Below are 57,671 nucleotides of genomic sequence, written 5' to 3'. Positions count from 1 at the left end.
CGAGGTGGCCATCCGGGCGTACGATCCATGTCTTTCCTGCGCGACCCACGCCCTCGGACAGATGCCCCTCACGGTCGAACTGGTCGATCACCAAGGGAAGCTGCTGGACACCATGAGCAAGGGATGAGTAAGAAGGACGCCACTGTTTTGCTGATCGGTTACGGCAACCCCGGCCGGCTCGATGATGGATTGGGCCCGGCTCTGGCCGGGGTGGTCGAGTCACTGGCCCTTCCGGCGGTGACTGTCGATGCCGACTACCAGCTCACGGTCGAGGATGCCCAGGCCGTCGCCGAGCACGACATCGTCGTTTTCGCCGACGCCGATGCGACCGGGGAGGCGCCCTTCTCGTTCCGGCCCATCGAGCCGGAAGCGGGCATCAACTTCAGCACTCACAGCATCGAGCCCAGGCAGGTGCTGGGCCTGGCGCACGCACTCTTCGGTGGGTGTACCCGGGGTTTCATTCTCGGAATTCGCGGATACGATTTCGATGACTTCGGGGAGTCGCTATCTTCGCGCGCCCGAGTCAATCTGGCCGCGGCGATCCGTTTCGTGGAGCGGTTCCTGCGCGAGGGCGACTTCGAGCGGGATGACTGGGATACCGACCATTCGTCGGGCGAAGTCCTCGCAACTTCGATGAGGTAAGAAACATGCAGAACGGGAAGTTTGTCATTCTCTACATCGATGACGATCAGGATTTCCTCGACGCGGTCAGGACGATCCTCGAGTCAGCCGGCTATATCATGGTCGAGGCCCAGAGTGCCGAGGCCGGGCTCAAGGTCTACAAGGAGGCCAAGCCGGACTTCGTCATCGTTGACCTGATGATGGAAGAGGTCGACGCGGGCACGACCTTCGTCAAGGAACTCCGGGCGCTGGGCAATAAGGCCCCCATCTACATGCTCAGCTCGGTCGGCGACAGCCTGAGCACGAGCACCGACTACACCGCCCTTGGCCTGAACGGCGTGTTCCAGAAGCCCATTGACCCCAACACGTTGCTCAGCGTGCTCAAGGCGAAGCTGAAGAAGAGCAAGTGAATTCTCCCCCGGCCGTGTTCCGCACATTGCCCGGGCAACCGGACAGCGCGAACCGTTTGGGCCTTCGGCGGTCCCCAGAATGGCCACCGGTCCCGACACCCTTGTTCGTTTCCTTGACCCGGCCGATGCTGGTGCCCAACCGGGTACCCTGTCACCCGCCGAGACGCAGATTCTCGAACTCGTCAACCGGAAAGTCGCCGCCGCCGAATCGCTCGACGAGTTGCTTGCCTTTCTGTTCGATCGACTTCGCGAGATCAGCCCTTGCGACCGCGTGAGCCTGGCGTTCGTCGAGGAAAATGGGCGGCGGCTGGTATCGCATCGGACCAGGGCACTGTATGAGCCGCTGCTACTCGGCAACGGATATGCGGCCGATCTGGCGGGGAGTTCCCTGGAGACCATTCTCTATCGTGGCACTCCACGCATCATCAGCGATCTGGAACGTTATCTTGAGCAGCGGCCGAAATCGGGTGCCACCCGGCTGCTGGTCCGTGAAGGCGTGCGATCCAACCTCACTTGCCCCCTGACGGTTGAAAGCCGTGTCGTGGGCCTGCTGTTCCGCAGTTCCCGGCACACCCACGCCTATCAGGACCGCCACGCCCGCTTTCAGACGGCTATCGCCGAGCGGCTCAGCCAGGCCGTCGAGAAAGCCTGGCGAATCGAGCAGCTGACTGCGGCCAACAAGGCCTACTTCGAGATGCTCGGCTTTGTCACCCATGAGCTCAAGAGTCCGGTGGCTTCAATGCTCATGGACGCCGGGCTGTTGATTAACGGCTACCTGGGACCGCTAGAGGCCAAGCAACGCGAGAAGCTCGCCAGCCTGACCAAGAAAGGGGAGTATCTCCTCGGTCTCGTCCAGGAGTACCTCGACCTTGCACGGCTGGAGGGCGGTGAACTCAAGGCCCGGCTTCGTACCGACATCGACTTCACGGCTTCGGTCGTTGAACCGAGCCTCGAACTGGTCCGATCGCAGCTGGAAAGCAAGCAAATGGAATTGACCCGATCCGTCCCCCCTGATCTGCCGCGGGTCACGATCGATCCCGACTTGATGAAGATCGTCATGGTCAATTTGCTCGGCAACGCCGCCAAGTACGGTTTTGCGGGCGGGCAGATTCTGCTGAGCGTGCTGTTTTCGGAAGGTCAGCTGCGGGTGTCAGTGCGCAACGATGGACCAGGATTCTCCGCGAGCCAACAGTCCGGCCTGTTCCGCAAGTTCTCGCGTTTGGATGTACCCACATTGCGCAAGGAGCGGGGAACCGGGGTCGGTCTTTACACCGCGTGGCGGATCATTCAGGCCCATGGAGGGCGTATCGAGGCGAGAAGCGAGGAAGGACGCTGGGCGGAGTTCAGCTACTCGATTCCCCAGCCGTCATGACCGGGAGACGACCGCTTAACCTTCGGGCGGCGGTACACAAGCCCTCCAGAAAAAAAGCCATCGCCCGGTCCGGGATGCCGCAAGTGCCTACCGGGTTGCCAAGGCCCGGACGGCGCGGTAACTTGAAGTCGTGTCGAGTCTTACAGGAGATCAAACCATGGCGGACAATAGACTGAATCGGCGGCGATTCCTGGGTGCCGGCCTGGCCGGCGTAGGTGCGGGCGTGCTTGCAGGCACCGCCGCAAGGACCGCACGGGCAGAAGCTGCGGCGAGTGGAGCCAACGAGAAGGTGGCAATGGGCATCATCGGCTCCGGCGGCATGGGACGTCATCACATGAGTGTGTTCAAGAAGTACGGCGTCGAATGGGCTGCAGTGGCCGACGTGTACGAGCCCAATCTCCAGAAGGGACTTGAAATCGCAGGCGACAAGGCTAAGGGCTACGACGACTACCGGAAGTTGCTCGAACGCAAGGATCTCGACGCAGTGCTGATCAGCTCGCCTGAGCACTGGCACTGCCAGCACCTCATCGACGCCCTGGCGGCGGGCAAGGACGTCTACTGCGAGAAGCCCATGTGCTGGTCCATCGAACAAGGCAATCAGATGGTGGAAGCGGTCCGCAAGTCCGATCGAATCGTTCAGATCGGCATGCAGCGACGCAGCTCGCCGATTATCCGGGACGAGATCAAGAAGTACTTCGATGACAAGGCCCTCGGCGACATCCACCTGGTCCGGGCGGAGTGGTACTGGAACTTCGGCGTCGATCCGAACGTCGACGTGCCCGGCAAGCTCGACTGGGAGAGGTTCTGCGGGCCGGCTGGCAAACAGGAGTACACGCCGGTCAAGTTCTGCTACTGGCGCTACTTCTGGCCTTTCTCCGGCGGAAACGAGACCGACCAGGGAACGCACCTCATGGACGTGGTCCAGTGGATGATGGGTGTGGATCATCCCCTCTCCGCGGTTCAGTTTGGCGAGGTCTATAAGAACAAGCCCACCAAGACGCCGGACACCTTCTGCTGCACGTTCGAGTACCCCAACTTCCTGTGCACCTGGACGCTGGGCTACACGACCAGCACCTGGCGCAACGGCTGGTCGATCACCTTCCAGGGAACCAAGGGTGCTCTCTTCCTGACCGAGGCCGGTTACCGGATCTTTGATCAGGTCAACGGCTGGGAAGCCGGTTGGCCGAAGCCCGCCAAGGAGAATCTCCCGGGCAGCGTGACCTCGACTGAGCCGCATACTCGGAACTTCCTCGAGTGCCTCAAGAGCCGCAAGCAGCCGAATGCGACCGTGGAGATCGGCCACAAGGCCGTCAGGCCGTTGCACCTAGCCAACATGGCTCTCAAGAAGAACACGCGAGCCTATCTCGACAAGGACGGCGTCACGATCAAGACGTGATTCGTGCCAAGCAGACGCCGTCAGCGGCGCTTCCGGCTCAACTCCCGGTCAGGCCCGGGAAGAACGACATGACGATCTCCATGGCGATCAGAATGATGATGATCCACTCCAGCACCTCCATGCGTCGGTGCGTGTTCTCATCCGTCATCTTCTGGTAGATGCTTTCCAGAGTTTGGAGTTTCCGAATGATGCTGGCATCCCAGTCGCCGAGATGGAGGCGCTGACTCGCTGCACGGTAGACCCGGGCGAGGTACTGGTCGCCCAGCAGCTTGAGGGCGTTGTTCACTCCCTCGAACAGGAGGGCGCTGTCGACCTGCAGTTCGGCGACCCGACGCATGTCAGCTTCCAGCGTGGTCAGAAGCAGCCGGCGTCGCCAGGTCTGTCGAGTGAGAGCCTCATACGATTGATCCAGGGCGTCGTCCAGCCGATCGTCCAGAAAACGCATTTCCAGCAACTCGACATTCGCGTATTCCAGCACCGCGCGCACGTCTTCCGTGTCAGCCCCGAGCACGACAGCCGCGTTCCAGTCCATGATCGCCAGATCGTCGTCGCTGAAGGCAATCCGGCAGCTCAGGGCCTCATTCACTTCTTGGGCGGAGAGCGGGCTGAGCTCGGCGCGCAGAATCTGGGCCAGAAGCGAACCGTGATCGGCCAGCACGCGATCGGGATTGACGCCGGGCGTCAGAGCCTCAATCCGGTAGATGGCATAGTCCTCAACCAGATCGGAGATCCGGGGCTTGTTCACGGCCGGGGCGATGGTGGCCAGAAGGTGCTCGACCCGACTGCGGGCATCGGCCAGCAGGGCATTGTTGTCGTACAGAACGTCGCTCAGCGCCAGCAACCCGAAGATCGAGCCGGCGAGGGGAATCGTGTACGTCACCGAGACCGCGCCGAAGTCGTAGATCATCATGTCAACCACGGGAGCGGTTTGAAAGTCACCCAACACGAGTGGCAATATGTCCTGGGTGACGCGAAGAGGCGGGGGGTCGTATTCAAAGTACTGGGGAGTGCGCCGCTTGTGCCTGATCGTCTCGCGCTGTTTGACGTCGGTGACCCGACGCTCGGCTTCGTTCAGGTCGATCGCCAGGCCGATATCGAGGGCAAACAGGACATAGCACACACCGTCCACCACCTGAATAGCCGGCGAAGAATCCTCGCGACGGACGATCCACCCGGCATGACCAGCGGCCCCGTCATGTCCCTGCACGCTATCCATGAGTGTCTTCCTGCCGGAACCGCCCGCGGCGCTCACATCATCAGCGATTCAGCATCACGAAAACCGCAGCCGCATCATACTTATACTGTACATCGCTGGTCGACGGCAAGGTAACGATCGCTGGCCTCCGCCGTCGACTGGCGCCCGTTCACTTGATGCTGTCTCGCTGCGTTTCGCCGGTCCACGCCTTGACTTCAAACCGACGCCACCTACCATGTGGGCCACCGATCACAACCGGGCTTCGGAGACAAGGAGTGAATGTTGACCACCGACGGCGATCATGCGGCAGGGCAGCCACTCCTGGAGAACAAAGATGCAATTGGCGACAGAGCTGCGATGCCGTCTGGCTTTCGGAGTATGGGTCTTCTCCTGCTGCTTCTCTCGCTGACCACCTGCTTCGCGTGGATCGGCTCCGGGCCGTCGATGGGCGACCACGAGTGTATCTGCGCCCAGACCGCTCGCCAGACGATCCAATCGGGTAACTGGTTGATCCCGCAACTGGCCGAAATCCCACGCATTCGCAAGACCCCGCTGGGCTACTGGGCGATCGCCGCAACCTCCTGGCTGCTCGACGATCCGAATGCACAGCCGGTGTCCGATCTGACCGCGCGGTTGCCCTCGGCCCTGGCCGCGTTCCTCAACAGTCTGGCTGTCTGGTGGCTGGGCACCATGATGTTCGGCCAGCGTGCCGGGTTCGTGGCCGGATTCGTGATGGGCTGCTGTGCGACCACGGTCTTATTCAGTCACAGTGCCCAGGTCGACATGATTCTGGCGCTGTTCACGACCCTAACCTTCGCCTGCTTCTGGCGAGCCTTCCAACCTCCGCGGCCGAGCAGACCCTTCATCGTCATCATGTTCGCCTGCTTCTCCGCCGCGATGATGGCCAAGGCCCCCCTGCCGATGGCCACAGCCGGTGCTGCCTTGACGCTCTGGTGGTTCGTCGCGGTCCCGATCCTGAATACGGCCGGCCGGGTTCCTGCGGGTGGTCGCCTGCGTTTCGCGTCCGCGGACGCCCTCGCCCAATGGTCCCGGCTTCCCTGGCCTTGGGTGTTGACCGGTCTTGTGGTCTTCGCCGTCCTGGCGGGCAGCTGGCCGCTGTACATCCGCTTGGAGGTTGACAATGCGGCCGCCCTCTGGAAGATCGAATACCTTGAACGCTTCAGCGGCGGGCTGAGCGAGCGCGGCAAAGACCAGCCCTTCTACTACTACCTCCCGTTTGTATTTGGCCTGACCGCCCCCTTCCTGTGCTCCCTTCCGGAAGCCCTGGCCGCCCCCTTTCTGAGGCGCTATGTTGCCCAGCGCAAAGCCCTGGCCTTCGCGTTCATCTGGGCAATCTGCGGCCTGGTCTTCCTGAGTGCCGCGGGGTACAAGCGACCGCATTACTTGGTCTCAATCATGCCCGCATACTGCCTCCTCCTGGCCCCGGTGATCGACCGGCTGTTCTTTGGCATGGTCTCACGATGGCTCAGGCCGACGGCCGCGGTTCTGCCGATCCTGCTTGGTCTTCTTCTCGTCGCGGGCAGCGTCGTCGTCCAGGAGGATCTGCACACCCAGAGCAGCAGCAACCTCTCACTTTGCCTCCGGGTCGCCCTGCCGGTGTTCACGCTCCTCACCCTGTCGTGCCTTCTGTTTGCCTTTGGGGTGCGGGTGTGGTCGTTCGTCCTGCTCAACACGAGCACGGCTCTGCTGACCGTCCTGGGGGTGCCGGCCGCCAGACAGTTCATGGACGTCGATACTGAAGCCAAGGCCTTGGTGAGAGGATTCACCCGGCACGGCATCGGCGTGTCCGACCCGATCTACTGGGTCGGCGGCCGCCCGGACGCCACGGTGGAGTTCTACCACGGCTACCGCCTCCAGCGATTGATCAACGAACTGGAGATGGCCGACCTGCGCCGGAACCGGCTGGCGGTCCAGGAGGAAGTCTACCGCGAGTTCGAGAAGCGAATCCGAACCAAGCTCGCCGAACCGCGCCCGGTCTACCTCATCATGACCAGCGGACACCTGGATCTCCTCAAACGGGGTACGAATCTGTCGCCGCGAATTGTCTTCGAGCTGAGCGGATACGAGGATAAGCCGGGCAAGGAACTGGTGGTCATTACCCAGCCAGATGGACCCGCCAGGCGAGCCGAGACCCGCGTCTCCGGCTGAAACAGGCCTTTACACGACGACGCCTTCTGGAGTATGAATGGCCACGGCCCCGGCCTCAGGCCGGATGATCGCCCTGTGATTGAGCGAGGCAATGCCCATGCCCCCGACCACTACTGATCCGGTCGTTACCGGTGATTGCCCTGTCATCGGGAATCAGCCGCTGGACCCGTGTGACCTCTCCGTCGTGATTCCCCTCCATAACGAAGAGGACAACGTTGAGCCGCTCTACGCCGAACTCACCGAGGTTCTTACCGCCTCCGGCATGGATTACGAGGCGATCTTCGTTGATGACGGAAGCCGCGATTGCACCCTGGAACGGCTGCGCGGCGCCACTCGGTGCGACCGGCGGGTGCGCGTCATCGAGTTGCGCCGCAACTACGGACAGACGGCCGCCATGGCCGCTGGCTTCGACCATGCTCGAGGTCGCGTGATCGTGCCCATGGACGGCGACCGTCAGAATGACCCCCACGACATCCCCAAGCTCATCAGGAAACTCAACAAGCGACGGGGCTACGATGTCGTCAGCGGATGGCGGCTGCGACGCCAGGACAGCTTCATCAGCCGCCGGCTGCCCTCAATGATCGCCAACTGGTTGATCGGCCGGGTGACCGGCGTTCGGCTGCACGACTATGGCTGCACCATGAAGGCATACCGACGCGAAATCCTGCGCGGCGTGCACCTGTACAGCGAGATGCACCGATTCCTGCCCGCTCTCGCCGCCTGGAACGGGGCCCGGGTCACCGAGAAGATCGTTCATCACCGCCCGCGAACGCACGGCCAGACGAAGTACGGCATTTCTCGGACCATCCGGGTGGTCTTCGATCTGATCACGGTCAAGTTTCTATACGGCTACATGACCAAGCCCCTGTACCTGTTCGGCAAGCTTGCCCTGTACGCGCTTCTGGGTGGCGCGCTGCTGCTCGCCATCGCCCTTGGCCAGAGGCTCGGCATCCTTGGCGAAGAACGCCTCCACCTGAACCGGAATGTCCTCGTTCCCTTGTCCGGCCTGCTGGTCATTCTCGCGGCGCAGTGCGCCGTGGTCGGGCTCCTTGCTGAACTACTGGTTCGAGTCTACCACGAAAGTCAGAGTCGCCCGATCTACCAAATCCGCCGCATCCACAGCTCCGCGACTCCCGATGGCAACGCCCCGCTCGCCGTCAGGTAACGCCCCGCTTGCCCAAGTCTCGCCGTCACGGCCACGGCGGTCCATGGCCACACCGGACCGGTCCCCGAGCCCGCATCGGACCGGTCCCAGACTGCGACCTCCTGACCCGCGAAAGGGGGCTGCCAGCCACCGGCCGCCCCGAAACCGATCGCTTTTGGCTTCAGACGGCTTGACATGCCGACCGATGGACTGTACTGTGCGCCTAACGCTGGCGGTGCGAGGCGGAAAGGCCTTGTTCTGTGCGATAGGCACAAGCGCGCTGAGCTACGACGCATGGACGGGCGAAGGGGGATCCGGGCGCACCGCACGACTTGACATGTTGAAACGTGATCGCAGGATATCGGCCGCGGACCCGCGTGTACCGTGAGCCAGGCGTTGGCTGCGATCGCAGGTGTGTCTTTGGAGGTCAGCCGGTTTGCCTTGACCGGTCGCCAACGCCCGAGTCTGTTGGGTGCGGTCGGCAGGGCAAGAGCGGTTGACCTTTTTTGTTACCCGCCATGGCCGATCCGGACAGCCCCCAGGTACTTGAGTCAAGCCTTAATCAGGAGTGTGCCCGATGGCCGAAGAAGATGCCCAGAGTCAAGCCATGAGCGAGCATCTGGAGGATGAGAACCTCGCGCCGCAGGACGGCGAGGAGGCGCTCGCCGGGGAGGAATCCGAAGGCGAATCCAAGCTGGATCTGAAGGACCAGCTCAAGGAAGTCATCGAGGTCCAGGTGGAGGACGCCGGCACGCTCCGCAAGAAGCTGACCGTTACGATCCCTCGTGCCACCATCGACGAACAGTCCGACGAGCAGTACGGCGAACTGAGACGCGAAGCCCTGGTTCCCGGTTTTCGTAAAGGCCGCGCTCCCCGACGACTGCTTGAGAAGCGCTTCGGCGGCGAGGTGAAGGAGACCCTCGTACAGCAGCTGGTGCTCAACGGCTACATGGCCGCCACGGAAAAGAGCGACATCAAGGTGCTGGGCGATCCGTTGGTCTGGGCGACCGAGAAGGGTGCCCAGACGCCGACCCTGGTCGAACCCCAGAAAGCCATCGAGCTGATCAGCATTCCGGACGACGGACCGCTGACTTTTTCGTGCGAGGTCGAGGTCCGGCCCGAGTTCGAGCTGCCGGAGCTCGGCGGCATTCCAGTCACCAAGCGGTCATTCGACATCAAGGACGACGATGTCAGCACGGAGGTCGACCGCCTGCGGAAGATGTGCGGCGCGTATGACACCGTCGAAGGGCCGGTCCAGGCAGATGACGTCGTCGTGGCCGACCTGAAGATGACCTGCGAGGGTGCCGTGCTCAAGGAGCAGGCCGAGGTTCGCATGGCCGCTCGGGCCCAGATGGTTGACGGTGTTGTGCTGGAGAAGCTGGGCGAGGCCCTGGCCGGGGCCAAGGCGGACGATGTCCGGTCCATTTCCGGGCAGATTCCCGACAGCTACGTCAAGGCCGAGTATCGGGGCAAGCAGGCGGACTTCGAGTTCAAGGTTCGGCAGATCCAGCGTCTTTCCGTTCCATCGATGGAAGACGTTGTCCAGCGCCTCGGCTTTGAGACCGAGAGCGAGATTCGTGAGTACGTCCGGAAGGACATGGAGAGCCGGGTGGGTGAGATGGTCCGCAACGACATGGGCGCTCAGGTCTACCAGTACCTACTTGACCAAACCTCCTTTGACTTGCCAGGGGGCCTGTCCGAGCGACAAGTCAACCAGGTGGTAATGCGCCGCATGTTAGAACTTTACTCGCAGGGCGTGCCGCAGGACGAGGTCCAGAAACAGCTTGATGAGATGAAGACCAAGGTCCGCGAAGATGTGGTCCGCGAGCTCAAACTGGCGTTCATCATGGAGAAGGTCGCCGAACAATGCGAGGTCGAGGTGTCTGAGGGCGAGATCAACGCCCAGATCGCCGCGATCGCCCAGCGTCAGAACCAACGGTTCGACCGGGTGCGGGACCAACTGGCCCGTGAAGGTGCGATCACCAACCTGTACGTCCGGATCCGCGACCACAAGATCGTGGAGCAACTGATTGAGAAGGCGAAAGTGGCCGAAGAGAAGCCTGAGGCCGGCGACGTGCAGGCTTCGGACGCGACTTGAGCCGGTGGCCCGGGACCCTGAGCAAACGGCGGCGCCAGAACGCTTTTCACGCATGGCCGACTGAGGCGGCGACAGAGAGAAGGATACCCATGAATCACCCGCACGACCTACTGCGTACCCTCAACCAGCAACCCCCGCCCTACCAGCGGACCCGGGAGATGTCCATCGAGGACCTTCTTCTGGAGAACCGCATCATCTTCCTGGCCGGCCCCATCAACGAACGATCGGCAAGCATCGTGATCATGAGGATGCTGTATCTGCAATCCATCAAACGCGACCAGCCGATCAACCTGTACATCAACTCGCCGGGCGGCCTGGTCGATCAGACCCTGGCGATCTACGACACGATGCAGTTCCTCGGCTGCGACGTGGCCACTTACTGCATCGGGCAGGCGGCCAGCGGAGCCGCGATCATACTCTCCGCCGGGACCAAGGGGCAGCGCTATGCCCTGCCGCACGCCAAAGTGATGCTCCACCAGCCGTATAGCGGCATTACTGGGCAGGCCGAGGACATCAGGATCCAGGCCGAGGAAATCCTCAAAGACAAGAAGATGCTCAACGACCTGATCGCCAAGCACACCGGCCAGGACCCGACCAAGGTCGAGCGCGAAATCGAGCGAGACCGGTACATGAGTGCCCAGGAAGCTCTGGCTTACGGGCTTGTCGACGAGATCCTCGCCGAGCCCGGCAAAGATGCAAAGAAGAAGAAGTAGCCTCACATAGGACTCCCATATGATCGCACAGCACCTCATTCCGATGGTCATCGAGAAGACCGGTCGCGGCGAGCGGGCCTACGACATCTACTCCCGGTTGCTGAAGGATAGGATTGTGTTCCTCGGCGGCGGGATCGACGATGCAGTAGCGAATACCATCGTCGCTCAGATGCTGTTCCTCTCCAACGAGGACAGCAAATCCCCGATCAACTTCTACATCAACTCGCCGGGAGGATCGGTGTCGGCCGGGTTGGCCATCTACGACACGATGCAGTTCCTCCGATGCGAAGTGCATACCTTCTGCGTGGGCATGGCCGCCAGCATGGGTGCGGTGCTCATGTGCGGAGGCCGCAAGGGCAAGCGATTCGTTCTGCCCAACGCTCGACTCCTGCTGCACCAACCTCTGATCGGCGGGGTGCTCGAAGGGCCAGCCACGGATCTGTCCATCGAGGCGGCCGAGATCATCCGGCTGCGCAGACGGCTGTATGAGATCATCGCCCTCCACTGCGGCAAGCCCATTGAGCAGATCGAGCGGGACTGCGACCGCAACAAATGGCTCGAGGCCCAGGAGGCAATCGACTACGGGCTGGCCGACACGATCCTGGAGCGGGCGCCGGAAGCGCCACCCAAACCCAAGGAATCCGACGAGTGAACCTGAGAACGCTGGCCAAGGGCACGCTCGCCGCGGGACACCTCCATGTCCTCGTGGGTACGGTCTTTGCGCTGGCCGCGGCCGGATGCGGTGGGGTGACAGCCGACAAGTACCAGGCCACGCAACGCCAGCTTCAACTGTCCCAGGAGCGGATCCGACAGCTTGAGTACCAGCTCGCCTCTGAGCAGGAAGGGCTGCGGACGTTGCAGGCCCAGATCGCCCGTCTCCGCGGCCTGGATCGCAAGGCAGCCATGGAGCAACTCGTCGCCCCGGTCAAGATCGACTTCGCGAGCATGTCGGGAGGTTACGACACCGACAACAAGCCAGGTGACGACGGCATCGTACTCTACGTCCAACCCTATGATGAAGACGGGCACGTGATCAAGGCCGCCGGCTCGATCCAGGTGGTCCTTCTCGATCCTCTCAGCCCGGCCGATCAGAACGTCGTAGGAGAGTACCGCTTCGACGTGCCCACCACGCGGAAGATGTGGTACGGCCGATTGATGACCCACCACTTCAGCATCAGGTGCCCCTGGCCGTCGGGCAAACCCCCCGTCCATGCCGAGCTGATCGCCCACACGGCATTCTTCGATTTGCTCACCGGGCGAACGCTGACCGCCCAGAAAGCGATCAAGATCCTGCTGCCGCCAGAGCTGCCGACCTCGACCGCCCCTCAACCCTGATTGACTCTGGATCCGGGCTTCGACCGCGCTTCGCCGAGAGAAGACGCTAACCTGCGGCTCAGTGCCGGTCCGGCTCGATCAGGACCGGCGAAACCGCGATGTGCACCTGCCGCGTCTCGCCTGGATGGCGGATCCTGCGAATGAGCTGCTCCACGCTCCGCCGTCCCATGAGCTCCGCGCCGATGTCGATGGTCGCAGGACGGGGATGCAGCCCGACCAGGTAGGCTTCCTCGTTATTGCATGAGATGATCTCAACGTCTTCGCCCGGCTGAAGTCCACACATCATCAGCCCCGGGTAGACCATGGCCGTCATCATGTCGTTGGGCACAAACAAACCCGTTGGCCGCGGAGCGAGACTGACAAACCGAGTGACGAGACCGGCCACTCGCTCCCGGAGTATCGGCAAGGTCAGATTCGTGTCCGCACCGCCGTCGATCTGGGGCTGGTCGATCAGCACGTCGGCCGTGGCTCCGGCACGCAAAGCCGCCGTACGGAATGCCTCAGCGCGGGCGGGGTAGGCAGGGTAACTGCTCATCACGGAGAGAAACGCAAGGTGCCGATGTCCCCGATCGACGAGATACCGGGTTGCCATCTCGGCGATCTCCAAATTGCCCGCCAGGACCGAGTCACCACTCGGACCGGAGTGTGAACTGAGCCAGACCCAGGGCATGTGCTGAATGGCGGCCAACACGCCGGAGCGGGCGTGCGACCCCAGCAAGATCCCTCCCACCAACTGGCGGCCTTCGAGAATCGTAGGAAGGCGAGTCGCGTCGGAGATGTCGGCAAACGCCAACGCACAATCGTGATCGGCCGCTTCCCGCTCCATGCCGCGAAGATGGGCGGCCAGGACGCCGGGAGTGTGGAGATACAGCCCGTCCAGGACAATCGCGCCCAGCAGGCCAATCCTGTTCCGAGGAGGCGAACGCCGGCCCGGGCGCCGCTCGGGCGGAGGGGGTGTATACCCCAGATGCTCCATCGCCTGCTGAACAAGGTGGATGTTCTTGGCGGATACCCCGGGGACGTGGTTGATGACCCGCGACACGGTCGCCTGGGACACCCCGGCCGATCTGGCAACATCCGCAATCGACATAGTACACCTAATCTGTAGATGGTACCTGAGGCCCTCACGAGAATCAACTGGGAATTCCTGAAAACCAAGCGTTCTTTCAGAAACGGTCCCGATGCCGGCACGTGTGCTTCTTGGAGGGATGGACGCGAGCCCGGGGGGTGGTAGCATGCGTTGATGGGCATATCGTCACTCGTTCGAATGTAGGAGAGCCTTCGTGTTCCCACGCCGTCAGCACATGCTCGTTGCCGCCGGCCTCGCGTGGTGCCTCGCCGGCTGTGTGGCACCAGACGTCGGCCAGGATGCGAAACTGGCGTCCAGACTGGACGCGGTCCTCGGTCGGCTTTCATCCACAGGAGCCGTCGTTCGCGCCCGTGTCGTCGAGTTACCCGGAGGCAGGGAGCTATATGCCCGAGATGCCGACGAGGCCTGTACGCCGGCCAGCAACTTCAAGCTACTGACCACCGCAGTCGGCCTGGACCTCTTCGGAGCGAACCATCGGGTGAAGACCTATCTGGCCCTCGACGGTGACGACCTGTGGCTGATCGGCACGGGTGATCCGGCCACCGGCGATGCCCGCCTTGCTGCTGCCGGGGGGGGCACGCCGGTGACTCTACTCGAAGCGTGGGCCAGCATTCTGCAGCAACGCGGGGTACGTCAGATCCGAGGCGACCTGGTCTACGATGACTCCGCCTTCGAACGACAGCCTCGCGTCCATCCCACGTGGCGGAAGGACTGGCTTCTTCACTGGTATGCCGCACCGACCAGCGGGCTCAACTTCGGTGACAACTCCGTCGACATCACCGTCTTTCCGACTGAAGAAGGCAAACCGGTTCGTTATGAAGTGATGCCGCCGGTACAGGACATCCGCATCATCAACGAGTGCATGACTGGTGCCAAGGGCGAACCGGAGATCGTCAAATCACCCGGCGGCAACGTGTACAGGCTGGGAGGAATCTGCACCAAGAAGACGGCGCTCAAGAGCAAACCGGTCGAGGAGCCCGGGGCGTTTTTCGCGGATGCACTCAGGTGCCAACTCCGGATCAAGGGCATCGCCATTCTGGGCGAGATTCGGCGGGCAGAGAGGCCGCTTGGAGGCGCACCGGTGCCGCCCTCCGAGAAAGTCATCGCCGTGCATGAGACCCCACTCCCCGACATCCTGTCGCGCATCAACAAGAACAGCCAGAATCTGTTCGCCGAGTGTCTCTGTAAGTTGAGTGGGCAGACGTTCCAGCGGCAATCGGGCCGCTTCGTGCCGGGATCTTGGGAGGACGGAGGCCATGCCCTGCGTGCATTCCTGGCCAGGAACAGGATCGACGATCAGGCGCTGGCCCCCATGGACGGCTCGGGCCTAAGCCCGCAGAACCGGGTAACGGCCCGCATGCTCACCGACCTGCTGAAAGTCATGCATATACGCCCGGACGCTCAGGTCTACCGAAGCAGTCTGACTGCGGCAGGGATTGACGGATCACTCAAGGAGAGAATGGTCGACCTGAAGGGTCATGTCTTCGGAAAGACTGGCTACATCGGCGGCGTATCCTCGCTCAGCGGATACGTCAGGACCCGCCGAGGCAAATGGCTGGCCTTCTCGATCATCTTCAACAGAATACCCTCCCAAGCGGGTGACGATGACGATGTCGCCCCCTTCACCAAGCTCCAGGATGAGGCCTGCCGAGTTCTGGTCGGCTGGCCGGGATGATCGCCACCGCCAGGTGAAGAGTCCATCATCTGTTTCGTCCGGCGGATAGACACCACGGTCGCAGTGGCATACGAGCACTGACTCGGGTCCCATAACCAAACCGGCAATCTAGTTACGGTCAGTCTCGTCCTGGCCTATTGACCATTTTCCCTCTAGATCGAAGCGATCACTCAAGTCAGCTTTTCTCTCCGACGATGAGAAAAAGGCCTGATTGAGCGCTCAGCATCTCTCATCCCGCAACACTCCGGTCCGAGCGTCGGGATGGCCTGCTTGGAGCTGCCGGACCAGACGGGGGTTCGAGGTAGTCTCTCTCAGCGCCGCAACAGTGCCACTAGGAGCATGTTTTGCCCAACGGCGAAACCTTCGGAGCGAACTCATGAGCAACGAACTCACCATCAACCCCTTGACCCGCATTGAAGGACACCTTGCCGTTCATGCCGAAACGGAAGAGGTAGAAGTCGGAGGCAAGAAGGGCTTTCGCGTGAAGGAGGCCAAATGTGAAGGGGAGATGTTCCGCGGCCTTGAGAAGATCATCGAAGGCCGCGACCCTCTCGATGCCCAGCAGATCATGCAGCGGACCTGCGGCGTCTGTCCGATCTCGCATGGCATTGCGTCGATCCGAGCTCAAGAAATGGCCTACAAGCTCAAACCGACGCACAACGGCCGGTTGCTTCAGAATCTCATTCTGGGAGCAAACCACCTCCATTCCCATATCCTCCATTTCTACCATCTCGCGGCATTGGATTTTGTGGACATCAAGGCGATACTACAATACGCGGGCACGGACAAACTGCTCAACAAGCTGAAGTCATGGGTTGAGCAAGCGGTCGCCCGCAAGGATATCCTCCCCGCCGCCCCCTTCCTTCCCAGATACGAACGTGATTATGTCCAGGACCTAGATGTCAACATGACTCTTCTGAGCCACTACGTTCATGCTCTGGAAGTCCGCCGCACTTGCGACGAGATGGGGGCCATCTTCGGAGCCCACCTGCCGCACTCCACCGCGATCGTACCCGGCGGCTGCACCCAGGTACCCACGATCGAGCGCGTGCTCGCATACCGCACGCGGCTCCTCGAAGCGACGGCTTTCATCAAGGACGTCTACTTACCGGATGTGCTGGCCGTCGCGAAGACGTTCAAGGCGTATTTCGACATTGGCCGCGGTTGCGGCAGTTTCCTGTGCTTCGGCGTTTTTCCGATGGATGACGCGAATACGCCGGAGAATCAGTTCTTCCGGCCCGGGACAGTGATCGACGGAAAATGGGCGCCGCTGGACGTCAGCAAGGTCGCCGAGGACGTGGCCAGTTCCTGGTATGCCCAGCCTTCCGGTTTGCACCCTGACAAGGGCGAAGCGAACGCTGCGCCGGACAAACCGGGCGCTTACAGCTGGATCAAGGCTCCGCGTTACGCCGGCCGTCCCCTGGAGGTGGGTCCCTTGGCCCGGGTGCTGACCAACTACCATGATGCGGGGGCCGCCTGGGTCAAGAAGGAGCTTGATGCGGTCCTCACTTCACTGGATGTGCCGCTGGAGAAGATGGCCTCTGTCATGGGCCGCCATCTTGCCCGAGGCCTGGAAACGGTCTGGGTTGCCGACCAGTGCATGAAATGGCTGAGTGAGATCGAGATCGACGGCCCGCCGGCCAGCGATTTTAAGATCCCCAAGAGCGGCTCGGGGTACGGCCTGACCGAGGCGCCGCGTGGCGCTCTGGGCCACTGGATCACGATCGAGGACTACAAGGTCAAGCGCTACCAGTCCGTGGTGCCGACAACGTGGAATTGCTCACCACGCGACGATCGAGGTCAACCAGGGCCGGTGGAGCAAGCTCTTGCGGGAACGTTCATCGAGGATCCCGCGCAGCCGATCGAGCTCGGCCGCATCGTTCGCTCCTTCGATCCGTGCCTTGCGTGTGCTGTTCATTAGGAGACCCCTGACATGCGCCAGTATTCACGAAGAAGCATTCTTCGAGTAGGTGCCGCCCTGGCCGCCGGTTTTGGCCTGGACCGCCAGTACGGCCGAGCGATAGCCGCGGGGCTGGAGAAGCTTGTTACGCAAGAGGCAAGAGTCCTCTGGCTTCAGGGCATGAACTGCACCGGCTGCTCGGTTTCGCTGCTGAACAGCACGGATCCCGGGCCGCTGGATTTGCTCACCGACGTGTTGTCGCTGGCCTATCATTCCACCCTGTCGGCCGCCGAGGGCAAGGTCGCCAGCGAGGTGGTCGACAAGGTCACCGCTGCCGGCGGATACTACCTGGTCCTGGAGGGAGCGATACCGCTGAAAATGCCGAAAGCCTGCAAGGTCAACGGCATCCCCCTGACGACCATTCTGCAGACCGCCTGCCGCAACGCGAAGGCGATCATTACCGCCGGCACGTGCGCGGCTTTCGGTGGCATACCGGCTGCCGAGGGCAATCCCACCGGGGCCGGCAGCCTGAAGGAGTTCATGGACAAGGAAGGGATTCCGACGAAGGGCCGACTGATCAACTGCCCGGGTTGCCCCATGCATCCGGAGGAACTAGTCGGGACTCTGGCCTACGTGCTGGCCAAGGGGCTTCCCGAACTCGATCCGGAGCTGCTCACCCCGACACTATTCTATGGCCACTCGGTCCATGACAACTGCCCGCGGTTCCACTACTGGCAGAAGCACGAGTATGCGGAGAAGTTCGGAGATCCAGGATGCCTGTTCAAGTTGGGTTGCCTGGGTCCCCTCAGCCACACCAACTGCCCGCAACGGCAGTGGAACGGCGGCGTGAACTGGTGCATCCGGGCGGGCTCGCCCTGCCTCGGCTGCACGAGCAAGGAGTTCGCCAAGAGGCGGGACTTCCCGTTCTACCGCAAGGGCGAGCAAGTCCACACAGTTGCGTACGCGGAACAGGACAGAGGGAGCAAGTTACAATGAACATGCGACTCACTCTTGGCAAGAAGATCTGCGGCATCATCTTGGCCGTGTTCGTGCTCTCCACCTTCACGCTGATGGTGATTCAGCACGTCCTCTACTCTCGAAATGTCGACCGGACATTGGCGGCCGTCGAGAAGTCGGTGGAGGACATGAAACACCGCGATGGCAGGGACGTACTGCTCGAGGTCAAGAACGCCGTTGAAGGGTCCCTGCAGCGCGGGGAGTACAAGCTGTTCACGATGTTCGCCGAGCAGCAGAAACAGCTGACGGAGATCCGGGCCTTCTCCTTTTTCAACAAGGAAGGCAAGACCGAGCTCTCCTCGGATCCCCAGCGTGTAGGTCAAGCCCTGAGCGCCGCTCTATTCGAGCAGGCCAAGAAGACCAGCGAGGCAATCCTGGTCGACAGCGACGCTGTGTTCTCTTACTACCAGCCCCTCAAGATCGACAACGATATGCGCCGTCTCCACCCGGAATGGAAGGTCGGTGACGTGTACGGCGTTCTGCACCTGGAATTCTCCAAGGATGGCGTCAAGAAAATGCAGGCCGACGCCAGGAATCTCTTTACGAGCGGTTCCCGCAAGGTGGCAACCGTGGTGGTCGGCGTCAGCCTGGTGGCCGCAGTGATGGTGGTGATCAGCGCCCTGGTCGTGTCCCGACGAATCGCCCGGCCGGTGCGGAACGCCGTGTCGGTTCTGCAGGAGATGTCCCAGGGCGACTTCACCAAGCGGGTGGAGATCTCGGGCAACGACGAAATCGCCGATCTGGGCCGGGCTCTGGACACTACGTCCGACACGCTCAGGCATACGGTCCAGGGCATACGCGACCACGCTCAGACGCTGGCCAAGTCATCGTCCGCCTTGACGGCCGTCGCCGACACCCTTGCCAGCGGGGCCGAGGAGACAACGGCTCAGTCGACCACGGTAGCAGCGGCCGCTGAGGAGATGTCCGCCAACATGAGCACGATCGCGGGTTCCAGCGAGCAGATGTCAGCCAACGTCAAGACGGTCGCCGCAGCAGTGGAGGAGATGACCGCCAGCATCGCGGAGGTCGCCCGTAATGCTGAGCAGGCCGCCAACATCGCAGAAAATGCCGCCAAGTTGGCAACCACCAGCAATCAGAACATCAGTCAGCTCGGGTCGGCCGCCGACGAGATCGGCAAGGTCATTGGAGTCATCCAGGATATCGCGGAGCAGACCAACCTGCTGGCCCTCAACGCCACCATCGAGGCCGCTCGGGCCGGCGACGCAGGCAAGGGCTTCGCAGTCGTCGCAACCGAGGTGAAGGAACTGGCCAAGCAAACCGCCGAGGCCACCGAGGACATCCGCAGGCGCATCGAAGCCATTCAGAGTTCGACCGGCGGGGCGGTCCAGTCTATCGGCGAGATCACCCAGGTCATTCACAAGGTGAACGAAGTGTCCCGAACGATCGCCTCTGCGGTGGAAGAGCAGTCCATCACCACCAAGGAGATCGCCCAGAACGTGGCCCAGACGGCCAATGCGTCAACGACGGTCTCGGAAGGTGTGAATCAATCGGCCACCGCGAGCCGAGAGATCTCCAAGAACATGACCGGCGTGGACACCGCGGCCCGGCAGACCGCCGAGGGCGCCGCCCAGACCCAGACCGCCGGCCAGGAGCTTGCCACTCTGGCCGACCAACTGCAAGCCCTTGTCGGCCGATTCAAGGTGTAGTTCGACAGCACCTGCAACACCGCCGCCCGGCATCACGCCGGTATGGTCGCGGTGGTACCAGAACACCACCTCCAGCATTCCCTAGAGAGGCCTCCGGACCGCCGGAGGTCTCTCCTTTTTTCATCCACCCCCACGGCCTCCAGAGCGGGTCGTTTCCTTTCAGCACCCCCTGCGTTAGACTCATGGGCACTATATGAGGAGAAGGATCATGAGAAACAAGAGCACGCGGCGGGTCTTCCTCGGACAGCTGGGAATCGGCCTGTGGGCGGTGGGCGGAGCCAGGAGGGCTTGTGCCGGTTCGAGTGGCGACAAGCTCAACGTCGCCCTGATCGGCGTCGGCGGCCGTGGATGGGACAATTTCACGGCCATGCGCGGCGAGAACATCGTGGCGCTGTGCGACGTGGACGAGGCTCACGCGGGCGGTGCCTTCAAGGCAATGCCGGACGTTCCGAAATTCGCTGATTACCGGCAGATGTTCGACAGGATGCACAAGCAGATCGACGCCGTCGTCATCAGCACGCCCGATCATATGCACGCCATCATGACGCTGGCGGCCATGCAACTCGGCAAGCATGTCTACTGCGAGAAGCCGCTGACGCACACGGTGGCGGAGGCCCGGCGGGTTGCCCAGGCGACCGCCAAGTACAAGGTCGTGACCCAGATGGGCAATGGGGGCAACGCTCTCGCTGGCTCCCGCAGGACGGTGGAACTGCTGCGCGCGAGGGCGATCGGCGAAGTGCGCGAGGTCCATGTCTGGACCGACCGGCCAGGCAGCTATTGGCGAAACGCGCTCGACCGCCCCACCGACACGCCACCTGTACCCAAAACGCTGCATTGGGACCTCTGGCTGGGTGTCGCCCAAGCCCGGCCGTATCACCCCGCCTACCTGCCTGCCGTCTGGCGCGGCTGGTTCGACTTCGGAACGGGCGCGCTGGGTGATATCGCCTGCCACTCCTGCAACACCATGTTCTGGGGCCTGGGGCTGCGCGATCCGACGAGTGTCGAGGCCGAGACATCCGAACGTCACAAGGAGAGTTTCCCGGCCTGGAGTCGAATCAAGTGGCAGTTCCCGGCCCGTGACGGCCGTGGGCCAGTCACCGTGTTCTGGTATGACGGCGGCCAGAAACCTACCGGCGATGTGCTCGACGGTCAACCGCCGGGAGATAATGGCGTGGTCTTCGTGGGCGACAAGGGCCGCATGCGCATCAACGGGCGCTACCAGCCCTCCCTGCTCCCGGAGAAGGACTTTGCGGGATACACGCCGCCGCCGAAAACACTGCCCGATTCACCCGGACATCACGAGGAGTGGATCCGTAACTGTAAGAACGGCGACCTTGGTCTTGACTACATGAGCCATTTCGGGCGAGCCGGCCTGATGACTGAGGCGGTGCTGCTCGGCAATATCCCGGTCCGCACCGGCAAGCGCATCGAGTGGGATCCGACGAACATGAAGATCACCAACGCGCCGGAATTGAACGATTTGCTGGATATGCCGTACCGCCAAGGCTGGAAACCCTGAGAGGCTGGCCGCGGCTAGTCGACCATGGCCTTCGCGCATCGAAGGCAATGAGGTAGAGTGTGGCCATGAAATTAACGCGTAGAGAAGTCATCGGACGAGCAGCGGGAACTTTGTCGGCGTCGGCAGCCGGCCTGCTCTCTGTGGGGACCGGGACCTCGTCAGCAGCAGCGCAAGATGCCGCTGGGGGCCGTGCTGCGAGCCGCCGCCTGCGGATTGGAGTCTCGACGTACTCGTTCTGGCACTTCACCGACCAGAAGGTCGAAGTGGCCGACTGCATCGAACGAGCCGCGGAAATGGGCTTCGACGGCGTTGAAATCCTCCATCGTCAGATGAGCGGCGAATCGAACACTTACTTGCAGGACCTCAAGCATCGCGCGTTCGTCAACGGACTGGATCTGATGGGTTTCTCGATTCACCAGGGTTTTGTGTCCCCCGATCCATCAGTCCGCAAGCAGCAGATCGAGCATACTCGGCACTGCATCGAGCTTGCCTACAGGCTGGGCATTCCTACGATGCGGCTCAACACCGGGCGGTGGGGAACGATCAAGTCCTTCGACGACCTGATGGCCAACAAGGGAATCGAACCGATCCTTCCCGGTCATACCGAGGACGAAGCCTTCAAGTGGGTGATTGACGCCATCGGGGCGTGCCTTCCCAAGGCCGAAGAATGCGGCGTGTGCATGGCCCTGGAAAACCACTGGGGTATCGGCCGGACCGCCGCCGGGCTGATGCGGATCTACACCGCAGTCCGCTCGCCTTGGCTCAAGCTCCTGCCCGACACCGGCAACTTCCTGGACAAGACCTATGAGCAACTGGAAATGATCGCCCCGCACGCTGTCCTCGTTCAGGCCAAGACCTACTTCGGCGGCGGCGAATGGTACACACTCGATATCGACTACGCCCGGGTGGCCAGCATCTTCCGAAAGGTCGGCTACCACGGTTACATCTCACTCGAATTCGAGGGCAAGGAGAATGCCGCCACCGGCGTCCCCAAGAGCCTCGAAATGCTCCGGAAGGCGTTCAACTGAAGAAGCCCGGCAGAGCCGTTTCACGGCCGGATATCGGAGACACACACGGTCATGCTTCCGCCCGTCAACCGCAGAACCGCACTCAAACTGGCCGCATCCTCCTTGGCGGCATCGACCCTCACACTGAAAGGTGAAAGCCCACGCCCTGAGTTGAGATGGAAGACCGCCGTCGGATTGAACGGTTTTCAATCCGGCACCCGCAAGTATGGAAAGAACTACCCGATATGGGAAGTGCTCGATTTCGCTTCGCGGAGTGGATTCGACGGCGTCGAACTCGTCAGCGACTGGCCGAGCGGCGGTTACCCGGCAGCCGATGAGACTGATCGTGTCCGCGCTCTCAGACGGCTGTACGACCTGTACGGGCTCCGCCTGTTCTCGATCCAACTCGGTGCGGACGGGGCATTCGACCCCAGCGAGGCGACTCGCAAGGCGTGGCTGAACGAGTTCCGCGATCGTGCCCGACTGGCCAAGGCCATCGGCTGCGATTGCCTCGGAGTGTGGCCGGGAGGCGGGCTGCGCGGCCAGACTCTTGATCAGGCCATCGATCTGCTGGCTCGGACCTTCGGCGAAGCCGGCAAGATCGCCGGTGATCTCGGCCTGCTGGTGTGTTTCGAGATCGAACCTGTGTTTGTCTTCAATACGGCCGATCACTACCTGCGCATCTTGCACGGGGCGAACCACCCGGCCTTGAAAGGCATCTACGACCCGAGCCACTTCGATCAGATGAACGGGGCCACCGGCAGACCAGAGGAATTGCTGCAACGTGTGGGGGTGAGCAGCATCGGCTACGTCCATTTCTGCGACACCGACGGCACGCTTCGAGATGGGGCCACATCCAAACACCTCGCCTGCGGCGATGGCAAAACCGACTGCGCCAAGGGGCTGAGCATCCTCAAGCAAGGAGGTTTCCGTGGCTGGATCATGGTAGACGAGTGGGAGGTGCCCGACCCCTACGACGCTTGCCGCAAGTGCAAGCGGGCGATTGACCGGGCGTGGCAGGACGCCTGAATCCTGCCAACGCCGCAGGGCGCCCAAGGGCACCACCGATCCGCCCTCACCTCTCGCCCGTCCCCAAGGTGGCCCTCCCCGTTCGACCCATCGGCAAGGCCCCCTCCTTGACCCCGCTCGACAACCCTCTTATCCTGTTTGCCCGTTGAACCCGCGGGGAACGGCCGGCGCCCGGCTGACGCGGGCGGTGTGTTTCAGAGTCTCGGTTCAACCGGTTTGTGACCGGCAGGAGATGATGTAATGGCTTTGCGCGTTGGAATCAATGGATTCGGCCGTATCGGCCGCCTGGTGATGCGAGCTGCCTTGACCGACAAGGACATCGAGTTCGTCGGCATCAACGATGTGGTACCTGCTGAAAACCTGGCCTACTTGTTGAAGTATGACTCAACCCATGGGCGTGCCAAGGTCAATATCAGTGCTCAAGGCGAGAACGTCGTCGTGGCTGGCAAGAAGATCCCTTGTTGCTCCATCCTGGATCCCGCCCAGCTTCCCTGGAAGGATCTCAAGGTCGACTACGTGGTCGAGTCCACAGGCAAGTTCACCGACCGAGCGGGTGCGACCAAGCACCTGACCGCCGGGGCCAAGCGGGTCCTCATTTCGGCGCCCGCCAAGGACAAAGACATCTCGACCTTGGTGATGGGTGTCAACGAGGAGAAGTTCGACAAGGCCAAGGACACCATCGTCTCGAACGCGAGTTGCACCACGAACTGCCTGGCTCCGATCGTCAAGGTCGTCCTGGACAACTTTGGTGTGGCCGAAGGTCTCATGACTACGATCCATGCCATGACCGCAACTCAACCGACGGTGGACGGGCCGAGCAAGAAGGACCTCCGCGGCGGCCGTGGCGCCGGCCAGAACGCGATCCCGGCATCGACCGGCGCCGCCAAGGCCGTCAGCCTCTGTATTCCCGAGGTGAAGGGCAAGCTCACCGGCATGGCCTTCCGCATTCCGACCGCAGACGTCTCCGCCGTGGACCTGACCGTTCGCACCGAGAAAGCCACCTCGCTGAAGGACATCAGCGCGGCCATGAAAGCCGCCTCTGAGGGTCGCATGAAGGGCATTCTCGGCTACACGGAGGAGCCGGTCGTCAGCAGCGATTTCATCGGTTGCTCCCTGTCGAGCATCTACGATGCCACGGCATGCATCGAGCTGAACTCCAACTTCTTCAAGCTCATCTCCTGGTACGACAACGAGATGGGCTACTCCTGCCGCGTCATCGACCTCTTGAAGCTGATGGCCAAGAAGGACGGTCTGCTGTAAGAGCCCGACGAGGCGGTCCACAGACCGATTCGATAAGGGGCCACGGTTCAGCGTCCCCGAGCCGTGGCCCCTTTCGATGCCCTGCTGATCCTAGCCGCGGGATGCCAGGCCGAGGCAAAGCCTGCTGATCCGCTCCCTTCACAACCGCCCTACCCACACTGTAGAATGCAGCCCATCGAGCCAGAGTGAACCCGGGCTCGGAGAGGCGACCACCGGCCAACTGGCCGGTCGCCCGGGAGTCCATGGCTGGAGCGACCCAGAATGCAAGTGCTGGAAACTCTGCCCTCTTCGGGGCTCAGCGACTTCTATATCAACAACCGGGCCCCACTCGGGGTCAACCCCCTGGTCAAACTGCCCGCCGGCCAGATCAGGCCGGACGGCTGGCTCCGTCACCAACTCGACCTGATGGCCCGGGGAATGGTCGGCCGCCTGCCCGAGATCAGCCCATGGTGCAACCTGGTCACCAGCGCCTGGGCTGACCCCAGGGGTGAAGGTCAAAACCCCTGGGAGGAAATGCCCTACTGGCTCAAAGGGCTCGTATCCCTCGGTTTTGCGATCGCCCGCCCGGACATCGTGGAACAAGCCAGGCGGTGGGTGAATGCCATTCTCGCCGGCCAGCGCCCGGACGGCTACTTCGGCCCCGAAGTCAACCGCCAGCACGGCGACCTCTGGTCCAACATGTGCGTCCTCTTCGCGCTGCGTACCTGGCACGAGGCCACCAGCGATCCGCGAATCCTGCCCGCCATGACCCGATACTTCCGCTGGATGGCGAGCATCCCGCCGGAGAGACTCTACTCCTACGCCAAGTTCGGCTACACCTGTCGCGAATGGTGGCAGTCCATCCGCGGTGGCGACAACCTCGACAGCATCTACTGGTTGTACAACCGGACCGGCGAGAGCTGGCTGCTCGAGCTGGCTCGCGTGAATCATGAGCGCACCTCCGATTGGGTCAACGGCATTGCCAGCTGGCACGGGGTCAACATCTGCCAGTGCTTCCGCGAACCGGCTCAGTATTACCGGCAAAGCAACGACCCTGCGCATCTGCAAGCTACTAATAGAAACTATCAGGAGGTCATGGACGCCTACGGCCAAGTCCCCGGCGGCATGTTCGGGGCGGACGAGAACTGCCGCGAGGGATACACCGGACCACGGCAGGCGGCAGAGACCTGCTCGATGGTCGAGTTCATGTTCAGCAGTGAGATGCTGGTTCGAATCACCGGCAAGACCCTGTGGGCCGATCGCTGCGAGGATGTGGCCTACAACTCCTTCCCGGCCTCGACGGGACCGGATTTCATGTCACTTCACTACCTGACCGCTCCCAACATGGTCCAGTGCGACCGGGCCGACAAGTCACCAATGGTCGAGAACAACGGCGACACCTGTTCCTACAGTCCTTACGAGCAGCATCGCTGCTGCCAGCACAACGTGGCCTTCGGCTGGCCCTACTTCCTGGAACACCTCTGGATGGCCACGCCCGGAAACGGCCTGGCGGCAGTCTTTTACGCCCCCAGCGAACTCGCCGTCAAGGTCGGCGACGGCACCGAAATCGGCGTCCGCGAGACGACCGATTACCCCTTCGGCGAGGAAGTGCAATTCCAGTTCTCGATGCCCAAGCCGGTGTCCTTTCCGTTAACCGTTCGAATTCCCGGCTGGTGCGAAGGGGCACGAATCAGAATCAACAACCAGAACGTGGACCTGCCGCTGAAGAGCGGTCAGTGGGCGGTGTTGGATCGAAACTGGAACGACGGCGACAAGGTCGAACTCAAGCTACCGATGGAAATCGCGATCCGCGGCTGGGAGCAAAACCACAACACGATCTCCGTAGATCGCGGCCCGTTGACCTACTCGCTCAGGATCGGCGAGCGGTGGGTGCGATACGGCGATGCCGGCAAGTGGTCGTCGTGGGAGGTCTTCCCGACGACACCGTGGAACTACGCCCTGATTGTCGACCCAGCCCACCCGGCGCAATCGGTCGAGGTGGTCCCAGCCGACATGCCCCTCCATCCCCAGCCGTTCACGCCCGATCACGCGCCTATCACCATCAAGGTCAAGGGCCGCAAGGTACCCACCTGGAAACAGGAAGCCAACGGGCTCGTGGGGGTGGAACCTCAGAGCCCGGTCAAGACCCAGGAGCCCATCGAGAACCTGACGCTGATCCCGATGGGCTGCGCCCGGCTGCGGATATCGGCATTCCCACACTGCAAAGCGTAAACGCGAACACGGTACTCCGACGACTGGAAGCTCCGCCGGAACGATGACCGCCGGGGACTACTTCTCGATCGTGTCCCTGCCGTAGGAATGGCCGCCAACAGCCGCCCCGGCAGTACGTTCGAGAATGCCCTTGTAGTCTGGGTAGCCGCCCTTTTCCGCGAAAGCCTCGAACATCACCCGGCGGCGGTCAAGGGTGACACCGATGGCCTCGGCGTCGTTGTAGTCGCTGGCGATGAAGCCGCCCCTGGGCGTTCCCCAGGCATCGAGCAGCCGGTGAGCTTGAGCACGTATCTCCTCGTACGTCCCGCGGGGCAGCGTGGACTGGGTATCCACGATCGACTCGAAGCAAACCCGACCCTGGTAGCGTCTGCTGATGTCATCGATGCCAACAACGTTGGGCTGCTGCAGGTTCACGACCTCGAGCCCGGCGTCAATCAGTTCCTCGATAATATCGTTCGTCCGGCCGCAGGAGTGCATCCAGGTGTGCATCCCGGCCGTCCTGATTTCATCGAACCACTTCTTGTAGCGCGGCTTGAAGAACTCGCGAAACGTCTCGACCTTGAGAAACGCCCGGTCCTGAAGACCCCAGTCATCGGCCATGGCCGCGGCGTGCATGCGCCCCTTGGCGATCTTACAGCACTGCCGGAAAACACGGATGTGATGCTCCAGGATCCGGTCAAGCATCTGGTGCATCGCCTCCGGCTCGAGGTAGAAGTCCATCAGCGTTTCAGACATGCCGTGGAGCATGTGCAGACGCTCGAAAATGCCCTGGCCGAAGCAGAACATGACGAAGCGATCGTCGGCGCTGGCCAGCTGCTCCTCAAAACCGCGATAACGACGCGGATCTTCGGGATCGGGCCACGAGTGATCTTTGAGCCTGGCGAGGTCCAGGAGCGGATGCCCGCGGACCAGGCCGGTGTTCTGCACCTCAGAGCGCTGCCAGACACAACCCCACTCGTCGGCCAGTTCGCCCTGGAACGACCAGTTCCATCCCGTCGGATCGTGCGTCCAGACGTCGTAGCAGTCGTTGACTCCGACCACGTCGAACTTCATGGGCAGCCGCGGAGGATCACGGAAGGTGATCGCTCGTTCAACAATCTCTCTGCGAGTCATCTACAGCTCCCTGAGCGTGCTGCATCCGCCTGTTACCTGTAGGGGCGGCCTTGCTCACGACGCGTAGGCACCGACCTTCCTGACTTCGTTCAACACGGCCCTGTAGGTCGCAAGGCTGGTGTCCGGGAGGACGGAATGGTCCGAGTGATAGATGTACCCCTGGTAGGGCATCGCGGCTCCCATCTTGACGCGAATCTCGTCGCGAATCTGGTCGAGGTCATTCGTAGCCAGAATCCGGGCGTCAATGCCGCCACAGAACCCCAAGCGATCGCCGAACCTCGGGGCGAGCGAACGGAGGTCCATGTTCGCCTTCACTTCGAGGGGGTTGATCGCGTTGACACCGGCACCGATCAGATCATCAAGCACCATTCGCAGATCGCCATCGGAATGATACAGCACTGGCATGCCCCGTCTGTGAAACTCATCCATCATCCTCTTGTGGTAAGGGTACAGGAACTCCCGGTAGTGCTTGGGACTCATGAAGGGACCGGTGTTGTACGCCATATCGCCGTACACAAAGGCCCCGTCGCAGACCATGCCTTCCGCCTCAGTGAGCTCCAGCATCTGCACGGCTACTTCGGTGTAGGTCCTGAAGATGTCGTGGATCCACTCCGGCTGTCTCATCATCGAGCGAAGCATGATCTCATGGCCGAGCACGTCCTTGATCATCTCGAACGGCTCGACGGTCGCATAAAGCAGGAAGCGGTTCTGCTGGCGTCCGCGACGATAGAGCGGCTTGAACTCGTCCCAGCGCACCCGGTGCTTGCCAGCCGTCATCAGGTGCTTGACCTCGGCCCACTTCTCGGGCGTGTTGATGCCGAACTCGATGTGCTCCGGCGTACCCATCTTTTGCTTCCACCAGCGAAGCACCGCCCAGTTGCCGTCCCGCTGGGAGATCCACTCGTCGGTCTCTTCGAGGACCTGCGGGGGCGTGAACCGCAGCCGGTAGTCCGGCCAGGCCACCTCGCAAAGGTCCATGTCGAAGTACTCCCACAGGGTACATGACTCGGCCGCGGGCGATTTGCCCCAGGCCGTGCTCTGGCCGGTGCCGTCGTCGCCGTCGCGTGGCAAAGGAATTTCCCGCCGAAACCGGGTCTCCGTTTCGAACCAGAACTTGTCATAGATGGGCACCCGGTCGGGCTGTTGGTGAGCCAGAACGCGGGCAACTCGTTCCTTTGAGGTCATGGGCACCACAGCATCCTCACCGGCCTGACTCGAGGGCGGCCGACTCCGCCAACTCCGGGCCGACAAGCATACCAGAACCCCCCGGAAGAGGAAACGACGAACCGATATCCGCTCCCCATCACCGGCTTCAGATGCGTGGAAGGCTCAAAGGCCACAACTCGGATCGGCGGGAACGCCCGACCCGCTCAGGCAACGCTGGAACACCCCGAAGTCGTCCTGATCCACATCGCCGTCACCGTCGGCGTCTGGCATCAGACACTCGATGGCCGCCTGCGGGATGGCAGGACCGCTTGAGCAGCCAAGGAAGGTGGTCAAGTCATCGGCATCCACATCGGTATCGCGATCGAAATCGAAGTTGTTGAGCACCGGATCGGAAATGCGAAGGAACCCGCTGCCCGTGAGCGAGGGGTCGAACACGACATTCCGGTTCCAGAACAGGTTCATGCCCAGGATGCCACCGATTTCACCCCCGTCCGGTGACGAGATGTCGATCTCCACGAAGGGTACATGTGAGAACTCCAACGCCCCGCCCAAGGCATTAATTCTCACATAGTCGATGTAGTAGCCGTTCATGGTGCACAGGCCGCCGATGCCCTGCACATCCACCGTGAAGTCCGGTGTGGCTGGAAGGCTGAGGTTCGCGGTCATCGCCGGCGTCATGATGCACGTCTGGGCGCCGGTATCGATCATGAAACGCATGGTCTGCAGCGGATTGGTGTGGCCGGGAGTCCCGTGAAGCACTCCCATCTGTCCGAAAAAGGCCCCACCGAACGGGATGGCCCCATCGCCGCTGCTGAGCACAGTAGGTAACCAGGGTTGGTTCGGCCCCAGCGGGTTCACGAGGATGTCGGGGTAGAAACTTGACGTCGTCACCAGTCCCCCGTATCCGCTGGCCGTCATCGCAATCTTCCGAGGATACACGGGCGCGGAGGAGCTGCCCTGTGGGAGGATGAGGACCTCGGGGCTGGCATACGTCTGATCGCCCACAGTGACCCGTCGCGGCTGATCTACCCGAATCGAAGTCGTGAAGAAACCGACGAAATCGTTGCCGATCACCGTCGGCAGGACCGGGCCGCTGCCACAGACCTCGTACGGCCCAACCACCGCAGCCACGTTCCCATGCCCCACCAGCTGGGTGACATCCAGCTGTCCATCGGCCTGGATGGCACCAAGCCCGCTGGCAAAGATGCCGATGGGCATACTCACCGGAGCTTCCGACGCACCACAGACCCCTCCAAGCAAGGTGGTGTAGTCGGACAGATAGGAGCCGGTAACACCCAGTATCTCGGAGTCACAGTAACCGATCAGATCGACCACTGAGCCGCTGTCGAAGATCCCGATCACGAAGTTGGTCTCGGCCGGCTGATTCAGAGCGGTCCCGCTATACCCGGTCCTCACGATGTGGGCATAGCTTTCATCGTTGGACGCCTTGTAGTCCGTCACGGAAATCGCCACCAGCGGCGAGAAACCGTCGATCGGCACGCGCGGATAGGGCCAACTGCTGACTTGGATTGTCGCCGTCGTCTGCAGTGTCGCACTTTCCACCGCGGCCAGCGCAGGACGGTCCTGAGGGGTGTGTATCGCCACCGCCCGCATGCCCCCGCCCAGGTGGATGCTCACGTTGACGTCAGCAGGTTGTTGGGCCTTGTCCTGGGCGCCCACCGCTGGCACGAGAACGGCCAGAAGCAGGGTCGCACTCAACAGCCGCCCTACCGGGAAGGTCGTGTGCTTATTCATAACCGCTTGCCTGTTCCGTCGATAAGATCTCACATGTTCTCCGCGGGCGCGAGGTGGGAAGCCTCGCTCCCCATCTTATTGTAGCGTCAGAGGGATGATTATTCTTCCCCAGCCGCCCCGAGCTCCCCCAGGGCCGCCTGGCAACGCGAGTCAGGATTCTGTGCGTTTGTCCGAGAGGCGGTATAATCCCGTTATGGGACCTGCGGACCGGCGACGGCGAAGCGATGCTCCAGGAGATGCACGATCGTGACCACGACGGATTCGACCATTCAACCTCTGCTTGAGCGTCTGGATCATCTTCGGGCTAATATCGACCGCGTCTTTCTCGGCAAACCCGGTACGGTGACCCAGGTTCTGGTGGGCCTGATCAGCCGGGGCCATCTGCTTATCGAGGATGTACCCGGCGTCGGCAAGACGGTGCTCGCCCGGACACTCGCCAAGAGCCTGGCCCTATCCTTCAGCCGAGTACAGCTCACGCCCGACCTGCTCCCCTCAGATATCATCGGGGTCAGCGTCTACGACGCCAAGACCGGTAGCTTCGAGTTCAAGCGTGGCCCGATTTTCGCAAACGTCATTCTTGCAGACGAGATCAACCGGACCACCCCTCGAACCCAATCCGCCCTCCTGGAGGCCATGAGCGAGAGCCAGGTCAGCGTCGATGGCAGGACCATGCGCCTGGAACAGCCGTTCCTGGTCATTGCCACGCAGAACCCGTTCGAGTTCGAGGGCACGTACTTCCTTCCGGAGAACCAGCTTGATCGATTCGCCCTGCGGATACGCATTGGCTACCCCAGCCGCGAGGTCGAAAGCCGGATCGTCCGAGAGGATCCCAGCAAGGTAGCCATCGAGAGCATCGAAGCGGTCATGTCGCGGGATGGTCTGATCGAGATCCAGAACCGGGTACCCGAGATCCACGTCGAGGATCGGCTGGTTTCCTACGCTCTGGACCTCGTCGAGCGAACCCGCACCCACGAGCACCTCGACGTCGGCGTCTCCCCCCGCGGAACGATCGCTCTGATCCGCGCCGCCCAGGCCGCGGCCATCCTCGCCGGCCGCACTTACGTGGTTCCGGACGATATCAAGGCCATGTTCCTGCCGGTGTGCGCCCACCGAGTGGTCAGCAAGAGCTACCTCCACGACGGCCACATGGTCGTTGCCGACCAAGTCCTGAGCGAGATTCTGGCCAAAACCTCCGTCCCGGAGTGAGGGGATCACCCCAATTCGCCCCCCCCCAGCCTCCCACCCCTGCCTCGGCTGCAGCGGTCAGGTTGTTCTCCTGAACTTGCCGTCACCCTCGTTCACCAGTTTGGTGAAGCCCTTGGCCCTGAGATTCCTGTCGCTGAGCGTGCTCCGCGTGGACTGCTTGGTCGACACCTGGCATAGGGAAACGACCCGTTGAACGGGGCTACCGCACGATGGGCACGCCGTGAGCGGACAATCGCCCATGAACTGAGTGACTTCGAATCGCTCGCGGCATCGCGGGCAGGAGGCTCGTTCCTCGCAAGCCTGATACTCGTACGTGGGCATCTTGATCGACTCCCGATGCTCGAAATCAAACCCGACTCCCACAAACCTATGATCATCCAACACCGTCTATTATAGAGTGATCCCATGACCTGCAAGCATCTATCAACTATCGTGCCTGTCATCGCCTGGAGCCTTACCGGCTGCATCCAGCCCGAGGCTGCGCCCCGAGAGCAACTGGATCGCGGATATGTGATACTCCTGCCCGGCGTCGAGGGCGGTGCCTGGCACCTCACCGACACCATTCGCGGCCTGCGGGACGGCGGCGTGGACCACGCTATCCAGCCCATCGGCTGGGGCCGACCCCTTGATGTCCTGACCAACCTCACCGACTTACCCGCGAACAAGGAATGGGCAAAGAGGATCGCGGAACTGACCGTTCGCTACCGGGCCGAGCACCCCGCCTCTCCGATCACAGTGGTCGGCTTCAGCGGCGGCGGCGGTCTGGCCGTCCTCGCGGCCGAAGCCCTTCCTGAGCAGGTCAAACTCGATGGGCTCATACTGGTCGGCGCCGCGCTCTCGCCAGATTACGACCTGTCCAAGCCACTGGCCCACGTCCGCGGCACGCTGGTGAACTTCTACAGCGAGTTGGACTGGCTACCCCTGGGTGTCGGCACCGCCTGGTTCGGCACAATCGATCGGAAGTACACGGTATCCGCGGGGCACATCGGCTTCCGCACCCTGGACCATCAGCTCGTGGCAAACGACCGCGTTGAGCAAGTGGCGTGGCGGCCAGACTGGATCCGCCTGGGCCATGGGGGAGGGCATGTCGGATGGCTCTGGCGAGCATGGGCTCGCGAAACACTCGCTCCCTGTATCCGAGCTGCAGCCGAGTCAAGACTCGCTGCCGCCAGTTGAGCACCCGGACAGGTCGCAGCCCCTCCACCGCTTCAGAGAACGAGGCCGAGACGCAAGACCGGTGCCTCTGCACAAGCGGGCTTCACCCATTCACATTGCACCCGTGACCACAAGCATCGGATTGCCACCCTGTTGAGACTCGCGGTCCACGCCGACCATCCGCAGGCAACAGCCAGCCTCGGCAAGTCGCCGTCAAGCAGGCAGCACGTGGGCGAAGGGGCTCCGTGGATGTCCGTAAACGGAAAAACCCGCAGCCTGCCCGCTGCCCGAACACTCTCCCAGATCGCGGCCACACGGAAATCCTCGGATAGGGCCCCCGGCACAACCTCGTCCATTGACGGTCTCATGTCAGAAGGTGCAGGTCAGACCCCCGTCAACCGTCAGCACGTGCCCGTTGACGTAGCTCGACTCCTCGGAGGCCAGGAACAGAATCGCCGCAGCGACCTCTTCCGGACGACCCGCCCGGGCCATGGGAATGCGGCGACGCCTGACGTACTGCTCTCTGAAGAAATCGGTCTCCAGCTCACAGACGCCGTCGGCCCAGGACATAGGCGTATCCACGAATCCCGGAGCCACCGCGTTCGTCCGGATGTTATGGGGGGCAAGTTCCACAGTCATGCAGCGAGTGAACTGATTGACCGCCGCCTTGGCCGCCCCATAGCTGGATGCGCCCGCCTCGGCCTGCGTACCGTGGATGCTGGTGACGTTCACGATCCGGCCGGCAATGCCTTTGGCGATCATCAGCTGAGCCGCTTCCCGACTAAAACGAACGCAACCGAACAGGATCACGTCCAGCATCTGTCGCCAGGTGTCGAAATCCACCTCGACGAACGAAACGGCCCTCATGAACGCTGCGTTGTTGACCAGTACGTCAAGCCGACCGAAACGCTCGCCGGCAGTACGGACCGCTTCCTCGGCGATCTTCTGCTCTCGGACATCTCCTGGCACCACCGCCACCCGGGCCGGATGCCCGATTCGGGCGACGACGTCATCGAGCTTCTCCCGTCGACGCCCGACAAGCACCAGCGACGCTCCCTCCCTGGCGAATCGGACAGCCGTCGCTGCGCCAATTCCCGTACCCGCCCCAGTGATAATCGCAACCTGATCCTTGAGCGAAGACATGTGAGGCTCCAAGGTTAACGGTCAACCTGCAGACCTGACCATCCGCCACACCGGCGATTCGTCATCATGCCATCGAGACCATGTTCGCCACGTAGTCAGGCTTACCGCGCACGTCAAGCCGGATGCGATACAACGATCCACCCATGTTGGGCGCACCGAAGTCGTATCCTGGCGGAGCGCAGTTGCTCTGCCACGATACGCCGGCCGTTGTCACATACAGATCGTTCAGATCGCTGCCGCCAAACGCCAGGCTGGATACCTGCCGGACTGGCATCGGAATGCGTCGTTCAACCTTTCCATCCGGGTCGTAGCGAACAACTTGTGATCCATACCACTGCGCACTCCAGACAAAGCCCTCGGCATCCACCGTCAGACCGTCAGGAATGCCCTCGTCCTCGGACACCCGGGCGAACACCTGTCGCTTGGTCGCGTCACCGGTGATTGGGTTGACCTCATAGGCATAGATCCGCCGTGCGCTCGAATCACTATAGTACAGCGTGCGGTTGTCGGGGCTGAAGCCGAGACCGTTGCTCAGTTCGATCCCCTCATCCACGACTCTGATCGAGCCGTCGGCCTCAATGAGAAACAGCCTGCCCGCCTTCTCCATCCGATCGCCCACCCAGTAGAGCGTCCCCGCGTAGATCCGCCCCACCGAGTCGGCCACCATGTCATTGAAAGCCAGTTTCTCCCCACCATGCTCCGATACAAGGGTGCGGTAGTCGCCTTGCCTCCGCCAGAGGTGAAGACCCGTTACCCCGCACAGAACCAGCCTGCCATCGCGATTCACGACGATCCCGCTGACGCTGAGATCTTGGCCGATGATCCGGGTAGTGCCTCCGCGAACGTCCATCTCAAAGATCAGAGACGAATCAATATCGACCCACAAGATTCGGCTCCGGCTGGGATCCCAGACCGGGGCCTCGCCGCACATGTTGTTGTCCGCGGCCACGACTTCAATATGGTATGCCATCGGGTACGCTCCTGTGACACCGATGAGGCCAAACAAAGCCAGAATAATAGCCGAGCCATTCGAACAAACGCAACCAAGTCCCCTGGCGGCCTTGAATCGGCGAATCCCGCGGTTAGACTCCCCGGTGGATAGACTGGGTATGGCTCCTTTAGCTGCTCCGCGAGCAACCAGATGCTGGCTTCCGTCGGCCAAGTCGGGACAATCGACTATGCGATCATCGCAATCTACTTCATCGTGACGTTGGCCGTCGGGTTCTGGTCGGCTCGGAGAGTCCCTGAATCGTCACGGGGTTTCTTCCTCGCGGAGAAGTCGCTACCGTGGTGGGTCGTCGGTCTCACCATGGTCGCAGCCAGCATCAGCGCCGAACAGATGCTTGGCGAGGTTGCCTACGCGCGGGATGCAGGCCTGGTCGTCTCCAACTGGGACCTGGGTGTGTTCCCCTCTCTGGCGCTCATGATCTTCGTCTTCCTGCCGCTTTACCTCCGGGCCGGTATCGCCACCATCCCGGAATACCTGGAACGTCGCTACGACAAGACCGTCCGACTCATGTTCGCCGCCTACACGGTCTTCAACAACGCCTTCGTGGCCCTGGTCATGGTCATCGCTTTGGGCACCAAGGCCCTAGAGGCCTTCTTGGGCTTGCCTCCTGTATACGGGGCATTGGCCCTGGCGACGCTGACCGGGCTCTACACCGTCTACGGCGGGATGTCGTCGGTCGCCTGGACGGACACCTTTCAGTGCGTTCTCCTCCTGGCTGGCGGGCTGCTGGTATTCGCGGTCGGCCTGTCCCACGTGCCCGGAGGCTGGCACGGCCTTCTCGAGCGCATGGACCACGTGCAATCAGGTCATTTGCTCAGAGGCATCCACGATCCATTCGTTCCTTGGCCCGGCCTCATCGTGCTCATGCTGTCCACCAACGTCTGGTACTGCTGCACCAACCAGTTCTATGTCCAGTCCTGCCTTGGCGCCAAAGACCAGCGGCACGGCCGGCTCGGCATCCTGCTCACCGCTTTCCTGGCCCCCATACTGACCCTGTGTTTCGCGTTTCCCGGCTACATCGCCAACGACCTGACCCGACTTGGCGTCCTCCAACCGCTGGAGGACGCCAACGCCACGTATCCACTGCTGGTCAGCCGTTTCCTCGGGCCGGGCTTTCGCGGTTTTCTTGCGGCCGCTGTTCTGGGCGCCATCATGTCCACGGTGAGCTCAATCGTGAACGCCACGGCCAGCGTGTACACGATGGACATCTACAAGCAGTGGCAGCGACCACAGGCTTCTGACGCACAGATGGTTCGAACCGGGCGGCTCGCAGGATTCGCCACGCTGCTCATCGCGACGCCCCTCTCCCAGCTGGTGATCGATCGCGAGTACATCTTCACCTACTCTCAGAACGTCTGGTGCGTCCTGGCCATCCCGATCACCCTGGTCTTCACCTTGGGCGCCTTGTGGAGACGGGCCACCAGTTGGGCTGCGACCGCCACCTTCCTTTTTGTACTGCCGTTCGTAGCCGTACCCTTCCTGTTCGGCAGCACGACCGATAACTACCTTAGGTTCCAACTCGCCGCACACAGCCCTGTCTTGGTTATTCACATGTTCAACTTCGCCTGCCTGCTCTTCGTGGCTGCCCTGGCCTTCATGCTCATCGCCAGCCTGCTCACCCGTTCAGCTGACCCGGCGGCTGTCGCTCCCTACGTCTGGCGACCGGCTCTCTGCCGCCCGGCCGACGATTCGACACCCTGCGCCTGGTATCAAAGCGTGGGCCTCTGGAGCTCTGTCGCCGGCGTCATGTTCATCGCGATCTACGTGATCTACGGGTAGACAAGGGGCTCGCCCACAAACCCCTTGCCTCGTCTCGCGGCAACAGCTGGCCTGCGCGGGGCGTGGTCACACACTCCTGAGGCCGAGCATCTTGAGCATGGTCCGGACGGCGGTGCCGACGGTCATCGGCGCCGGGTCCGTTCCGTTGTGATGGAGAACGATAATCGTCTGATCGTCTTCCAGAGGCGCGCCACCGCGCCACCCGTCAATCCGCTCGACCAGCTGCTGCCCGAGCTGCCGAGCATCCGACGGGACGAGCTCCCCTAGAACCCTCATGAGGCCATCCTCGTCGAGAGACTTACCGAGCGGATTCCGAGCCTCGACCAAGGCATCGGTGTACACGAGCACGAAGTCGTCCTTGTCAAGTCTGACTGTGTACTGGTGGTAGTCCGTCCTCTCGATGATGCCCAAAGGGAGGTTGGACACCCGCGCCAGGCGATACGTCCCCTTGGCCTCCCGAATAGACGGACCGACGTCGGGCGTTGCCGGGTCCAACAGAATCCACCGTGCCAGCCGGGTGCTGTACCAGATCGGTCGGGGGTGCCCGCCGTTGCAGATAATGAGGTGGTCTGTGGGGGCAAAGTAGGTGAGCAGGATAATCGTGGCGAAGTAATCGTTGCCTGCATGTAAAATGAACTCCTGGTTGACGGCCTGAGCAAAGCGAGTCTGGTCGAGCAGGTTGATGTACTTTCGCATTAACTGGCGCAGCTTCTGAGCGATGTCATCCATCACCGGCCCATGGCCGGAGACATCCGCAACCGCAAGCCGGGTCACACGCCCTGATCCACACATCGAGAAGTAGTGGATGTCACCGCCTGCGGCTCCCTCACAAGGGCGGCTATCCAACCAGATGTCCATGCCCGGCGACGAGAAATGGTTGTGGACCGCATGGTTCCCCCCGATAATCTCCATGCACTGCAGCCCGTGTACATCGGGCTGACGCGGGAGTTCCGGAAATGTGGAAGATGTCGGCATGCCTGGGGATCATAGCCACTCTGTTAGCGGCTTGCCAAACGCCCGCTCAGCCTCCCACGGCAGCGCCACCCGTGCCGGAGGCCGCAATCACGAGCCGACCGAGCAGCCCGGCCGGGCCCTGGCCACACTTCGCACGATCTCGGCATTTCGGCGAGCGGATCCAGGAGTATATCTTCGACCCCGGGATCAAAATCCACATCAACGCCCCGGACCCGGCGACAATCGACCCCGCCAAGCTCGCCGTGCTGGTGCTGTACTGCCTACCCAACGGGAACACCACTCCCCAGACCATCGGTCGGCAAATGGCACCAGGCGTCGACTGGCACTTCGACATCCAGCACATCGGGGCCCAGGTCCGGCGCCTGCGTGAGATCGACACCGGCCAAACCTGGATCGTGGCGTACCTTGAGGCCGGCGGCCGAAGCTGGCCAGCATGGAAGACCAAGCACCCAGACTATCCGAAAACCCTCCCCGCCGTCGTGGCCGGCATCCGCGACAGGGTCCGCTTGCCGAGGGTGTCCATCGTCCTCTCCGGCCACAGCGGGGGTGGCAGTTTCATCTTCGGCTACCTCGACAGCGTCGATCGCATCCCTGACGAGATCAGCCGCATCGCCTTTCTGGACGCCAACTACGGCTTCATGGATGGCCGCCAATACGCCGAGAAGCTCCTTGAATGGCTCAAGCGAAGCCGGCACCATCACCTCAACGTCGTCGCCTACGATGACCGGGATGTGGTCCTCAACGGGAAGAACATCGTCGGGCCCGACGGAGGGACCTACCGCAAAACGCTCCGCATGTTGGAGAGGCTTGGAAAAGACATCGAGTTCACCGACACCAGGACCGACGCCTATAGTCGGCATCGCGGCCTGAACGGCCAAGTCGAGATGATCCTGCACGAGAATCCCGCCCGCAAGATCCTGCACACCGCCCTGGTAGGAGAGATGAGCGGCTTCATCCACGTCATGACGTCGGGAACCGATCTCGAAGGCAAGGTGGCAACATTCAAGGGCCCGGTGACTTACGACAAGTGGATCCAGCCGGACTGAAAACCCTCGCGACACCGCCCACCCGCCGGATGCGCCAGAGGAACATCAGCGTCAGGAGAATCATCCCGGTCAGCACTACCACCGTCCAGTTGACTGAACGACTGGCTTCCTTGGCCACCTCGGACACAGGGACCACTGCCGTTGCCGCCAGATCCCGCGTACCCTCGATAAAAGGCTTGGGATCGTCAAGGAACGCTCCGAGCACGGCCGCAACCGCCAACGCCCCTTTGTGCCGCCAAATAAAATCAGCCGCCCCATCGCCGTAACGCTCGATGACACCCAGAATCCGACCGATTTGACCCATCCGGGTCAGATCGCCGTCGTCGGCCATCATCTTGATCCGACGGGCGTTGCGAGAATCCACGGCCTTGAGCGCTCGAGCCGCCGGACCCTCCAGCTCTCGAACGAGCGGCGCGGCGATTCCCTTGTGACGGATCATCGCCTCTGCCGCATCGTCGCCCCACCGTAGAAACAGCGCCGTACGCTCCGCGTCCCGCAAAACCCACATCGCCTCCTGCCCTCGGGCCGCCATCAGCCGCAAGGCAGGGCCTGCATGCTCACCAGCTTCCTCAGCCACCCGCAAAGCCTGGGGTCCCACCCGCTTGAATGCGACAATCGCTTCATCACCATGCTTGGCGGCCAAAGACGTCAGACGTGCCGACAACCGTTCCGCGGATTCTTCCGCCACCTCAGCGGTGAACTTGCCCGCCGCATATTCGATGGCTTCCTGGATCGCCTTGCCCTTGCCCGCGCAGGCCTCACCTGCCTGGAAACCCAGGAATACAACGCAAGGCATCGTTACGGTAAGGAGTAGGGAAAGAGGTTTCCACTGCCGGGTTGTCCCCATCGAAAGACAACCTCCGTTGGGCTGAGGTTGGAGCGGCGTGGGTCGGATCGAGGAGGCGTTCACCCTACTGGCCAAGCTCTCTGGACCATCGCCTCAGGTTGCCTGCGGTACAACCTCGGATCACCGACCCATGCCACCCAACGCCAGTTGTGTTCTGTAAGCTCTTATACGCGGCCCCCCGGACGCGGATGCAGTCGCGAAGAGTACCCATCACGGCCAGACTTGAACTCGGCGGTCAAAAGACATGTAATCGTCCGTCCCCGCCGCTCGAATGCGGGTGGCATTCCGAGGGTCAATGTGCTGATTGATGACCTCGTCCGGGCTCACGATATCCCCGTTGTCCAACCGGAACCTCTCGACCTGATCGGGGGAGATCTTCTCGATACTCCCCGTCTTCTCGTTGACATAACCGTGATTCTCGGTCAGCGTGTCGTACATCATCTCATTGATCGCCGAGTTCGTGCTGACCCGGTTATCGAAGATCTCCTTGTCCAGCCGGTTCATGTCCGCGTAGAACTGCCGCAGTGTCTTGGCCTGCGCCTCGTTGGCCTTCATGACCTCACGAATCCACCACATCGTGTAGGTGAAACTGCTCCCTACACGCTCCAGCATCGGCGACAGGTCGGCAAACCTGTCCGCCGGCGCTTCGTAGCCGCGGATACCCGTCATCCAGATCCCGGCCGGCCCTCGCAGTGGAGCCTGGACAACGAGCGCCCCCATGCCGATCGTAGCCACACAGCGCATCTCGCGACCCTGAACCTCCCGGCGACCGATGAACTCGTACACGTGGATGGTCATGCGCCCGCCTATTGTCTGCACGGTTTGGATGGGCAACTCGAAGATCTTGCTGAACAGATCGCGAATCTCATCGAGACTCTGCTGGCGCGTGACCTGCAGGCCCGGGAGCGCCAGCATCATGGCCTGTCGAATGGCCTGCTCATCCGACGTGAAACTGGCCAGAATGAAGCCCTTGTTCTGCCACAAGGGCAACAGCTGCTGGTCAATCTGGCCGGAGAGGGCATCCGTGATCCAGTTCGCCGAGAAGAACTTCGGCGACACCATGAATGCCCGGGCCCCGGGCACACTCGGGCAGACCGCCTCCCAGTCGATGTCCTGGTTGGCCGTACCGTTAGCCTCGCTGGTCCGAACCTGCCAGCCCTGGGGAATCCGCAGTTCGATGGCCGCCGACCGATACGGCTGCAGCCGTACCCGCGATCCTGTATACCGATAGCTGCCCAGAATGCGATAGAACGTCGGCTTCAGATCGCCTAACTGCTCGTCCGGCGCCAGGAAGCCCATCACAAAACCCGTACCCGTGCGGCCAACGACCGCCCGATAACTGCCCAAAATCGGCGTTCGGCCGATCTGACCACTCAGGTCGCGCTGTACACAGTCGGCGGCCGGCTTGCCCGTCGTCTCGGTGCGTAATGTCGGCATCGCTTTCCGGAGCATTTCGTCGAAACTGTCGGCCAGATCGTCCGGCCGCCCCTTGGCCTTCAGAACCATGGGAACGAAGAAAGCCCCTGCCTTGGTAATCTTGTCCGGCTCGATGCACAGGGCAACATCGCCCCGCACCCGCGGAGTCCAGCCCGGCGGCACCGCAACCTGCGAGCCGAACAACTCGTCATTCATCATCTTCCAGTCACGGGGTAGCCTGCCCTCCAGCGGAGGCATCATCTCCCTGGAAAGGCTCTCCGCCGGGCCCGATTCTCCCCTCGTCCCCGCTTCCGGAGGCTGGCTGGGCCGAGTCTCTTTTTCGCCCGGCGCCGCATCCACTGACTCCCGCCCAGCGTCTTGCCTCTCCGGCGGGACCCTGTCCTCGGTCTTCTCAGTCCGCCCCAACTTCTTCCTGACTCCCCGGGTCCACTTGATTGGCTCAAATGTGCGATCCGTAGAGTAAGTCCCGCCCCCGCTGAGGGTGACCGCCTGCCCATCCAAGCCCTGTGTCTGCATCGACTTGATGTCGATCTTCCCGTCAACCTTGACCCTGATCACCACACCGGCATCGATGGCGAAGATCATCTCCCCCTTTGCAGTCATGCTAAAGGGAATGTCATTCTGCATGACGCCATCCTGCTTCCAGTCGATGGCCAGTTCGGCCACGTCGAACTCGTAAGTCACGGGCTCACCACTACCTTGAGCTTTGAGCATCGCGTTGCGGGCGTCTGGAACCTCCATCGTGCCGATTCGCTTGCATGTCAGTTTGAAGTCGATCCTACCTTCACCCTTCACGTCAAAAACGCTCTTGAGCTTGGCCAAGGCCTCCCGCGATGGTTCCGCCGTCTGCCCCACTCTCATGGATCCGGCCGGCAGAATGTCAATCAAGCTATCCTCGGCAAGCATACTCATCAGCGCCGGGGGCACTTGGCCGTCCAGCATCTCGACCTTGACCGGCTCATTGCGGCGATCCAGCTTCACGGCCACCGGCTTCTCCAACCGCGACGAGGACCGCATTTGGCCACTCTGCGGATCCATCGCCTGCATGACATACTCGCTGACGATCTTGCGAACCTCGACCGGATAGCCCTTCTCCGCAACCAGTACCTCCTCAATGGAGTTCATGCCCGATTTTCGGCTCATCGGGATAGTCTGCCCGGTCGACAAAATCAGCTTGATGTCCACGGCCGACTTCTGCATGAGCCGCCCCGCGTCGCCCTGGTGACAGTCGTAACGGAGCTGAACAGCCTTATCCTTGCCGGCGGGAGCAGACGGCGCTCCGACCGTGCTGAACGTGAACTCCATCGCCGCCGCCGGTGTGCCGTCACCTGCACTGACGAACTTCTTGGACTCCCCGGTGTTGATGCCCACTCGATACGTGGTCTTGGCCGCGAGCAGAACCGGAGCCACAAATGTCCGCGTATCCCTCCACTTCGGCTGGCCAATCATCTTAAGCCGTGGTCCCTCAGGCGGCGTCATGATCGATGCCTGCCCGACTTCCATCGGCTCGCTGAACAGGATCGTCAGATCGTACGTCCCCGCCTCCAGATCGGCAGTCCCGTCCTCCGGATCGGTCCTGACTACCCGTGGGCCCTCGGGTACGACCGGCTTGCCACTACCCGTCCTGAACTGAAGAGCATATGGCTCGGCTGCAGTCTCATCCTCGGCCGACTTGAAACCTTGGCGCGTCCTGCTGTTGAACCCCAGACCGTAGGCCGTGTCGGCCTGCAACCTGACCTTGGCGACGCAGGTCTTGTCGTCGCGAAACGAGATCGGGTTGTCTCCCGCCAGCTCAGGAAACGTCGCATCCCCCATTTGAACAACAGACCAGCTGTTGGGCTTGACGGGCACGTCGAAGACCACCACGATCTCGGTCGTAGCCGGATCGACATCCTTCGCCCCGTTCGGCGGGAACGTCCTGACCACCTTGGGCGCAGCCCCGGCGATCGCTACCGGGACAAACACTCCCCAAACCACGACAGATCCAAGCCACCTCATCATCGCTCTCCAGAGAAACCGTCCACCAGGAGATACCCGGTCATACGTAGGAGTTTACCCCACCGCAGGCTATCGCTCCAAACGAAGGTCTACCGTGGCCAAGGCGCGTACCGCCCTCCCCCCCCGGATTGCCTAGTGAAACCTACCTGTTGACGTATGACCATTGATCGGGTAATGTGTCCACTAACGTCCATAGCGATCCGTGTTTGTCACGAATCGAGGTTTCGGTCCATGCAGTTGACTGTGCGGGATGCCGCTAGAATCCTAAGTGTCTCCGAAAAAACGATTTACCGTTGGATCAACCAGGGCAGCGTCCCCGCCTACAAGGTCAACGAACAGTATCGGTTCAACCGGGCAGAGTTGCTGGAATGGGCGACATCCCGGCGAATCAATGTGTCCGTCGAGATTCTCCACGAGCCGGAAAGCTGTTCGGTCCCCCTGCCCACGCTCCTGGGCGCGCTCAGGGCCGGCGGAATCGTCTATCGGCTGGGGGGAACTGACAAGGCGTCCGTTTTGAAGTCCCTGGTCGAGTACATGCGGGTGCCGGAGGAAGTCGACCGGGAGTTCCTCTACCGCGTACTCCTGGCCCGCGAGGCCCTCGGTTCGACCGGCATCGGCGAGGGCATCGCCATCCCGCACGTCCGAAACCCGATCGTCCTCCATGTGCCCCAACCCATGATCACCCTCTGCTTCCTCGAGCAACCAATCGACTTCCAGGCCTTTGACGGCCAGCCCGTCGACACGTTGTTCTCCCTGATCAGTCCAACCGTCCGTGCTCACCTGCACCTCCTGTCCAGATTGTCGTTCGCCCTCCGGGACGCGACCTTCAAGGAGACTATTAGGACGCAGCGTTCTCGCGACGAGATCATCCGCGAAGTCGAACGCGTGGAAAGGTCCTTTGTGCCCGTTGATGCTGCCCCGGCAAAGAACCCGGAGAACCCGTAATCCATGCCTCTTCTGTTGACAGCGATCGGTCTGCTGCTGGTGGGCGGCTTGGCGGCACTGTGTCTCTCCCGTGACTCGAGGCGGGCGACGATTGCCGGAGCGGGCACCGCCATCTGCGCATGCCTGATCGGCTTGGGTCAGGCCCTGGCAACGTTCGGCGGCGGATCGCTCGCAACACTCCGATGGCCCTGGAGCGTGCCCTATGGCTCGTTCTTCGTCCAGGTCGACGCGGTCTCGGCCTTCTTCCTGGTAACCATCTTCGCGGTGTGCGGCCTCGCGGCGGTGTACGGCATCGGATACATGCGGTCGTTTCGGGAACGCAAGTCATCCGGTCGGCCGTGGTTCTTCTTCAATCTTCTGGTGGCAGGAATGGCCCTGGTCGTCATGGCCCGCAACGGCGTGTTGTTCCTGATGGCCTGGGAGATCATGTCCCTGGCGTCGTTCTTCCTCGTGACCGTGGAAGACGAGCGAGAGGAAGTTCGGCGGGCGGGGTGGACCTATCTGGTGGCCACGCACATCGGAACGGCGTTCCTGCTGGCCTTGTTCGCACTGCTTGGACGTCATTCGGGTTCATTGGACTTCGACGGCTTCATCACGGCGTCGGGTCTGGCTCACCCGAGCGCGAGCCTGCTGTTCATCCTGGCCCTGATCGGCTTTGGCACCAAGGCGGGCATCATGCCGCTGCACGTTTGGCTACCGGAAGCCCACCCAGCTGCCCCGAGCCACGTGTCCGCGATCATGTCTGGGGTCATGATCAAGACCGGGATCTACGGGCTGCTGAGGACGCTCACCTTCCTGGGCCCTCCGCCGGCTTGGTGGGGTTACCTCCTGGTCGGCATCGGCCTGATCTCCGGAGTCCTCGGCGTCCTCTTCGCCCTAGCCCAGCACGACCTCAAGCGACTGCTGGCGTATCACAGCGTCGAGAACATCGGGATCATCGTGCTGGGTCTCGGGCTAGGACTGCTCGGTCTGAGCTGGCATTCGACACCGCTGGCCGTCCTCGGCTTCGGCGGCGGCCTGTTGCACGTGCTGAATCACGCGGTTTTCAAGAGCCTTCTCTTCCTGGGGGCCGGCTCCGTCCTTCACAGTACCGGCACGCGTGAGATCGATGGGCTGGGGGGGTTGCTCAAGCCAATGCCCTGGACCGGCGCGGTTTTCCTGATCGGGGCTGCGGCGATTTCCGCCCTCCCCCCCTTGAATGGCTTCGCCAGCGAGTTCCTGATCTACTTGGGGGCATTTCGCTGCATCCAGTCCTTGTCCAGCCCGCAACTACCCGCCCTGCTCGCCGCGATCGCCGGCCTGGCTCTCATCGGCGGGCTGGCCGCGGCCTGCTTCACCAAGGCGTTCGGCGCCGTTTTTCTGGGCGAACCCCGAAGCGAGCACGCACACCATGCACACGAATGCGGGCCAGCCATGCGCTGGCCGATGATCATCCTTGCAGCCGCCTGCGGGCTGATCGGCCTCCTCTCCCCCTTCGTCGTCATGGCCATGGCGTCGGTCATCGAATCGGCCTGCGGCCTGCCGGCCATCGCGATCGAGCGGAGCCTTGTTCTCACCCAGCCGGCCCTCACTGCCGTCGTCGTAACCGGAATGGTGGCCGCCCTGCTCTTCCTAGCCTTGAACTGGACCCGAAGCCGACTGCTGGCCACGCGGCCGGTGACCCGCACCGTCACCTGGGATTGCGGCTACGCCCGCCCAACCGCCAGGATGCAGTACACCGCTTCCTCTTTTGCTCAGCCGCTGATTCAGGTGTTCCATGTCTTCCTGAGGACGAGAACGCTGCTGAAGAAGCCTCTCGGCTATTTCCCTTCAGAAGCATCACTCGCGACGCACACTCCCGACATCTGCGAAGACAAGCTCTACCGGCCAGCGTTCCTGGGAACGGCGAAGGCCCTTTCCAAGCTTCGATGGCTCCAACACGGGCGGGTACAGGTCTACATCCTGTACATCGCCATCACCTTGTTGGCCCTGCTGGCGTGGAGGCTCGGCTGAACCATGGACCTCGCCTCCGTGATCCACCCGCTCCTGGCTCTCACCTTGGCCCCGCTCATGCTCGGGGTCGTCAACCGGGTCAAAGCCTGCGTTGCCGGCCGCAACGGACCTTCGGTCTTCCAGACCTACCGCGACCTGCGGAAGCTCCTGGCCAAAGGTGCGGTCTACAGCAAGACGACCACCTGGGTCTTCAGGGCGGCACCTCCCGTCACCCTCGCGGCGATTATCGTGACTGTCCTGCTGTTGCCCCTGGGCAGCACGGCCGCCCTCATGGCGTTCCCGGGCGATCTGGTGCTGTTGGCCTATCTACTGGGACTGGCGCGGTTCTTCACCGTGATCGGAGCGCTGGATACGGGATCCAGCTTCGAGGGCATGGGAGCCAGCCGGGAGGTGCAGTTCTCAGCCTTGGCTGAGCCGGTGCTCTTGCTCGCCCTGGCCGCCCTCGCTCGTGAGACCGGCAGCGCCTCGCTCTCTGAGATCTACGCGGGCATCACGGCAGCCGTCTGGACACAGGCCGGAGCGTCGCTGGCGATGGTGATCGCTGCCCTGCTGGCCGTCTTCCTCGCAGAAAACGCTCGCATCCCAGTGGACGACCCGAACACTCACCTGGAACTGACCATGATCCACGAGGTCATGGTGCTGGACAACAGCGGGCCGGATTTCGCTTTCATCGTTTATGGAGCCTCGGTGAAGTTGTGGGTGCTAGGCTCGCTGCTCGTAGGACTGATGACGCCGGTGCGAAGCGAACATGTGTGGCTGGACGCTCCAGTTTTCCTGCTGGGCATGTTCATCCTGGCCGTGCTCACCGGGATCATCGAGTCTACGATGGCCCGGCTGCGTCTGCTTCGCGTGCCGCAGATGCTCGTAGGGGCCGGGGCACTGGCCGTATTCGCTCTCGTTCTGGTGTTGAGGTGAGATGGTGACGGCCTGGACTGACCTGTTACTGATCCTGATCGCTCTGACCAACCTGGCCATGACCGGCCTGAGTTCGCTGGGAACCTGCATCCGCGTCATGGCGATCCAGGGCGTGATGCTGGGCTTCGTCACCGTCGGCGTGCGACACGATGCCGTCTCGGCGCACATCGTCATCCTGGTCGTGGGAGTGATGATCATCAAAGGAGTGGTCTTCCCGCGACTGCTCCTCCGGGGCGTGCGCGAGGCCAACGTCCGCCGCGAAGTCGAGCCTTTCATCGGATTCACCATGTCGCTGCTGATCGGCACGCTGGGGCTGCCGGCAGCGATCTGGCTGGGATCGCGCCTGCCCGCCATCGACCCGGCGGTTTCGCCCCTGGTCGTCCCCGTCGCGTTTCACGCCATCCTGATCGGGTTGTTCCTAATCGTCAGCCGAAAGAAAGCTGTGACCCAGGTGCTCGGGTACCTGGGACTCGAAAACGGCATCTACATCTTTGGCATTGCCCTGGTCAAAGAGGCAACGATCCTGATCGACTTGGGCGTTCTGCTTGACATCTTCGTAGCGGTGTTTGTCATGGGCATCGCGATTTTCCACATCAGCCGGGAGTTCGATCACATCGACACCGACCGCCTGTCCACGCTCAAGGAATGACCTCATGATCGCGGCCCTGTTTCTCATTCCATCTTTGGCCGGTCTGGCCGCCTTTTTCATTCGATCCGACGCCACCCGTCGGACCCTGCTGATGGCCACGGCCATCGGTCACACGATCCTGACAACGGCAGCCTGGTGGGTCAAGGACGAGGTTCATGTCGAGGCGTGGTTGGCGCTGGATGCCCTCGGCCTGCTGTTCCTGAGCATCACCAGCCTGCTTTTCCTGGTCACCGCCATCTACGGTCTGGGCTACCTGAGCCGCGAACCGCGCGGATCGCACCATGACATCGAGGAGGGCTTCCTGATCTCCAACGCCCCGGAGGCCGTCTTCACCGGCTGCCTGCTGGTGTTCCTGGGCATGATGTCATTGGTGTGCGTCAGCGCCCATTTCGGACTGATCTGGGTCGCGGTCGAGGCCACAACACTGGCCAGCGCCCCGCTGATCTACTTCCACCGCCATCATCGGTCACTCGAGGCAACATGGAAGTACCTGCTGATCTGCTCGGTCGGTATCGCCCTTGCCTTGCTGGGCAATTTCTTCCTGGCCGTGGCCGCCGCCGCCCCGGATGGAAGCACGATGCCGCTGGTGGTCCAGAACCTCATGGGCCACGGGGATTCGCTTCACGGCGCGTGGCTCAGGACAGCCTTTGTGTTCCTGATCGTGGGATACGGTACCAAGATGGGCCTCGCCCCCCTGCACACCTGGCTACCCGACGCCCACAGCGAGTCACCTTCGGTCGTCTCGGCCCTTCTGTCCGGCGCCCTGCTCAACTGTGCGTTCCTCAGCATCCTCCGAGCCCAACAGGTGCTATCCGCAGCCGGCTGTGCCGCGTTCGGGCAGAACCTTCTTCTCCTCCTCGGACTCGTTTCCATCGGCGTAGCGGCGGTGTTCATTGTCGGGCAGGCCGACTACAAACGCATGCTCGCCTACTCCAGCGTTGAGCATGTGGGAATCCTCGCCCTGGGCGTCGGCCTCGGTGGAGCGGGCGCGTTTGGAGCTATGCTCCATGCGGTCAACCATTCACTGACCAAGGCCATGCTCTTCCTCGTGGCAGGCAACATCCTCGCGGTGTACGGCACGAAATCGGGCAGGGACGTCCGCGGCGTGTTCCGGGTACTCCCTGTCTCCGGACTGCTCTGGGTCGCGGGTTTCCTGGCCATCACCGGGTCACCCCCCTTCGGCATGTTCCTCAGCGAATTCACCGTCCTGAAGGCAGCGCTGGACCAGGGCCGCCCCGGCGTTGCAGCACTGTACCTGGCCCTGCTGGCCGTCATTTTCGTCGGGATGGCCTCGGTCTTCCTCAAAATGGCCCAGGGCGAGGCGTCAGGACCGTTCAAGGGCAAGGAAACGACGGAGTCCTGGTCATCGAGCCTACCGCCCGTCGCTCTAGCACTCATGGTGCTGATCCTTGGCGTCCACGTCCCTGCATGGCTGAGCCAACTGCTCCATCAGGCAGCACAGGCCCTGGGAGGATCATGATGGCGGGCGCGATGTACCTCACCTTAGGCAACGGCGAAGTGGCCGATCTCAGCGCGGTGCCGGTCCTCAGCATGACCGAGTTCCGCAACTCGGTCATCAGCGGAATTGCCCGTGATGGGCGCCTGGCGGCCTTCTTCGGGCATCCCCTGCCCGGCGAATCCGTTCGACTCTACGCCATCATCGCCCAGGGCGACATGGGCGTGCTCGAAGTAACGTCGGCCGATGCGACCGCCAGCTACCCGGCCCTGACACCCGACTGCCCGTCCGCCCATTGGTTTGAACGCGAAATCGCCGAGCAATGGGGCGTCAGACCCGAGGGACACCCGTGGCTCAAGCCGATCCGGTTCCACGCCTCTCGGCGCCCAGGCCACGATGCCTGGAACCGGCCAGCCAACGCCACCATCGAGCCGTGCGTCACCAAGTACTTCCAGATCCGCGGCGAGGAGGTCCACGAGGTCGCGGTCGGACCGGTCCACGCCGGAATCATCGAGCCTGGTCACTTCCGCTTCCAGTGTCACGGCGAAATCGTCCATCACCTCGAGATCTCGTTAGGCTACCAGCACCGGGGCGTGGAACAGGGCCTGATCGGCGGGCCGGGACCACGAACCATGCCCTTCCTGGAGACGCTGGCAGGGGATACCTCAATCGGCCACGCAAGCGCGGGCTGCGAGGCAATCGAGGCCCTGGCCGGCTGCCAGGTCCCCGCGCGAGCCCAGGCGATCCGCGGCATCACCCTCGAACTGGAGCGACTGGCCAACCATACCGGTGATCTGGGGGCGCTGGCCGGTGACGTCGGCTACCTGCCGACGGCATCGTACTGCGGCCGCATCCGCGGCGATTTCCTAAACATGACCGCCCTGATCTGCGGCAGTCGATTCGGACGCGGCATCGTTCGGCCGGGTGGTGTGTTGTTCGACCTGGACCACCCCCGGACGAGCCAACTGGTCGAGCGGCTGGAGGCGGCCACAGAAGACGTGACCAATGCCGTCGATCTGCTCTGGGAGACCCCTTCGGTCATGAGCCGATTCCAGGAAACCGGCACTGTGTCGCGCCTCGCGGCCGAGGAACTCGGGTTGGTCGGCGTAGCGGCGCGGGCCTGTGGACTCGAACGCGACGTGCGGCAGGAACTCCCCAGCGGCATTTTCCGGTTTGCCCAGATTCCCATTTCAACCACCGAGAGCGGCGACGTTTTCGGCCGGGCCTTCGTGCGGTGGCTGGAGATCCAACGGTCACTGGGCTTCCTGCTCGGCCAACTCAAAGCCCTGCCGGAAAGCGCGATCCTCCGCCAAATCGGCCCGCTGGCTCCCTCATCGCTGGCCGTCACGCTGACCGAGGGATGGCGCGGTGAAATCTGCCATGCGGCTATCACCGACTCGCAGGGCCGACTTGCAGGCTACAAAGTCGTCGACCCGTCCTTCCACAACTGGTTCGGTCTGGCGATGGCCCTGCGAAACCAGCAGGTTTCGGATTTCCCGCTGTGCAACAAGAGCTTCAACCTGTCCTACTGCGGACATGATCTGTAGAGGCGATGATGATCAAAGCCCTTATCGCACGACTAAAACAGGGGCACCGGACAATTGCCTTCCCGGGCGCCGAACCGGTCTTGCCGGATCGTTTTCGAGGACGCCCCGCATTGAACGGCGCCAAATGCGTATCGCCCTGTGACACCTGTGTCCGCTCCTGCCCCACCGGGGCAATCCGAGTCGGCTCAGTCGGCCCGGAACTGGACATGGGAAGGTGCTTGTTCTGTACCGAGTGCACGCAGGCCTGCCCAACCGGTGCCATCACGTTGGGCCGCGAGTACAGCCTGGCCGCTCGGCGCCGGGAAGACTTGATCCTGGACGGGAGGACGTTCAAACCGGCGGAGGCCCTGGGCGAGGAGGTCCGGCGGCTCTTCGGGCGGTCACTCAGACTCCGCCAGGTGAGCGCAGGGGGATGCAACGCTTGTGAGGCCGATCTCAACGTGCTCACTACCGTTGTTTTCGACCTGGGCCGCTTCGGCATCCAATTCGTGGCCTCGCCCCGGCACGCCGACGGGCTGGTTATCACCGGGCCGGTCACGGAGAACATGAAAACCGCTCTCCTCAAGACGTACGAGGCAACACCGGCACCCAAGTTCGTCATCGCCGTAGGGGCTTGTGCCATCTCCGGCGGGCCTTATGTCGATCGACCCGAGAGCTCTAACGGTGCTGCCGGGCTGCTTCCGATCGACCTGTTCATTCCCGGCTGCCCACCCCACCCAGTGACGATCCTGGATGGACTGCTTCGCTTCCTGGGTCAGCGGGAGGGATGACCCGGCAGGCGAAACGAACGGCCTCGTTGGCCAATCTGCCCCCCCCCGGAAGGGCCTGCCGCCGGACCCGTTGCCCTGGACATCCGGTCCCGTTAGAATCATCGCGTCCGAGACTTACGGAGGATCGGCGCGAAGGGTCCTGTTGGAAAGGTAAGCTCGAAACCATGGTACTACCCCGGTTGAACAAGCTCGTGCGTCGGATAATCGTTCCCGCGATCCTGTCCTTGGCTCTGCCCATGGCGGCAGGCTGCTACAGTAACGGCGATGCCGAGTTCGACGAGTTCATCAACGGCATTGCCGCTGGCAACCCGCTGCCACAACTCGACCCCGCGACGGTCACCATCCGGGTAATCAACGAATCCGGATACGACAGCATGTTCGAATATCTGGTCGACGGCGTATCTCAGACGATCACCTGCTCAAAGGAGCAGAAGCTCTGCGAGGAGTTCTGCAATCCTTGCCCCACTATGATCGAACCAGTTAGTCAATCCCTTCTCGACCCAACGACCGGCGGGTTTGTGGGTGGCACCGTCTTCACCGGCCGCCCCGAGTACACCTTTCAGCTCGGTGATGACTTCGAGTGCGGGAGCATTATCCTCTTCCAATTCGAAGGGGCACAAATCACCGCAGGGGTCTACTGACCGGCGCCGGTGCCGGCCACATGGATCCGCCGCCCAGTCCTCGATCCTCGAAACGCGATGTACGGTGGCTGGGTGCGAATCATGGTGCCCAGGCGCTTTCTCCTGTTGACCCAGACACCACTGCACACTCACAGAGGCGATCCTCGTGGACCGAGTCTACCCTGAAACGCGGCTGGCTGCCCGTCTCCGGGTCAATGAACATGGACACCCGTTCATGCTTATGGACGACGGCACCAACTCTGAGACGATGACACGATCCGAGGCGGCGCAAGCGGCAGGGCAGGGGGAACGACGGGGGCCTTACGGTCGAGGCTCGGTCTTCAGACAAGCCCACCGAGGCTGATCGCGTTGTCCACAGCTGCGGCCCGCTCCTCGATCCACGGCATCACCAGGCAGTTCCCTGGCCCACGCAAGGCATAGCACCCCCCGGCAATAAAAGCCGCCAGCTGAACCGAGGCTCAGACTTGAATCGGAGTAGCTCACTGAACCCGCGGGCAGGTGCCGCTACCGGAGGTACCTGTACGGACCGCCAGGCGCGCCAGACCGGGAACCGCGCAGTCGCTCTGGTCGTATATCGTGTATTGGAACGTCTCACCTGAGGGAACGTCCTCCGGGCTTCGCGGCACGTTGATCGTGCCGAGGTCAACCATGGTGCACCGATAGCGAGGTGCATCGCGAATCTCCGGGGCGGCCGGCAGCGTTCCCACCCGGCCGATGGCAATGCCAAAAGTCTTGATGTCTCCATCCTGGATCTGTACCAGAACAGACTCGCGTGGAGCCAGGGTGCGAATGGCACTTCCCTGAATCGGATAGAGGTTGCTGGGCAAGCCCGCGGGGGGCGTAAACAAATCCACCCGCGAAATCTGGAACTCGCCGAGGTTGTACCCGGGGCATTCCTCGGAGGCTCGCTGGGGAGTCCCGCCGACGACGATGCTCGGATTCCACGTGCAGTAGTCCAGCTGAAGATCGTATCCGTTGTTCACATAAAGGGAAAACTCGACGATGATACACGCGCTGTTCACCACGGACAGGCAAACGAAGCCATCCACGCAATCGGGCACTTGACTACCCACGTTCAAACGGCTCGATGTCACCGAAAGGTAAAACGGATCCGAGGGCGCGGGGCAACTCGTGCCGATGACCACAGGTACCACTAGAGCCACCGCCAGCCCGCAGGCGATCAGACATCGACGATGCATAAAGAGGCTCCTTTATAGGCCGGGGCGGCAAATGCCCCGGCCATCAGAATCCCAGGGCCGCAAGCAAAGACCACAGTCGCCCAAACGGGTCGGCACGGCTGAGCCCAGTCTGCAACTGAGAACTGCCATCAATCTTGCCGGCGTCCACACGAATGTAGGCCGGGCTGCGACTGTCCGCCGCGATCTGGAAGATGATCGTGTCGCCTTCACTGTAATCCACACCCGCCTGGAGCGCAGACCGACCGAAAATCACGCCCGTGCTGCTGCCATCCGGGAAATTGGCCACGATCAGCGGCGCATTCGGGAAGTCAAGGTCTCCCAGGCCAATACGGAGCACGGGCCACTGAATCAGCGTCCCGGTGTCGTGGCCGTCGGGAGTCAGACCGCGAACCGTGTAACTGTAGGTCGGCAGGGAACCGTCATCCCACACAATCGGCACGTCCAGTGTCGCGGTGGTCTCGTTCACCACCCGCACCATGACGAAGGGAGTATCGCCCGGCGCCGTCGGGTAATAGGCACCCCCTAACGCAGAGTTGAGGAACTCCGGGTTCAAGCAGCCGCACAGTGGGGCCAGCACCATCAGGACGAACAACAGGCATCCGTAATGTCGAACATGATCCTTCATACCTCAATAGACCTCCACCGCGGCCTGTAGATTCGGCGGCGTGCCCACGACGGTGATCGTCACCAGCTTGCCACAACTCAACTCGACGCCGTCCACCAGCGGCGGGAGCGAGGACGCAAACTGCTGAACAGCCCCGCCGGTCGGAAGACCCGCCAGAATCTGGACCAGCCTGATCGAGTAGACATCGCAATCCTGCACGGCAAAAGCTCGATCCGCCGGGTTGGCGGTGCTGCTGTCGAAAGGCTGGACCGGAATGGTCAGATCAACCACGCCACCGTCAATCTTGGTGACCTGAACCTGGGCGGCCACAATCGCCGGTGACCGATTCAGAACGGCAATCACGATGGTCCCCTCGGGAGCCGGGATGCCGATCGTCGAATTTGGCAACACCGTCCCGAGCAGATCCGGGTTGATGATGCCGCAGCCCGGAGCGAGCAGAAGCCCGATTCCCGCGAGCACGACACCCACGACCGCTCGCCGGGCGGCGTTTGTGCAATGGTACTCCATCCCAGTCCGTCCTCCACAAGGGAGTTAGCCGATCGTGTCCAGACCCCAACCTCCTTGCCGAGTGGGGTCCTTCCCATTTCGCGGTGATGATACGGGATACCAAGTGTGTCTAGCAAGTCACCCCATCATGAAAAGGGCACAATAAAGCCGCCCCACAAGCCCCCTAGATCGGCCACAAATGGGGCAAATACCCCATCGAAAGGTGGTATGCCACCCGCCAACGGCACCGCAGAAAGCCACGCCCTAGCCATCCGTCCTCGATCAGAGGCTCCCGGCTCCAAGCCACCCGCACGTGTGGCACACGTACGAGCCCCGACCAGAACGGGCATGCCTACCCCGATCAGGACATTTTGTCACCTTTTTCTGAATCGGTACTAGCACTGCCACTTTAATCGCGATACAATCATGACGTCGATGTTCAACCTGTGTTTTAGCAGAAAGGATACAGTTTCCGATGGCGGTCCGACACCACATCAAAGTCCTGGTGGTCGACGACGACCCCCAGGTGTGCAAAACCGTAGGCAAGATCCTCCAGGAGAACGACTACCAGGTCCAGACCTACACCCAGCCGCGACAGGCCCTGCAGGCCGTACGCAAGACACCGTTCGATATCGCCCTCATCGACATCAAGATGCCCGATGTCAACGGCGTCGAGCTCGTCGAGAAGATCCGCGGCGAGGACGATCGTGTGGCCACCGTGGTCATGACCGCGTTCCCGGATGTCCAGAGCGCCGCCGAGACCATGCGTCTAGGCGCCCGCGACTACATCACTAAGCCCTTCAGCGCTGAACAACTCCTGGCGGCCATCGAACGGATCGCTCAGGAACTAGGTCTAATCTACACCAACGAACACGAGCTGAACCGGCTGATCGGGCAGCGGATTCGCCAGGAACGCCTCAAGCAGAGCCTCACCCTGCGGCAGCTGTCCGAGCGGTCCGAACTGACCACCTCGCAGCTATCCCAGGTCGAGCTGGGCAAGAACGCCGCAAGCGTGTGGGCGCTGGCCAGAATCAGCGGGGCCCTCGGTAAGCAGCTTTGCGAGCTCATCGGCGGCCTGTAATCTCAACCCCATGGCAAGAAAACCGAAGACCCAGAAGCGGGAAGGGACGCCGGTCGGAGCTCTCGAACTGGCCGTCCAGGCGGCCCGCATCGCCTACGGTGACAACGCCGAGAACGTCGTCGTCCTCGATCTGCGCGGACTGAGCTCAATCGCGGACTACTTCGTCATCGCCACGGCCACGTCCGACCGGCAGATGCGAGCCATCGCTGACCACGTCGAGGAATACGCCCGATCGGTCGGCGAGAAGCCCTACCGAACCAGTGGCTACGAGTCCTCGAGCTGGCTGCTGGCCGACTACATCGACGTGGTTATCCACCTGTTCAGCCCGGAGAAACGCGGCTACTACGAACTCGACATCCTCTGGGGCGACGCACCGCGCGTGGAGTGGAAAGGCCCGAACGCGAGGTAAGGTGAGGTCCGACCAGATTTCACACCCGGAGTTCTTCTCGGAGTCCGCGAGCCATCGAGTTCGCGGACTCCGTCACTTTGAAGGTAGGCATGCGGCAGTGAGACAGGGACCGATGGTGGGGATCGCTGAACGGAAAGCCGTTTTCGCTGGCCATGCTGACGGCGGCCACGGGCACGGTGATGCCGGGCGTTGTCGTATTTCGCCTCATTCACCGTCTGAGAACCGACGCTAACCTCACTGACGGCGAAGTCACGGTTTTCTAGGTCATCGCAGCACTGACCCTCTCCATTCTCTCCACCTTCCTTCTCGCTGTAGTCCCGGAACCGCGTCCCCATCCCGACGGGGAGATCCGTTATCGCAAGTGCGATTACATCCTGCGAGGCATCAGCGAGCCGCGATGCCCCGAGTGCGGAGAGAGAATTTGACGATCGACCAAACCACCGGGACGGGCGAGCGACCCTCCCCTCACCCTGCAACCGGGGCCGCGGTGGACTCTGGCGCAAACCCATGCCGAAGCGTGTTTTCCGTGACGGTGCGGGGCTCCATGAACTGGAGCAGGTAGTCCGGACCGCCCGCCTTGCTGCCAATCCCGCTCATCTTGTAGCCGCCGAACGGTTGGCGATCAACCAGGGCGCCGGTGATGTTTCGGTTGAGATAGAGGTTGCCGACATCGAAACCTCTGCGGGCTAGTTCCAGATGACGGGGGCTCCGCGAGTAGACCCCACCAGTCAGAGCGTAGTCCACGCCGTTGGCGATCTCCAGGGCATCCTCGAAGGACGCGGCGTCGATCACGGCCAGGACGGGCCCGAAGATCTCCTCCTGGGCGATTGCCGCCTTTGGGGGCACATCCACGAAGATGGCAGGCGGCACGAACGTCCCGCGATCGGAGAGCGCGCCCAAGTCTGCCAGATACGCCAACTTTGATTCCTGCCGGCCGCGCTCGATATACCCGGCGATCCTCGTCCGGCTGGCGTCATCAATCACCGGGCCAACCAGCGTGGCCGGCTCGTCCGCCGGACCGATCACCATGCTCCGAGCGGCGTCAATCAGCCGCTGAACGAACGTCTCCCGGACCGCATGGTGAACGATCACCCGGCTGCAGGCCGAGCACTTCTGCCCGGAGTAGCCGAACGCCGAGGCGATCACGCCAACCACGGCCTCGTCGAGATCAGCGTCCGAATCCACAATGATCGCGTTCTTGCCACCCATCTCGGCGATAACCCGCTTGAGAAACGGCTGGCCGGCCCGGCGTTTGGCGGCTTGCTCGTGCATCCAGCAACCGACCTCACGTGAACCTGTGAACACGATTAGATTCACGTCCGGATGCTCCACCAGGCGAGCCCCGACAGCCTTACCGGGACCGGGCAGGTAGTTGACCACCCCCGGCGGAGCGCTGGCCTCGGCGAAGATATCCATCAGCTTGGCGGCAATCACCGAGGATTGGCCGGCCGGCTTCATCACCACCGAGTTGCCGGCCGCCACGGCCGCTGCGGTCATA

49 protein-coding genes (2 of these 49 cut by a window edge) are annotated in these 57,671 nt (G+C 62.3%); 34 read left to right on the top strand and 15 right to left on the bottom strand.

Annotation, left to right across the window (positions count from 1 at the left end; translation table 11 throughout):
• From KA354_08405 to KA354_08385, 5 genes are all read left to right on the top strand, one after another.
• Window positions 1-127, top strand: the final stretch of a protein-coding gene (locus tag KA354_08405) for a Ni/Fe hydrogenase subunit alpha (GenBank protein MBP7934652.1). The gene continues 1,298 nt to the left of window position 1, outside the view; only the last 127 of its 1,425 coding nucleotides appear in the window; its start codon lies off the left edge, out of view; it ends in the stop codon at window positions 125-127.
• The gene (locus tag KA354_08400) at window positions 124-642 is read left to right on the top strand and encodes a hydrogenase maturation protease (protein ID MBP7934651.1); all 519 of its coding nucleotides are present in this window, start codon (window positions 124-126) and stop codon (window positions 640-642) included. The genes KA354_08405 and KA354_08400 overlap by 4 nt, the downstream gene beginning before the upstream one ends.
• Window positions 643-647: 5 nt before the next feature.
• Window positions 648-1,031: a response regulator gene (locus KA354_08395; GenBank protein MBP7934650.1), complete on the top strand. Its 384-nt coding sequence runs from the start codon at window positions 648-650 to the stop codon at window positions 1,029-1,031.
• A 79-nt stretch (window positions 1,032-1,110) separates the two neighbouring features.
• Window positions 1,111-2,403, top strand: coding sequence for a HAMP domain-containing histidine kinase (locus KA354_08390; GenBank protein MBP7934649.1), 1,293 nt, complete (start codon window positions 1,111-1,113; stop codon window positions 2,401-2,403).
• A 157-nt stretch (window positions 2,404-2,560) separates the two neighbouring features.
• Window positions 2,561-3,799: a Gfo/Idh/MocA family oxidoreductase gene (locus KA354_08385; protein MBP7934648.1), complete on the top strand. Its 1,239-nt coding sequence runs from the start codon at window positions 2,561-2,563 to the stop codon at window positions 3,797-3,799.
• A gap of 37 nt (window positions 3,800-3,836) precedes the next feature.
• On the opposite strand, the gene KA354_08380 is transcribed toward KA354_08385, so the two are convergent.
• A complete protein-coding gene (locus tag KA354_08380) occupies window positions 3,837-5,015 on the bottom strand; it encodes a hypothetical protein (protein MBP7934647.1) in 1,179 nt (392 codons plus the stop codon).
• Between the two features lie 258 nt (window positions 5,016-5,273).
• On the opposite strand from KA354_08380, the gene KA354_08375 reads away from it, so the two are divergent.
• From KA354_08375 to KA354_08350, 6 genes are all read left to right on the top strand, one after another.
• The gene (locus KA354_08375; GenBank protein ID MBP7934646.1) at window positions 5,274-7,163 is read left to right on the top strand and encodes a glycosyltransferase family 39 protein; all 1,890 of its coding nucleotides are present in this window, start codon (window positions 5,274-5,276) and stop codon (window positions 7,161-7,163) included.
• A 97-nt stretch (window positions 7,164-7,260) separates the two neighbouring features.
• Entirely contained in the window at window positions 7,261-8,328 is a 1,068-nt protein-coding gene (locus tag KA354_08370; protein ID MBP7934645.1) for a glycosyltransferase family 2 protein, read from the top strand.
• A gap of 556 nt (window positions 8,329-8,884) precedes the next feature.
• A complete protein-coding gene (gene tig, locus KA354_08365) occupies window positions 8,885-10,405 on the top strand; it encodes a trigger factor (GenBank protein MBP7934644.1) in 1,521 nt (506 codons plus the stop codon).
• A gap of 89 nt (window positions 10,406-10,494) precedes the next feature.
• Window positions 10,495-11,118, top strand: a complete 624-nt coding sequence (locus tag KA354_08360) for an ATP-dependent Clp protease proteolytic subunit (protein ID MBP7934643.1) — start codon at window positions 10,495-10,497, stop codon at window positions 11,116-11,118.
• A gap of 19 nt (window positions 11,119-11,137) precedes the next feature.
• Window positions 11,138-11,770 (top strand): ATP-dependent Clp protease proteolytic subunit, encoded by a 633-nt coding sequence (locus tag KA354_08355; protein MBP7934642.1) that lies wholly within the window; start codon window positions 11,138-11,140, stop codon window positions 11,768-11,770.
• Window positions 11,767-12,453 carry a hypothetical protein gene (locus KA354_08350; protein MBP7934641.1) on the top strand — a complete coding sequence of 229 codons (687 nt, stop codon included), beginning with the start codon at window positions 11,767-11,769 and terminating at the stop codon, window positions 12,451-12,453. Before KA354_08355 ends, KA354_08350 begins: the two co-directional genes overlap by 4 nt.
• Window positions 12,454-12,511: 58 nt before the next feature.
• Here KA354_08350 and KA354_08345 read toward each other — a convergent pair whose 3' ends face one another.
• On the bottom strand, window positions 12,512-13,543 hold the full coding sequence (locus KA354_08345) for a LacI family DNA-binding transcriptional regulator (protein MBP7934640.1): 1,032 nt from the start codon (window positions 13,541-13,543) through the stop codon (window positions 12,512-12,514).
• Window positions 13,544-13,736: 193 nt separating this feature from the next.
• Here KA354_08345 and dacB point away from each other — a divergent pair, with 193 nt between their 5' ends.
• The 9 genes from dacB (at window position 13,737) to KA354_08300 (ending at window position 26,828) form a co-directional block, all read left to right on the top strand.
• Window positions 13,737-15,218 carry a D-alanyl-D-alanine carboxypeptidase/D-alanyl-D-alanine-endopeptidase gene (dacB, locus tag KA354_08340; protein MBP7934639.1) on the top strand — a complete coding sequence of 494 codons (1,482 nt, stop codon included), beginning with the start codon at window positions 13,737-13,739 and terminating at the stop codon, window positions 15,216-15,218.
• Between the two features lie 376 nt (window positions 15,219-15,594).
• Window positions 15,595-17,139, top strand: a complete 1,545-nt coding sequence (locus KA354_08335; protein ID MBP7934638.1) for a nickel-dependent hydrogenase large subunit — start codon at window positions 15,595-15,597, stop codon at window positions 17,137-17,139.
• A gap of 12 nt (window positions 17,140-17,151) precedes the next feature.
• Window positions 17,152-18,114, top strand: a complete 963-nt coding sequence (locus KA354_08330) for a hydrogenase small subunit (protein ID MBP7934637.1) — start codon at window positions 17,152-17,154, stop codon at window positions 18,112-18,114.
• Entirely contained in the window at window positions 18,111-19,802 is a 1,692-nt protein-coding gene (locus tag KA354_08325) for a HAMP domain-containing protein (protein ID MBP7934636.1), read from the top strand. The genes KA354_08330 and KA354_08325 overlap by 4 nt, the downstream gene beginning before the upstream one ends.
• A 208-nt stretch (window positions 19,803-20,010) precedes the next feature.
• Window positions 20,011-21,321 (top strand): Gfo/Idh/MocA family oxidoreductase, encoded by a 1,311-nt coding sequence (locus KA354_08320; GenBank protein ID MBP7934635.1) that lies wholly within the window; start codon window positions 20,011-20,013, stop codon window positions 21,319-21,321.
• A 65-nt stretch (window positions 21,322-21,386) separates the two neighbouring features.
• On the top strand, window positions 21,387-22,349 hold the full coding sequence (locus tag KA354_08315; GenBank protein MBP7934634.1) for a sugar phosphate isomerase/epimerase: 963 nt from the start codon (window positions 21,387-21,389) through the stop codon (window positions 22,347-22,349).
• Between the two features lie 51 nt (window positions 22,350-22,400).
• Window positions 22,401-23,357 carry a sugar phosphate isomerase/epimerase gene (locus tag KA354_08310; GenBank protein ID MBP7934633.1) on the top strand — a complete coding sequence of 319 codons (957 nt, stop codon included), beginning with the start codon at window positions 22,401-22,403 and terminating at the stop codon, window positions 23,355-23,357.
• A gap of 240 nt (window positions 23,358-23,597) precedes the next feature.
• On the top strand, window positions 23,598-24,617 hold the full coding sequence (gene gap / locus KA354_08305) for a type I glyceraldehyde-3-phosphate dehydrogenase (protein MBP7934632.1): 1,020 nt from the start codon (window positions 23,598-23,600) through the stop codon (window positions 24,615-24,617).
• Window positions 24,618-24,878: 261 nt separating this feature from the next.
• On the top strand, window positions 24,879-26,828 hold the full coding sequence (locus KA354_08300) for a glycoside hydrolase family 127 protein (protein MBP7934631.1): 1,950 nt from the start codon (window positions 24,879-24,881) through the stop codon (window positions 26,826-26,828).
• A gap of 57 nt (window positions 26,829-26,885) precedes the next feature.
• Here the strand turns inward: KA354_08300 and KA354_08295 are convergent, their stop codons facing one another.
• The 3 genes from KA354_08295 to KA354_08285 all read right to left on the bottom strand — a co-directional run bounded on the left by KA354_08295 (window position 26,886) and on the right by KA354_08285 (window position 30,863).
• Window positions 26,886-27,941, bottom strand: coding sequence for a hypothetical protein (locus tag KA354_08295; protein MBP7934630.1), 1,056 nt, complete (start codon window positions 27,939-27,941; stop codon window positions 26,886-26,888).
• Window positions 27,942-27,995: 54 nt separating this feature from the next.
• Window positions 27,996-29,132, bottom strand: a complete 1,137-nt coding sequence (locus KA354_08290) for a hypothetical protein (GenBank protein MBP7934629.1) — start codon at window positions 29,130-29,132, stop codon at window positions 27,996-27,998.
• A gap of 138 nt (window positions 29,133-29,270) precedes the next feature.
• The gene (locus KA354_08285; GenBank protein ID MBP7934628.1) at window positions 29,271-30,863 is read right to left on the bottom strand and encodes a clan AA aspartic protease; all 1,593 of its coding nucleotides are present in this window, start codon (window positions 30,861-30,863) and stop codon (window positions 29,271-29,273) included.
• 267 nt (window positions 30,864-31,130) lie between these two features.
• Between KA354_08285 and KA354_08280 the strand changes: the two genes are divergently transcribed.
• Entirely contained in the window at window positions 31,131-32,069 is a 939-nt protein-coding gene (locus KA354_08280; protein MBP7934627.1) for a MoxR family ATPase, read from the top strand.
• Between the two features lie 57 nt (window positions 32,070-32,126).
• On the opposite strand, the gene KA354_08275 is transcribed toward KA354_08280, so the two are convergent.
• On the bottom strand, window positions 32,127-32,390 hold the full coding sequence (locus KA354_08275) for a zinc ribbon domain-containing protein (GenBank protein ID MBP7934626.1): 264 nt from the start codon (window positions 32,388-32,390) through the stop codon (window positions 32,127-32,129).
• Window positions 32,391-32,474: 84 nt separating this feature from the next.
• Between KA354_08275 and KA354_08270 the strand changes: the two genes are divergently transcribed.
• Window positions 32,475-33,245, top strand: a complete 771-nt coding sequence (locus KA354_08270) for an alpha/beta fold hydrolase (protein ID MBP7934625.1) — start codon at window positions 32,475-32,477, stop codon at window positions 33,243-33,245.
• Window positions 33,246-33,593: 348 nt separating this feature from the next.
• On the opposite strand, the gene KA354_08265 is transcribed toward KA354_08270, so the two are convergent.
• A complete protein-coding gene (locus KA354_08265) occupies window positions 33,594-34,367 on the bottom strand; it encodes an SDR family oxidoreductase (protein MBP7934624.1) in 774 nt (257 codons plus the stop codon).
• 64 nt (window positions 34,368-34,431) lie between these two features.
• On the bottom strand, window positions 34,432-35,337 hold the full coding sequence (locus tag KA354_08260; protein MBP7934623.1) for an SMP-30/gluconolactonase/LRE family protein: 906 nt from the start codon (window positions 35,335-35,337) through the stop codon (window positions 34,432-34,434).
• A 171-nt stretch (window positions 35,338-35,508) separates the two neighbouring features.
• Between KA354_08260 and KA354_08255 the strand changes: the two genes are divergently transcribed.
• Window positions 35,509-37,155 carry a sodium/solute symporter gene (locus tag KA354_08255; protein MBP7934622.1) on the top strand — a complete coding sequence of 549 codons (1,647 nt, stop codon included), beginning with the start codon at window positions 35,509-35,511 and terminating at the stop codon, window positions 37,153-37,155.
• A 66-nt stretch (window positions 37,156-37,221) separates the two neighbouring features.
• On the opposite strand, the gene KA354_08250 is transcribed toward KA354_08255, so the two are convergent.
• Window positions 37,222-38,130 carry a serine/threonine-protein phosphatase gene (locus tag KA354_08250; protein ID MBP7934621.1) on the bottom strand — a complete coding sequence of 303 codons (909 nt, stop codon included), beginning with the start codon at window positions 38,128-38,130 and terminating at the stop codon, window positions 37,222-37,224.
• Between the two features lie 71 nt (window positions 38,131-38,201).
• Between KA354_08250 and KA354_08245 the strand changes: the two genes are divergently transcribed.
• Window positions 38,202-39,176: a hypothetical protein gene (locus KA354_08245; GenBank protein MBP7934620.1), complete on the top strand. Its 975-nt coding sequence runs from the start codon at window positions 38,202-38,204 to the stop codon at window positions 39,174-39,176.
• Here the strand turns inward: KA354_08245 and KA354_08240 are convergent.
• A complete protein-coding gene (locus KA354_08240) occupies window positions 39,133-39,972 on the bottom strand; it encodes a hypothetical protein (GenBank protein MBP7934619.1) in 840 nt (279 codons plus the stop codon). The two genes, KA354_08245 and KA354_08240, sit on opposite strands and share 44 nt — an antisense overlap.
• Before the next feature lie 261 nt (window positions 39,973-40,233).
• Entirely contained in the window at window positions 40,234-43,461 is a 3,228-nt protein-coding gene (locus KA354_08235) for an Ig-like domain-containing protein (protein ID MBP7934618.1), read from the bottom strand.
• 228 nt (window positions 43,462-43,689) lie between these two features.
• On the opposite strand from KA354_08235, the gene KA354_08230 reads away from it, so the two are divergent.
• The 8 genes from KA354_08230 (at window position 43,690) to KA354_08195 (ending at window position 52,373) form a co-directional block, all read left to right on the top strand.
• The gene (locus tag KA354_08230) at window positions 43,690-44,403 is read left to right on the top strand and encodes a PTS sugar transporter subunit IIA (GenBank protein ID MBP7934617.1); all 714 of its coding nucleotides are present in this window, start codon (window positions 43,690-43,692) and stop codon (window positions 44,401-44,403) included.
• A gap of 3 nt (window positions 44,404-44,406) precedes the next feature.
• A complete protein-coding gene (locus KA354_08225) occupies window positions 44,407-46,395 on the top strand; it encodes a hypothetical protein (GenBank protein ID MBP7934616.1) in 1,989 nt (662 codons plus the stop codon).
• A gap of 3 nt (window positions 46,396-46,398) precedes the next feature.
• Complete coding sequence (locus KA354_08220; protein MBP7934615.1) at window positions 46,399-47,310, top strand: NADH-quinone oxidoreductase subunit H; 912 nt, start codon at window positions 46,399-46,401, stop codon at window positions 47,308-47,310.
• A gap of 1 nt (window position 47,311) precedes the next feature.
• A complete protein-coding gene (locus KA354_08215; protein ID MBP7934614.1) occupies window positions 47,312-47,959 on the top strand; it encodes a hydrogenase in 648 nt (215 codons plus the stop codon).
• A 4-nt stretch (window positions 47,960-47,963) separates the two neighbouring features.
• Window positions 47,964-49,439 carry an NADH dehydrogenase FAD-containing subunit gene (locus KA354_08210; protein ID MBP7934613.1) on the top strand — a complete coding sequence of 492 codons (1,476 nt, stop codon included), beginning with the start codon at window positions 47,964-47,966 and terminating at the stop codon, window positions 49,437-49,439.
• Window positions 49,388-50,962 carry an NADH-quinone oxidoreductase subunit C gene (locus tag KA354_08205; protein MBP7934612.1) on the top strand — a complete coding sequence of 525 codons (1,575 nt, stop codon included), beginning with the start codon at window positions 49,388-49,390 and terminating at the stop codon, window positions 50,960-50,962. The genes KA354_08210 and KA354_08205 overlap by 52 nt, the downstream gene beginning before the upstream one ends.
• Before the next feature lie 8 nt (window positions 50,963-50,970).
• Window positions 50,971-51,732 carry a 4Fe-4S binding protein gene (locus KA354_08200; GenBank protein ID MBP7934611.1) on the top strand — a complete coding sequence of 254 codons (762 nt, stop codon included), beginning with the start codon at window positions 50,971-50,973 and terminating at the stop codon, window positions 51,730-51,732.
• 191 nt (window positions 51,733-51,923) lie between these two features.
• A complete protein-coding gene (locus tag KA354_08195) occupies window positions 51,924-52,373 on the top strand; it encodes a hypothetical protein (GenBank protein MBP7934610.1) in 450 nt (149 codons plus the stop codon).
• A gap of 479 nt (window positions 52,374-52,852) precedes the next feature.
• Here the strand turns inward: KA354_08195 and KA354_08190 are convergent, their stop codons facing one another.
• Genes KA354_08190 through KA354_08180 form a run of 3 tightly spaced genes read right to left on the bottom strand, consistent with a single transcriptional unit; the run spans window position 52,853 to window position 54,704 of the window.
• On the bottom strand, window positions 52,853-53,572 hold the full coding sequence (locus tag KA354_08190; GenBank protein ID MBP7934609.1) for a hypothetical protein: 720 nt from the start codon (window positions 53,570-53,572) through the stop codon (window positions 52,853-52,855).
• A 43-nt stretch (window positions 53,573-53,615) separates the two neighbouring features.
• Window positions 53,616-54,197 carry a hypothetical protein gene (locus KA354_08185; protein ID MBP7934608.1) on the bottom strand — a complete coding sequence of 194 codons (582 nt, stop codon included), beginning with the start codon at window positions 54,195-54,197 and terminating at the stop codon, window positions 53,616-53,618.
• 3 nt (window positions 54,198-54,200) lie between these two features.
• Window positions 54,201-54,704 carry a hypothetical protein gene (locus KA354_08180; GenBank protein MBP7934607.1) on the bottom strand — a complete coding sequence of 168 codons (504 nt, stop codon included), beginning with the start codon at window positions 54,702-54,704 and terminating at the stop codon, window positions 54,201-54,203.
• Between the two features lie 454 nt (window positions 54,705-55,158).
• Here KA354_08180 and KA354_08175 point away from each other — a divergent pair, with 454 nt between their 5' ends.
• Window positions 55,159-55,764 carry a response regulator gene (locus tag KA354_08175; GenBank protein ID MBP7934606.1) on the top strand — a complete coding sequence of 202 codons (606 nt, stop codon included), beginning with the start codon at window positions 55,159-55,161 and terminating at the stop codon, window positions 55,762-55,764.
• A 10-nt stretch (window positions 55,765-55,774) separates the two neighbouring features.
• Window positions 55,775-56,173: a ribosome silencing factor gene (gene rsfS, locus KA354_08170; GenBank protein ID MBP7934605.1), complete on the top strand. Its 399-nt coding sequence runs from the start codon at window positions 55,775-55,777 to the stop codon at window positions 56,171-56,173.
• A gap of 465 nt (window positions 56,174-56,638) precedes the next feature.
• On the opposite strand, the gene pruA is transcribed toward rsfS, so the two are convergent.
• On the bottom strand, window positions 56,639-57,671 hold the final stretch of the coding sequence (gene pruA, locus KA354_08165; GenBank protein MBP7934604.1) for an L-glutamate gamma-semialdehyde dehydrogenase. The gene runs 2,012 nt beyond the window's last position; 1,033 of the gene's 3,045 nt are visible here — the last part of the coding sequence; its start codon lies off the right edge, out of view; the stop codon is at window positions 56,639-56,641.

Source organism: Phycisphaerae bacterium (assembly GCA_018003015.1).
Classification (GTDB): Bacteria; Planctomycetota; Phycisphaerae; order UBA1845; family PWPN01; genus JAGNEZ01.
This window is presented reverse-complemented; position numbering and strand designations above follow the sequence as displayed.

Coding starts and splice junctions, on each gene's coding strand:
- KA354_08200 (MBP7934611.1), top strand. CDS start 50,971: ATGATCAAAGCCCTTATCGCACGACTAAAACAGGGGCACCGGACAATT.
- KA354_08260 (MBP7934623.1), bottom strand. CDS start 35,337: ATGGCATACCATATTGAAGTCGTGGCCGCGGACAACAACATGTGCGGC.
- rsfS (MBP7934605.1), top strand. CDS start 55,775: ATGGCAAGAAAACCGAAGACCCAGAAGCGGGAAGGGACGCCGGTCGGA.
- KA354_08320 (MBP7934635.1), top strand. CDS start 20,011: ATGAGAAACAAGAGCACGCGGCGGGTCTTCCTCGGACAGCTGGGAATC.
- tig (MBP7934644.1), top strand. CDS start 8,885: ATGGCCGAAGAAGATGCCCAGAGTCAAGCCATGAGCGAGCATCTGGAG.
- KA354_08285 (MBP7934628.1), bottom strand. CDS start 30,863: ATGAATAAGCACACGACCTTCCCGGTAGGGCGGCTGTTGAGTGCGACC.
- KA354_08380 (MBP7934647.1), bottom strand. CDS start 5,015: ATGGATAGCGTGCAGGGACATGACGGGGCCGCTGGTCATGCCGGGTGG.
- KA354_08330 (MBP7934637.1), top strand. CDS start 17,152: ATGCGCCAGTATTCACGAAGAAGCATTCTTCGAGTAGGTGCCGCCCTG.
- KA354_08265 (MBP7934624.1), bottom strand. CDS start 34,367: ATGTCTTCGCTCAAGGATCAGGTTGCGATTATCACTGGGGCGGGTACG.
- KA354_08180 (MBP7934607.1), bottom strand. CDS start 54,704: ATGGAGTACCATTGCACAAACGCCGCCCGGCGAGCGGTCGTGGGTGTC.
- KA354_08310 (MBP7934633.1), top strand. CDS start 22,401: ATGCTTCCGCCCGTCAACCGCAGAACCGCACTCAAACTGGCCGCATCC.
- KA354_08300 (MBP7934631.1), top strand. CDS start 24,879: ATGCAAGTGCTGGAAACTCTGCCCTCTTCGGGGCTCAGCGACTTCTAT.
- gap (MBP7934632.1), top strand. CDS start 23,598: ATGGCTTTGCGCGTTGGAATCAATGGATTCGGCCGTATCGGCCGCCTG.
- KA354_08270 (MBP7934625.1), top strand. CDS start 32,475: ATGACCTGCAAGCATCTATCAACTATCGTGCCTGTCATCGCCTGGAGC.
- KA354_08255 (MBP7934622.1), top strand. CDS start 35,509: ATGCTGGCTTCCGTCGGCCAAGTCGGGACAATCGACTATGCGATCATC.
- KA354_08225 (MBP7934616.1), top strand. CDS start 44,407: ATGCCTCTTCTGTTGACAGCGATCGGTCTGCTGCTGGTGGGCGGCTTG.
- KA354_08360 (MBP7934643.1), top strand. CDS start 10,495: ATGAATCACCCGCACGACCTACTGCGTACCCTCAACCAGCAACCCCCG.
- KA354_08175 (MBP7934606.1), top strand. CDS start 55,159: ATGGCGGTCCGACACCACATCAAAGTCCTGGTGGTCGACGACGACCCC.
- KA354_08215 (MBP7934614.1), top strand. CDS start 47,312: ATGGTGACGGCCTGGACTGACCTGTTACTGATCCTGATCGCTCTGACC.
- KA354_08190 (MBP7934609.1), bottom strand. CDS start 53,572: ATGCATCGTCGATGTCTGATCGCCTGCGGGCTGGCGGTGGCTCTAGTG.
- KA354_08390 (MBP7934649.1), top strand. CDS start 1,111: ATGGCCACCGGTCCCGACACCCTTGTTCGTTTCCTTGACCCGGCCGAT.
- KA354_08220 (MBP7934615.1), top strand. CDS start 46,399: ATGGACCTCGCCTCCGTGATCCACCCGCTCCTGGCTCTCACCTTGGCC.
- KA354_08370 (MBP7934645.1), top strand. CDS start 7,261: ATGCCCCCGACCACTACTGATCCGGTCGTTACCGGTGATTGCCCTGTC.
- KA354_08335 (MBP7934638.1), top strand. CDS start 15,595: ATGAGCAACGAACTCACCATCAACCCCTTGACCCGCATTGAAGGACAC.
- KA354_08230 (MBP7934617.1), top strand. CDS start 43,690: ATGCAGTTGACTGTGCGGGATGCCGCTAGAATCCTAAGTGTCTCCGAA.
- KA354_08205 (MBP7934612.1), top strand. CDS start 49,388: ATGGCTGAGCCAACTGCTCCATCAGGCAGCACAGGCCCTGGGAGGATC.
- KA354_08375 (MBP7934646.1), top strand. CDS start 5,274: ATGTTGACCACCGACGGCGATCATGCGGCAGGGCAGCCACTCCTGGAG.
- KA354_08275 (MBP7934626.1), bottom strand. CDS start 32,390: ATGCCCACGTACGAGTATCAGGCTTGCGAGGAACGAGCCTCCTGCCCG.
- KA354_08235 (MBP7934618.1), bottom strand. CDS start 43,461: ATGATGAGGTGGCTTGGATCTGTCGTGGTTTGGGGAGTGTTTGTCCCG.
- KA354_08315 (MBP7934634.1), top strand. CDS start 21,387: ATGAAATTAACGCGTAGAGAAGTCATCGGACGAGCAGCGGGAACTTTG.
- KA354_08395 (MBP7934650.1), top strand. CDS start 648: ATGCAGAACGGGAAGTTTGTCATTCTCTACATCGATGACGATCAGGAT.
- KA354_08345 (MBP7934640.1), bottom strand. CDS start 13,543: ATGTCGATTGCGGATGTTGCCAGATCGGCCGGGGTGTCCCAGGCGACC.
- KA354_08400 (MBP7934651.1), top strand. CDS start 124: ATGAGTAAGAAGGACGCCACTGTTTTGCTGATCGGTTACGGCAACCCC.
- KA354_08250 (MBP7934621.1), bottom strand. CDS start 38,130: ATGCCGACATCTTCCACATTTCCGGAACTCCCGCGTCAGCCCGATGTA.
- KA354_08325 (MBP7934636.1), top strand. CDS start 18,111: ATGAACATGCGACTCACTCTTGGCAAGAAGATCTGCGGCATCATCTTG.
- KA354_08185 (MBP7934608.1), bottom strand. CDS start 54,197: ATGAAGGATCATGTTCGACATTACGGATGCCTGTTGTTCGTCCTGATG.
- KA354_08355 (MBP7934642.1), top strand. CDS start 11,138: ATGATCGCACAGCACCTCATTCCGATGGTCATCGAGAAGACCGGTCGC.
- KA354_08385 (MBP7934648.1), top strand. CDS start 2,561: ATGGCGGACAATAGACTGAATCGGCGGCGATTCCTGGGTGCCGGCCTG.
- KA354_08240 (MBP7934619.1), bottom strand. CDS start 39,972: ATGCCTTGCGTTGTATTCCTGGGTTTCCAGGCAGGTGAGGCCTGCGCG.
- KA354_08295 (MBP7934630.1), bottom strand. CDS start 27,941: ATGACTCGCAGAGAGATTGTTGAACGAGCGATCACCTTCCGTGATCCT.
- KA354_08210 (MBP7934613.1), top strand. CDS start 47,964: ATGATCGCGGCCCTGTTTCTCATTCCATCTTTGGCCGGTCTGGCCGCC.